The sequence below is a fragment of the Mycobacterium sp. genome (assembly GCF_036273375.1).
In the GTDB taxonomy this organism is placed as follows: Bacteria; Actinomycetota; Actinomycetes; order Mycobacteriales; family Mycobacteriaceae; genus Mycobacterium.
This window is the reverse complement of the sequence record NZ_DASUHS010000194.1, coordinates 1-57,671: the sequence shown is the minus strand read 5'-3', so window position 1 is coordinate 57,671 and position 57,671 is coordinate 1. Positions and strand designations below refer to the sequence as shown.

The following is a 57,671-nucleotide window of genomic DNA, read 5'->3' as shown; positions in this document are numbered from 1 at the left end:
GGACGCTTAGGCGTTAGCCCAACCCCCAGAGCGTCGGCGGCATTTGCGCCAAGCGCGTGGGATGCTCAGACCATGACAACAGCCCGTGTCCCGGGACTGCCGCCCCGTGAGGCCAAAGCCGCCGCGGACGAAGCTGCCGTGCCCAACTACATGGCCGAACTCAGCATCTTCCAGGTGCTTCTCAACCATCCGCCGCTGGCGCGCGCAATCAACGATCTGCTCGCCACCATGCTGTGGCACGGTGCGCTCGACCCGCGGTTGCGCGAGTTGGTGATCATGCGAATCGGCTGGCTCACCGCGTGCGACTACGAATGGACACAGCATTGGCGGGTCGCGTCGAGGCTGGGCGTGGCCCCCGACGACCTGCTCGGGGTGCGCGACTGGCAAACGCACGCGGGGTTCGGCCCCACCGAGCGCGCTGTGCTGGCCGCGACCGACGACGTGGTGCGTGGCGGTGCGGTGAGCGCCGAGAGCTGGGCGGCGTGTGAGCGTGAATTGAAGGGCGACACAACGGTTCTCGTCGAGCTCGTCACCGCCATCGGCGCGTGGCGGATGGTCGCGTCGATCCTGCACAGCCTTCAGGTCCCGCTCGAAGAGGGCGTGTCCAGCTGGCCGCCGGACGGCCGACCGCCTGCGGACGGCGTAATCGATTGACATATCAATCCGTAGCTCTTTAGCGTCGGGCAATGAGAACCAGGGTCGCCGAGATGCTCGGAGTCGAATTCCCGATCTGCGCCTTCAGTCACTGCCGCGACGTGGTGGCGGCGGTGACCAATGCCGGCGGCTTCGGCGTCCTGGGCGCCACCGCCCACAGTCCCCGACGCCTGCAGAGCGAGCTGACCTGGATCGAGGAGCAGACGGGGGGCAAGCCGTACGGAGTCGACTTGCTGGTGCCGCCCAAATACGTCGGCGCCGAGCAAGGCGGCATTGACACCACACAGGCCCGCACCCTGCTGCCCGACGAGCATCGCGCGTTCGTCGAGGAGCTCCTGGGCCGCTACGGCGTCACGGCGACCGCCGAGGAGCCGCGCGGCTCCGGGGGCGGCCTGAGCGTCTCGCCCAAGATGTACGAGCCACTGCTCGACGTGGCCTTCTCCCATGACATCCGGCTGGTCGCCAGCGCGCTCGGGCCGCCCCCGGCGGACCTCGTCCACCGCGCGCACGACCAGGACGTACTGGTGGCCGCGCTGGCCGGCACCACCCGCCACGCGCAACGGCACGCCGCCGCGGGCGTCGACCTGATCGTCGCGCAAGGCACCGAGGCGGGCGGTCATACCGGCGAGGTGGCAACCATGGTCTTGGTGCCCGAGGTCGTCGATGCCGTAGCGCCGGTGCCCGTCCTCGCCGCCGGCGGAATCGCCCGTGGTCGCCAGATCGCCGCGGCGCTGGCCCTGGGCGCCGAGGGCGTGTGGTGCGGCTCGGTGTGGCTGACCACCGTAGAAGCCGAGACGGTGCCCGTGGTCAAGGAGAAGTTCCTGGCCGCCAGCTCCTCGGACACGGTGCGGTCGCGCTCGATGACGGGCAAGCCGGCACGGATGCTGCGGACGGCCTGGACCGACGAGTGGGAGCGGCCGGAAAACCCGGATCCGCTGGGCATGCCGTTGCAGACCGCGCTGATCACCGAGCCGCAGGTGCGCATCAACCAGGCCGCCGCCCACCAGGGCGCCAAGGCGCGTGAGCTGGCCACCTACTTCGTCGGGCAGGTGGTGGGCTCGCTCGACCGGGTCCGCCCGACGCGCTCTGTGGTGCTCGACATGGTCGACGAGTTCATCGACACCATCGGCCGGCTCGACGGCCTGGTCGAGAAGTGATGCCGGGCGGATCGACAACGACGCCGCGTTGACGTTCTCCTGACCGCTATAGCGGCAAATGCCCAGGACAACACCGTGAACCTGGCGGGATGCTGTGTGCACCCCTCATGAATCCGTACAGAATCTCCGACACGCTATCCAGGGATTTGACCGCGTCATACCCGTCGTGCATGATCGGTCCGGTAAGCACCTCGCTAGGTGAGGCGTCTACACGAATACAGGCCACTGACCCCGAACGTCGAGAGACGCCCCGGGTCAGGACAGCTCCTCCCGGCTTAAGGGTTGAGCCCAGGTGGCTTCCGGCTCGGATTGGTTTTCCAGGCCAGGACACGTCGTGTGGTGCCGAAGCTCTGACGAGAGGGGTGCGGATCTCCGACGGTCGTCGGGTTCTGCTCTCCTGCTGCGCATAGATTGCATGCGACCCGCGCATGCGTCGTGACCGCGAGGAGGTGAGGGACACATGATTTCTAGCGATAGTCCGGACCGAAGTCCGAACTGTGTTTCGTCCCGATCCGGTCTCCGGCGCGACCTTCTCGGCTGAGTCGTCGCAACGCTAAGTGGTTATCGCCCAAGCGTTCTTCAGATCGGAATCGACACGGGACGGGACACGTCAGTCCAATCAGTCCCCGTTGGATCTCCCCTCATAGGAGGCGAAAATGACCGCAGCTTTCTACGACGAAGTAATGACCGTAGCGCCCGCCCGCACGCTGACCGTGGTCCGCGACACCGACCCGTTTCCGGTGCCCGCTCCGGCTCCGGAGGCCAAGGCCCGCCGCCGCGAAGACCACCCGCCGTTCGGCGCCGGTGGTGACCCGCTGGTGGACGGCGCCGCTCGCCTGCTAAGCGTCCCGCTGCGTCACGTGTACGCGGCGCTGTGGCGGGTTGGCGTCCTCGAAGTGCGGGCCTGAAAGCCGAACTTCGATGGACGTCGAGACCCCTTGGAGTGCGCCCGAATTTGCGGGTCTTCGTACAATCGTTCTACTGGCGTCGATCCGGCCATCACCGGGGAGCCTTCGGAAGAACAGCCGTCCTGGCTCAGTAGAACCGAACGGGTAGGCCCGTCACAGCCCTGATCGAGTGGCCACGCGAAAGCGCGGCAAGCGGGGTGGTACCGCGGCGCTCGCGCAGCCGGCGCGTCGTCGTCCCCGGTTTGCACCGTGGCACAGGAGACAACGCGCATCGTGACCGATACATCCGGCCCCGAAGCTGACCTCGATGCTCAGCTCGTGGACTCCGTCCAGGCCTACCCGAAGCCAGGGGCGCCCGACTTCCCCGCGCTCGAGCTCGAGGTGCTGGACTACTGGGCCCGCGACGACACCTTCCGGGCCAGCATCGCGCGTCGTGACGGCGCACCGGAATACGTGTTCTACGACGGGCCGCCGTTCGCCAACGGGCTGCCCCACTACGGGCACCTGCTCACCGGCTACGTCAAAGACATCGTCCCGCGCTACCGCACGATGCGCGGCTACAAGGTGGAGCGCCGCTTCGGCTGGGACACCCACGGCCTGCCGGCCGAACTCGAAGTCGAGCGCCAGCTGGGCATCACCGACAAATCGCAGATCGACGACATGGGCATCGCCGCGTTCAACGACGCCTGCCGCGCCTCGGTGCTGCGCTACACCGACGAGTGGCGGGCCTACGTCACCCGCCAGGCGCGCTGGGTCGACTTCGACAACGACTACAAGACGCTGGACCTGCCCTACATGGAATCGGTGATCTGGGCGTTCAAACAGCTCTGGGACAAGGGCCTGGCCTACGAGGGCTACCGGGTGTTGCCCTACTGCTGGCGCGACGAAACCCCGCTGTCCAACCACGAACTGCGGATGGACGACGACGTGTACCAGAGCCGCCAGGATCCCGCCCTCACGGTGGGGTTCAAGGTGGTCGGCGGACCGTTGGACGGGGCCCACCTGCTGGTGTGGACGACGACGCCGTGGACCCTGCCGTCCAACCTGGCCGTCGCCGTCAACCCCGACGTGACCTACGTCGAGGTCAGGGCCGACGGCAGGCGTTTCGTCCTCGCGCAACCGAGGCTCGCCGCCTACGCCCGCGAGTTGGGCGAAGAACCCGAGATCCTGGCCACCCATCTCGGCGCCGACCTGCTCGGCACCCGATACCTGCCCCCGTTTCCGTATTTCATGGATACGGACAACGCATTTCAGGTCCTGCCCGGCGAGTTCGTCACCACCGAGGACGGCACCGGCATCGTGCACTTGGCGCCGGCCTACGGCGAGGACGACATGGCGACCACCGACAAGGCCGGCATCTCCCCGGTCACGCCGGTCGATTCCAAGGGGCGGTTCGACGCGGGAGTTCCGGATTACCAGGGGCAGCACGTCTTTGACGCCAACCCGCACATCATCCGCGACCTGAAGAACGGTAGCGGTCCCGCCGGCGCCAACGGCGCGGTGCTACTTCGCCACGAAACCTACGAGCACCCCTATCCCCATTGCTGGCGCTGCCGCAATCCGCTGATCTATCGGGCGGTGTCGTCGTGGTTCGTCGCGGTCACCGAAATCCGGGACCGGATGGTCGAACTCAACCAGCAGATCACCTGGTACCCCGAGCATGTCAAGGACGGCCAGTTCGGCAAGTGGCTGCAGGGCGCTCGCGACTGGTCGATCTCGCGGAACCGCTACTGGGGCAGCCCGATTCCGGTGTGGAAGTCCGACGACCCCGCGTACCCGCGGATCGACGTCTACGGCAGCCTCGACGAACTCGAACGCGACTTCGGGGTGCGGCCCACCAACCTGCACCGGCCCTTCATCGACGAGCTGACCCGGCCCAACCCCGACGATCCGACCGGTGTCAGCACGATGCGGCGGATACCCGACGTGCTCGACGTGTGGTTCGACTCGGGGTCAATGCCGTACGCCCAGGTGCACTTCCCGTTCGAGAACCAGGAGTGGTTTCTGGGCGGGGCGGCGGGAGATGCCGAAGCACATTACCCCGGCGACTTCATCGTCGAGTACATCGGGCAGACCCGCGGCTGGTTCTACACGCTGCACGTGCTGGCCACCGGGCTGTTCGACAGTCCCGCCTTCAAAACCTGTGTGGCACATGGCATCGTGCTGGGCTCCGATGGCCAGAAGATGAGCAAGTCGCTGCGCAACTATCCCGATGTCAGCGAGGTGTTCGAGCGCGACGGCTCCGACGCCATGCGCTGGTTCCTGATGGCCTCGCCGATTTTGCGCGGGGGCAATCTCATCGTCACCGAGCAGGGCATCCGCGAGGGCGTGCGCCAGGTGCTGTTGCCGTTCTGGAACGCCTACAGTTTCCTGGCCCTCTACGCGCCCAAAGTCGGTACCTGGCGCACCGATTCGACGCAGGTGCTGGACCGCTACATCCTGGCCAAGCTCGCCGAGCTGCGCGACGACCTGACCCAGGAGATGGACACCTGCGATATCTCGCGGGCCTGCGAACAGCTGCGCCAGTTCACCGAGGCGCTGACGAACTGGTATGTGCGACGGTCGCGTTCGCGGTTCTGGGAGGAGGATGTCGATGCCATCGACACCTTGCACACCGTGCTGGAGGTAACCGCGCGGCTGGCCGCGCCGCTGCTTCCCTCGGTGACAGAGATCGTCTGGCGCGGCCTGACTTCTGCGCGGTCGGTGCACCTGACCGATTGGCCGCAAGCCGGCGACGTGCCCGTCGACCCCGACCTGGTCGCCGCGATGGATCAGGTCCGCGAGGTCTGCTCGGCCGCATCGTCGTTGCGCAAGGCCAAGAAGCTGCGGGTGCGGCTGCCGCTGCCGAAACTGACGGTGGCGGTGGATAATCCACAGCGACTGGAGCCGTTCGTCGACCTCATCGCCGACGAACTCAATGTCAAGAGCGTCGAGCTGACCCACGCGATCGACGCCTACGGGCGCTTCGAGCTCACCGTCAACGCGCGGGTAGCCGGGCCGCGGCTGGGCAAGGATGTGCAGGCGGCCATCAAGGCGGTCAAGGCGGGGGAGGGCGTCGTCAATTCGGACGGCACGCTGACCGCCGGACCCGCGGTGCTGCAACCCGAGGAATACAGCTCGCGTTTGGTCGCGGCCGACCCGGAATTCACCGCGGCATTGCCCGACGGGGCGGGGCTGGTGGTGCTGGACGGCACGGTGACCCCGGAGCTCGAGGCCGAAGGCTGGGCCAAGGACCGGATCCGCGAGCTGCAGGAGCTGCGCAAATCGACGGGTTTGGATGTGTCCGACCGGATTTCGGTGGTGATGGCGGTGCCCGATGAGCGCGTCGACTGGGCGCGCACCCACCGCGACCTCATCGCGGGTGAAATTCTGGCCACGAGTTTCGAATTCGGCGATCCGGCCGACGGTGCCGAAATCGGTGACGGCGTGCGGGTGAGCATCGCCAGGGCATAGCCATCCCGGAAACGGTCAGGCGCGAGAGTCCAGCGCCCGGTGGGCATGCGGCCAGAACGGCATGCCAGCTGCCACCGTCGCCCCTGTGGCGATCAGGCCGACCGCGACGTCGACGCTCTTGCGACCCTCCGATGCCCAGTAGACGTCCTTGAGGTCCAACAACAGCGCGAGCTCGTCGACGATCATGGCGTTCGCGGCGCCGTACGCCACCGCGGCCGCGGGATGCCGCCGTTGCTTGTCGCTTCCGCGCAGCCCCACACCGGCCACCGTCGCCAGCATGCCGATGCCGATGTTGTAGTGGTGGAAGTGATTGCCGCCCACAGACATACCGCCACCGGAAGGCCCATGGCCGGCGCGAATCCAGTGGGTGAGGCCGCGCAGGCCGGCGAAGGTGAGGGTGAACGACGCCCAGGCCAGCACCGTGGTTTGCTCCCCGGGTTGCAGCCGCTGGTCCCATTGATGACGCAGCCGCGCCCATCGCGTCGTCGGCGGCGCGCCCCCGGACGGGACGGCCGCGTCGCCGGGCCCGGTGTCCATTATTTGACCGCGCGCCAGCGCAGCCGGCCTCCGCGAACTTCGACCTCGACGCGATCAAACCCCGCCGCGCGCAATCGATCCGGCAAGGTATCCGGTGACACCGTGGTGCAGGTGTCACGGAAATGCAGGATCCGGAACGGCAGCGAGGTCACGCTGTCGCTGCCGGCGAACACCCCACCGGGGCGAAGAACCCGGAACGCCTCGGCGAACAACCGGTCCTGCAGCTCGGCGGTCGGAACATGATGCAGCATGGTGAACGACACCACCGAGCTGAAATCGCCGGACGGCAACCCGGTGGCGGTGGCGTCGCCGTTGATGATGCGCGCCCGGTCGCCGTAGAGCCGCTGTAGGCGCTCGGCCATCGGCGAGTCGATCTCCACCGAGGTGAGCCGCGGCGTCTTGTCGACCAGCACCCGCAGGATCGCGCCGTAACCGGGCCCGATCTCGAGCGTGTTGTCGCCCAGGTCCACATCGGCGAGCACCCACGGCAGCAGGTCCTCCTCGACCGCCCTGGCCCAGCGCTTCGAGCTGCAGATCCGGCGGTGCGCCAGGTTCATGGCCATGGCGAAAACGTTAGTCCAACTGGCCCTTCGTGTGGGCCCTAGCATCGAGCCTGTGGAGTCGCGGTGGGTGCTGCACCTGGACATGGATGCGTTTTTCGCCTCCGTCGAGCAACTCACCCGCCCGACGCTGCGCGGGCGTCCGGTGCTCGTCGGCGGTGTGGGCGGGCGCGGCGTGGTGGCCGGGGCCAGCTACGAGGCGCGCGTGTTCGGGGCTCGCTCTGCCATGCCCATGCATCAGGCCCGCCGGCTGGTCGGTGTGAGTGCAGTGGTGCTGCCGCCGCGCGGCGTGGTGTACGGGCTGGCCAGCCGGCGCGTCTTCGACACCATTCGCGCCGTGGTGCCCGTCGTCGAGCAGTTGTCCTTCGACGAGGGTTTCGGCGAACCCGCCCAACTCGCCGGGGCGCCCGCCGAGGACGTGGAGGCGTTCTGCGAGGACCTGCGGCGACGGGTCCGCGACCACACCGGCCTGATCGCCTCGGTGGGCGCCGGCTCGGGCAAGCAGATTGCCAAGATCGCCTCCGGACTGGCCAAGCCCGACGGGATTCGGGTGGTGCGCCGCGACGAAGAACGACTGCTGCTCGGCGGGCTGCCGGTGCGCCGGCTGTGGGGGATCGGCCCGGTCGCCGAGGAGAGGCTGCATCGTCTCGGCATCGAGACCGTCGGCGAGCTGGCCGCGCTGACCGAGGCCGAGGCGGCCAACATTCTGGGCGCCACGATCGGGCCGGCGCTGCACCGGCTGGCTCGCGGTATCGACGACCGTCCGGTCGCCGAGCGCGCCGAGGCCAAGCAGATCAGCTCCGAATCGACCTTCGCCGTCGACCTGACCAGCCTGGAGCAGTTGCGTGAAGCCATCGAGCCGATCGCCGAGCACGCCCATCACCGCCTGCTGCGCGACGGCCGCGGCGCGCGCACCGTCACCGTCAAGTTGAAGAAATCGGACATGAGCACGCTGACCCGGTCCGCGACGCTGCCCTATGCCACCACCGAGGTCACCGCGCTGATGGGCATGGCCAGGCGGCTGCTGCTCGATCCGCGCGAAATCGGGCCCATTCGCCTTCTCGGCGTGGGCTTTTCGGGGCTGAGCGACGTGCGCCAGGAATCCCTGTTTCCGGACCTGGAACTGCCGGAGCCGCAACCGGGTTCGCCGTCGGTTGAAACCGCGACCGAGGCCATGTATGGGCCCAGCGCCCCGGCGGGAGAGGCCGCCGGTTGGCGGATCGGTGACGACGTGGCCCACTGCGAGCTCGGGCACGGCTGGGTGCAGGGCGCGGGCCACGGCGTGGTCACCGCGCGATTCGAAACGCGCAGCTCCGGCCCCGGCCCGGCCCGGACGTTTCCCGCCGACGGCGGCGACCTGGTGCGCGCCAACCCGGTGGATTCACTGGATTGGCCCGATTACGCCGGCGGGCTGCAGGCCGATGCGCTGTCAGCCCCACCGGGCGACGACGTCGGCGACCGGTAGCTCCGCGGCCAGCGCGGCGATCAGCAGGACGCGCGCCTGAGACGGTCGCAGCCGCGGCACCATCACCGCCCCGGCGGCCGCCATGTCGTGCCCGGGGCCATAACTGGCGCCTACCCGCCCGCCGGGGACGCGGGTGGAAACCGCGACGACGACCCCGTCGCCGCAGTGCCGGCGCACCGCGTCGACCACCGCGGGCCCGGCGTTTCCCGAACCCAACGCCTCGAGCACCACGGCCCGCGCCCCGGCGGCCACGCACGCATCGAGGGCCACCGCGTCACTGCCCAGGTACGCCGCGACGATGTCGACGCGCGGCGCGGCGGCGGCCCGCAGATCGCCGACGTACGGGCGTGTCTTCGGGCCGTTCAGCGCCACACCACCGGTCACGGTGCCGAGCAGCTGACCGGTGAAGCCGCTCAGGTCCTCGGTGGCCACCTTGCTCATGCCCAGCGGTTGCAGCACCCGGCCGGCGAAACACATCACCACGCCCAGATCACGGGCGGCCGGGCTGGCCGCCACCGCCAGGGCGTCGCGCACATTGGCCGGCCCGTCGGCGTCGGGGGCGTCCGAGCTGCGCATGGCGCCGGTCAACACGACCGGGGCGTGACCCGCATAGGTGAGATCGAGCCACAGCGCGCTTTCCTCCATGGTGTCGGTGCCATGAAGCACCACCACACCGTCGGCGCCACCGTCGACTGCGGCCGTCGCCGCGTCGCGCATCCGGTCCCAATCGGCCAGCGTCAGCTCCGAGCTGTCGACCGCCAGCAGGTCAATGACGTCCACGTCGTGCTGTTCAAGGAAGGGCGCCGTCAGATCCGCCCCGCTGTACGAGGGTCGGTGCACCCCGTCAGCGCCGGTGCCGGTCGATATCGTGCCTCCGGTGGCGATCACGGTGAGGCGGGCCATGCTGGCATCATTGCGCATCGCCGCTGCGCGAACATGGCTAGCCTGCGTGGGCGGTAGGGGATGATGGGGAAGTGCCTGAAGAACCAACGAAGTCGACTGAGCCGGTGACCTCAGCCGAAGGGGCTGGTGAGGTCGCCCCGGTCGGGCGGGACGCGGAGCCGGAAACCGACGCGGCACCCGTTCCTGCGCCAAGGCGGCTGCGGCTGCTGCTGTCGATCGCGGCGATAGTCCTGGCCCTCGACGTCGTCACCAAGGTTATTGCCGTCAAACTGCTGCCGCCCGGTCAGCCGGTGCCGATCATCGGCGACACCGTGACCTGGACCCTGGTGCGCAATTCGGGTGCGGCCTTCTCGATGGCGACCGGCTACACCTGGGTGCTGACCCTGATCGCAACCGGAGTGGTCGTCGGCATCTTCTGGATGGGGCGGCGGCTGGTGTCGCCCTGGTGGGCGGTGGGCCTGGGCATGATCCTCGGCGGTGCCATGGGCAACCTCGTCGATCGCTTCTTCCGCGCCCCCGGACCGCTTCGCGGGCACGTGGTGGATTTCCTGTCGGTCGGCTGGTGGCCGGTGTTCAACGTCGCCGATCCCTCGGTGGTCGGCGGCGCCATCCTGCTCGTGGTGCTGTCGATCTTCGGGTTCGACTTCGACTCCGTGGGTCGGCGCAACGGCGACGGCGGAGACCACGCGGGTGAGTGACCGCTCGATGCCCGTCCCGGAGGGACTGGCGGGCATGCGCGTGGATGCCGGGCTGGCACGACTGCTGGGGTTGTCGCGGAGCGCGGCGGCCGCCTTGGCCGAGGACGGCGGCGTCGAACTCGACGGCGTGCAGGCCGGCAAGTCCGACCGGCTGAGCGGCGGCGCCTGGCTGCAGGTGCGCCTGCCCGAGGCGCCCGCGCCGCTGCAGAATACGCCCGTCGACATCGAGGGCATGACGATCCTGTACTCCGACGACGACATCGTCGCGGTCGACAAGCCGGCAGCGGTTGCCGCGCACGCGTCGGTGGGCTGGACCGGACCCACGGTGCTCGGCGGCCTGGCCGCCGCCGGCTACCGGATCACCACCTCGGGGGTGCCCGAGCGGCAGGGGATTGTGCATCGCCTCGACGTCGGCACGTCCGGGGTGATGGTGGTGGCGCTGTCCGAACGGGCTTACACCCTACTCAAGCGGGCGTTCAAGCAGCGCACCGTCGACAAGCGCTATCACGCTCTGGTGCAAGGACATCCGGATCCCTCCAGCGGGACCATCGACGCGCCGATCGGACGGCACCGCGGCGGCGAGTGGAAGTTCGCGGTCACCAAGGACGGCCGCCACAGCCTCACCCACTACGACGCCGTGGAGGCGTTCGTCGCCGCCAGTCTGCTCGACGTGCACCTGGAAACCGGCCGCACGCACCAAATTCGGGTGCATTTCTCCGCGCTGCATCACCCGTGCTGCGGTGACCTCGTCTACGGCGCCGACCCCAAACTCGCGAAAAAGCTTGGGCTGGAACGCCAATGGCTGCATGCCCGCTCGCTGTCGTTCACCCATCCGGCCGACGGCAGGCGGATCGAGATCGTCAGCCCCTACCCACCCGACCTGCAGCACGCGCTGGACGTGTTGCGCGACGAGGGCTGACTCACCCGGGCTTGCGGGCCTCGACGAGCAGCCGCACGGAGTGGGCGACGAACGGTCCGTCGGATTCGATGCGCTCGTGCAGTTCGGTCAGCCGGTCGCGGTAGCGCTGAACGGTGAAGCCGGGGACCGTCCAGATCACCTTGCGCAGGAAGTACACGACGGCGCCGACGTCGAAGAACTCGGCCCGCATCCGTTCCATCCGCACATCCACGATCTGCAGCCCGGCCGCCTCGGCCTGCGCGCGCACGGCGTCCGGATGAAACTCGGCCCACTTCTGCGGCTGCGGCCCGATGAAGTACTCGACCAACTCGCCCATGGTGGCCGGGCCGATGTGCTGCGCGAAGTACGTGCCGCCCGGCCGGAGCACCCGAAGGATCTCGGTCCACCAGACGGAGATCGGATGACGCGTGGTCACCAGGTCGAAGGCGGCATCGGCGAACGGCAGCGGCGGCTCGTCCCGAGTCGCGACGACCACCACGCCGAGCGGATGCAGGCGCTGGGTGGCCAGCGCGGCGTTCGGCGGCCACGTCTCGACGGCCGCCATGGCGGGTGGGAACGGTGCCGCGCCGGACAACACCTCCCCGCCGCCGGTGTGAATGTCCAGCGCGGCCGACACCGTCGCCAACCGGCCCCTGAGCAGGCGCTGATAACCCCATGACGGGCGTTCCTCGGTGGCCCGGCCGTCCAGCCACGAAAATTCCCAGCCATCGACCGGGGCGGCGTCCGCCTCGGCGATCAGATCGTCAAATGTGCGGCGCATGTCAGGCATGCTAGGCACTGTCGCATGCGCGCAAGCCGAGATTGCCGCCATGGCCGTCGGTGGCGCCCCGACCACAGCCCGCCCGGCAATCCGGGCGGACCCGTCAGACCCGGACCTTGCCGGCGTCGGCCGTCGCGATCTCGGGGGCCAACGGTGCGATCGCGCCGAGTATCTCGGTCACCGTCTCTGACGGCACCCCGGCGGCTGACAGCGCGTCGGCCAAATGCCCGACCACCAAACTGAAGTGGTGCATGGTGATCCCGCGGCCTTGGTGCACCTGCTTCATCGGGGCACCGGCGTAGGGCTCCGGGCCACCCAGGGCGGCGGCGAAGAACTCGACCTGTTTGCCCTTGAGGCGGTTCATCTTCGTGCCGGTGAAGAAGCCGGACAGCCGATCGTCGGCAAGCACCCGAACGTAGAAGTCTTCGACCACGACTCCGATCGCCTCGTGCCCACCGATCCGGTCATAGATGGATGCCGGAGCCGACTTTCCGAAGCGCGCCAGAATTCTCATGAGCACGATTGGAACATCTCGGCGTTGCTGGTCGGTAAGTGCGCGATCACGCCCGGATTGCTTTGTGTAACAAGCGGATTGCCCACAGCTGGCGGTTGTGCCCGGCGAGCCGTGAGAGTGGGCGTCGTGAAACATGACCGCAATCTGCGTCGGGGTGGGCCACTGATGTCCTAGGTTGGCTTAATGATGCACGTCACATCACTCGCACAGCCCCGTGAGGCGGTCGTGGTCTATGGCCAGGCCGGTTGCGGTCGGGGGGCCCACATCATCAGGAGCGAAAGCCGATGAATCTCGGTGACTTAACGAACTTGGTGGAGAACTCGATCGGGAACCTGGTGGAGAAGCCACTGGCCGCGGTGTCTCACATCGTCAACACCCCGAACTCGGCCGGGCGGTATCGGCCGTTCTATCTGAGGAATCTGCTCGACGCCGTCCAGGGTCGCACCCTCGCGGAGTCCGTGGCGGACAAGACCGCCCTGATCACCGGCGGCTCCTCGGGCATCGGTGAGGCCGCCGCTAAGAAGATCGCGGAAGCGGGCGGCGCGGTGGCGCTGGTGGCGCGCACGCGGGAGAACCTCGAGAAGGTCGCCGAAGAGATCCGCGACAACGGTGGGACCGCCCACGTCTACCCGTGCGACCTGACCGACATGGACGCCATCGCCGCCATGGCCGACCAGGTGCTCGACGATCTCGGCGGCGTCGACATCCTGATCAACAATGCGGGGCGCTCGATTCGGCGCTCACTCGAGCTGTCCTACGACCGAATCCACGACTATCAGCGGACCATGCAGTTGAACTACCTGGGCGCGGTACAGCTGATCCTCAAGTTCATCCCTGGAATGCGCGAGCGGGGATACGGGCACGTCCTCAACGTCTCGTCGGTCGGCGTGCAGACCCGCGCGCCGCGGTTCGGGGCCTACATCGCCAGCAAGGCTGCACTGGACAGTTTGTGCGACGCGCTGCAAGCCGAAACCGTGAACGACGACGTGCGGTTCACCACGGTGCACATGGCGTTGGTGCGCACGCCGATGATCAGTCCGACCACGCTCTACGACAAGTTCCCGGCGCTGACGCCCGAGCAGGCGGCCGGCGTGATCACCGACGCGATCGTGCACCGGCCCCGCCGGGCCAGCTCACCGTTCGGACAATTCGCCGCCGTCGCCGACGCGGTCAACCCGGCGGTGATGGACCGGGTGCGCAACCGTGCGTTCGTCATGTTCAGCGACTCCAGTGCCGCAAAGGGAGATGAATCATCGACCGATGCAACAGAATTCAATAGGCGCAGCGAAAACTTCGTGCGGGCGACCCGCGGGATACATTGGTGACATCATGAGCCTTCCAAAACCCGACATTCAGACCACCGTTGTCATCACCGGGGCCTCGTCCGGCATCGGCGCCGAACTGGCTCGCGGGCTGGCCCGCCGCGGCTTTCCCCTGTTGTTGGTCGCGCGTCGCCGCGAGCGCCTCGACGAGTTGGCCAACAAGGTGGGCCAGGAGTACTCGGTCGCCGTCGAGGTGCTGCCGCTGGACCTCAGCGACGGCAAGGCCCGCGCCAAACTGGCGGAGCGGCTGCGCAGTGAGCCGATCGCGGGCCTGTGCAACAGCGCCGGTTTCGGGACCAGCGGGGTGTTTCACGAGCTGCCGGTGGAGCGCGAGAGCGAAGAGATCACCCTCAACGCGCTCGCGTTGATGGAACTCACCCACGCGACGTTGCCCGGCATGGTCGAGCGCGGTGCGGGCGCGGTGATGAACATCGCGTCGATCGCGGGCTTTCAGCCGGTTCCCTTCATGGCGGTGTATTCGGCCACCAAGGCTTTCGTGCAGACGTTCTCCGAAGCGGTGCACGAGGAGCTGCACGGGACGGGGGTGTCGGTCACCTGCCTGTGCCCGGGACCCGTGCCGACGGAGTGGGCCGAGATCGCCAACGCCGAGCGGTTCAGCATTCCCATGGCGCAGGTGTCGCCGCGCGACGTGGCCGAGGCGGCGATCGGCGGCATGCTGTCCGGCCGGCGCACGGTGGTGCCCGGCGTGGTGCCCAAGGTGGTCAGCACCGGCGGCCGGTTCGCGCCGCGCAGCCTGCTGTTGCCCGGTATCCGGATCGGCAACCGGTTCCGCGGCGGCCCCAAGAAGTGACGACCGGCCGCTCACGGCCGCCGGATCACAGCCGTCTCGACGCCGGACAGGTGGCGAAATGCCCGTCTCTGAGCGACTGGTGGGCCCGCGCCGTCTTCCGCTGTCGCGCAGTCCGTCTCCCGTCCGCGCGCCGTCTCGCGTTGTCGCGTTAAGGCGGGCAACTGACCGTGTGCCTCCCCGAGAGACCGCAGTGGCGGATGTGACGAGGCGCTAGGCTCAGGCGGTGGCTGCTGTGGACCTGACCGCCGATGTCCCGATGACCCCGCAGGACATGTGGGACCACGTTTCCGATCTGTCGGATTTGGGCGACTGGCTGATCATGCACGAAGGATGGCGCAGCGAACTGCCCGACGAGATCGCCGAGGGCACCCAGATCGTCGGCGTGGCGCGGGCCAAGGGCCTTCGCAACCGGGTGACCTGGACGGTGACCACGTGGGATCCGCCGCACGAGGTCGCGATGTCGGGATCCGGCAAAGGCGGGGCGAAATACGCCGTCACGCTCACCGTGCGGCCCACCGGCGAGGGATCGACGCTGGGTCTGCGCCTCGAACTGGGCGGGCGGGCGCTGTTCGGTCCGGTGGGCTCGGCGGCCGCCCGCGCCGTCAAAGGCGACGTTCAGAAGTCGCTGAAGAACTTCGTCGAGTTGTACGGGTAAAAAGGCTTCGTGGCGATCGCAAGCGCGGCGAAGCCGGTCGCGGCGGGTCGCCACCGAATCATCTAAGACACACGCGGCGACACGCCGAACTCGTGTCGGTCCGCGGTCATAGACTGGCGTCCCTATGACCGGTTCGATTCCTCCTCACGCGAGCGCTCGTCGCGAGTCGTCGTTCGTGCACCTGCATAACCACACCGAATATTCGATGTTGGACGGTGCCGCGAAGATCGCACCGATGCTGGCCGAGGTGGACCGGCTGCAAATGCCCGCGGTCGGGATGACCGACCACGGAAACATGTTCGGCGCCAGCGAGTTCTACAACGCGGCGATTAAGGCCGGGATCAAGCCGATCATCGGCGTCGAGGCCTACATCGCGCCGGCGTCGCGCTTCGACACCCGGCGGATCCTGTGGGGCGACCCCGGCCAGAAGTCCGATGACGTGTCGGGCAGTGGTTCCTACACGCACATGACGATGGTGGCCGAGAACGCCACCGGCCTGCGCAACCTGTTCAAGCTGTCGTCGCTGGCGTCGTTCGAGGGCCAACTCGGCAAGTGGTCGCGGATGGACGCCGAGATCATCGCCGAACACGCCGAGGGCATCATCGCCACCACCGGCTGCCCGTCGGGCGAGGTGCAGACCCGCCTGCGGCTGGGGCATGAGCGCGAGGCGCTGGAGTCGGCCGCCAAGTGGCGCGAGATCTTCGGCGCCGACAACTACTTCTTGGAACTGATGGACCACGGGCTGTCCATCGAGCAACGGGTCCGCGAAGGACTGCTGGAGATCGGCCGCAAGCTGGGCATCCCACCGCTGGCCACCAACGATTGCCACTACGTCACCCGCGACGCCGCCCACAACCACGAGGCGCTGCTGTGCGTGCAGACCGGCAAGACGCTCTCGGACCCCAACCGGTTCAAGTTCGACGGCGACGGCTACTACCTGAAGTCGGCCGCCGACATGCGACAGATCTGGGACGACGAGGTTCCCGGCGCCTGCGACTCGACCCTGCTGATCGCCGAGCGCGTGCAGCCGTACGACGAGGTGTGGGCGCCGCGCGACCGGATGCCGATCTTCCCGGTGCCGGACGGACACGACCAGGCCAGCTGGCTGCACCACGAAGTGTTGGCGGGGCTGCAGCACCGCTTCGGATCCGGTGTCGGCCAGGACTACATCGACCGGGCCGAGTACGAGATCAAGGTCATCTGCGACAAGGGCTTTCCGTCGTACTTCCTGATCGTCGCCGACCTGATCAATTACGCGCGATCGGTCGACATCCGGGTGGGGCCGGGGCGTGGTTCGGCCGCGGGCTCGCTGGTGGCCTACGCGCTGGGCATCACCAACATCGACCCGATTCCGCACGGTCTGCTGTTCGAGCGCTTCCTCAACCCGGAGCGTCCGTCGGCGCCCGACATCGATATCGACTTCGACGACCGTCGTCGCGGCGAGATGGTGCGCTACGCCGCCGAGAAGTGGGGCTCCGACCGCGTCGCCCAGGTGATCACCTTCGGCACCATCAAAACCAAAGCGGCGCTCAAGGATTCGGCGCGCATCCACTACGGCCAGCCCGGGTTCGCGATCGCCGACCGGATCACCAAGGCGCTGCCCCCGCCGATCATGGCCAAAGACATTCCGCTGTCGGGCATCACCGACCCGGGCCATGAGCGGTTCAAGGAGGCCACCGAGGTCCGCGGTCTGATCGAAACCGACCCGGACGTGCGCACCATCTACCAGACCGCGCGCGGGCTGGAAGGCCTGATCCGCAACGCCGGTGTGCACGCCTGCGCGGTGATCATGAGCAGCGAGCCGCTGACCGAGGCCATCCCGCTGTGGAAGCGGCCCCAGGACGGGGCCGTCATCACCGGCTGGGATTACCCCTCGTGTGAGGCCATCGGCCTGCTGAAGATGGACTTCCTGGGCCTGCGAAACCTGACGATCATCGGCGACGCGCTGGAAAACATCAAGAGCAACAGGGGAATCGACCTCGACCTGGAATCGGTGCCGCTGGACGACAAGCCCACCTACGAACTGCTCGGCCGCGGCGATACCCTGGGCGTGTTCCAGCTCGACGGCGGGCCGATGCGAGATCTGTTGCGCCGCATGCAGCCCACCGAGTTCAACGACATCGTCGCGGTGCTGGCGCTGTACCGGCCCGGGCCGATGGGCATGAACGCCCACAACGACTACGCCGACCGCAAGAACGCTCGTCAGGCGGTCAAGCCGATTCATCCGGAGCTCGAGGAGCCGCTGCGCGAGATCCTGGCCGAGACGCACGGCCTGATCGTCTACCAAGAGCAGATCATGTTCATCGCCCAGAAGGTCGCCTCCTACACGATGGGTAAGGCCGACGCGCTGCGTAAGGCGATGGGTAAGAAGAAGCTCGAGGTGCTCGAGGCCGAGTACAAGGGCTTCTACGAGGGCATGACCGCCAACGGCTTTTCGGAAAAAGCGGTGAAAGCGTTGTGGGACACCATTCTTCCGTTCGCCGGTTATGCGTTCAACAAGTCACACGCGGCGGGTTACGGTCTGGTCTCCTATTGGACCGCCTACCTCAAGGCCAACTATCCGGCCGAGTACATGGCCGGCCTGCTGACGTCGGTGGGCGACGACAAGGACAAGGCCGCGGTCTACCTGGCCGACTGCCGCAAGCTCGGCATCACGGTGCTGCCGCCCGACGTCAACGAGTCGCTGGTTAACTTCGCCTCGGTGGGGCGCGACATCCGGTTCGGGCTGGGCGCGGTGCGCAACGTCGGCGCCAACGTGGTCGGCTCGCTTATCGGCACCCGCAACGGCAAAGGCAAATTCACCGACTTCTCGGACTACCTGAACAAGATCGACGTCGCGGCCTGCAACAAGAAGGTCACCGAGTCATTGATCAAGGCGGGCGCCTTCGACTCGCTGGGCCATGCCCGCAAGGGCCTGTTCCTGGTGCACACCGACGCCGTCGACTCGGTGCTGGGCACCAAGAAGGCCGAGGCGATGGGGCAGTTCGACCTATTCGGCGGCGATGATGGCTGCACCGAATCGGTGTTCAACATCAAGGTGCCCGACGACGAGTGGGAGGACAAGCACAAGCTCGCCCTGGAGCGAGAAATGCTGGGCCTGTACGTGTCCGGGCATCCGCTCAACCAAGTGGCGCACCTGCTGACCGGGCAGGTCGACACCCAGATCCCGGCCATCCTCGACGGCGATGTCCCCAACGACGCGCAGGTGCGGGTGGGCGGCATCCTCGCGTCGGTCAACCGGCGGGTCAACAAGAACGGAATGCCCTGGGCATCAGCCCAATTGGAGGACCTCACCGGTGGCATCGAGGTGATGTTCTTCCCGCAGGCGTACTCCGTGTATGGGGCTGACATCGCCGACGACGTCGTGGTGCTGATCAGGGCGAAGGTGTCGTTGCGCGACGACCGCGTCGCGCTGATCGCCAATGAGCTGGTGGTGCCGGACTTTTCCAATGCGCAGCCGAACCGACCGCTGGCGGTCAGCCTGCCGACGCGGCAGTGCACCATCGACAAGGTCACCGCGCTCAAGCAGGTGCTGGCCCGCCATCCCGGCACGTCGCAGGTGCATCTGCGGTTGATCAGCGGGGACCGGATCACCACGCTGGAACTGGATGCCTCCCTTCGGGTTACGCCATCACCGGCGCTGATGGGAGATCTCAAGGCGCTGCTCGGCCCCGGCTGCCTGGGCGGCTAGAACCGGCTAGGCGGTCGCCCATCTCGGCGAGCGTGAAGCTGGTTTCACACTCGCGCCCGAACGCGAAGCTAGTTTCACGTTCGGGCGCGGGCGGCTAGGCGGCGGGTAACTGCAACGCCGCCTGGTGGTCGTGGGTCGGGATGATCGTGACCGCGTGCCGTGCCAGGTGCAGGCGCTGCAGGGTCTTGAAGGTCTCCTCGCGATCCTCATCCACCAAATTGCCCGGGTAGCTTGACTTCTGCCGAATCTTGTCGATCTGCAAATGGTGCCAGGCGGCGTCGCCGGCGATCAGGATCCATCCGCGTGCGGTGTGGGCGAGCACCCCGACGCTGCCCGGGGTGTGGCCGGCCAGATCCACCAGGATTACCGAGTTGTCGCCGAAGAGATCGTGGCTTGCGGTGAAGGTCAGCACCGCCGGCCCGTCCAGGTTGTAGTCGACAACAGCGCGGCCGCGTAGCGAGTCGCGCACGCCGCCGACGGGAACGACAGAACCGGAGCCGATCCAGTCGTGTTCGCGGCGGTGCAGATGCACGGGAAGGTCAGGCAGGTCCAGCAGACCCGACACGTGGTCCCAGTGCGCGTGTGTGGGCAACGCGAAGTCCAGGCGTGGCGCGTCGGGCAACCGGTTCAGTGCTGTGCGGGTGGGGATGGTGCTGACCGGCGGGCGGACCGCGACCCGCAACACGGCGGGCAGTTGCGCGATCGCGCGTTGCTCGACGTCGACACACACCGCGGGGTCGACGATGAACGTCGCCTCCGGGTGGGTGACGAGGAACGACGTCAGCGAGTTCTCGACGCGGGCCGGGGAGAAGGTGCCCTCGACGATGGCAGCGGTCGGCACCGGGCGTGGCACTTGGGGCAGCGCGGTCACCGCCACTGTGCGGCCAGGGGTCGGCAGGCCCGCGTCGACGACGCTGCGGATGAACCGCTCGTCGGGCCGCCTCGGGCGCACCATGCCGAGCGCCAATCCCGCTACGGCGCCGCAGCATTGGCGGATGCTGGGGGAGCGGACGGGGTCGGACACCGTTGCGCGCCTCATGGCAGCTCCACCCGCACGATGACGCTTCCCGGCCACACCCCACGGTCGCGGGCGCGCCGTAACTTCTCGCCCGCGCACAGATCTCGGTGCACGTTGGTCACGCCGGGAACCTTGATCAGGGGGACAATGTTCCATTGCCAGCCGTAGCGCCGGTGCAGCACGCGGTTGGCGCGGGCGGCCTCGGCGCCGGACAGCACCGTGGCGCGGCCGGCCACCGTCGTCGTGCCGTGACGCAGCTGGCCCCGGTAGTCGCATGGCGCGAGTTCGACGTCACGGCGCACGGCCAGCCGCCTGGTCTTCGGGCCCACCTTGGTCCGGAACAGCAAGCCGTTGCCGTCGAACGCGAACCAGATCGGGGTGTCGACGGGCGTGCCGTCATGGCGAAACGATCGCAGCCGGGCGTAGCGAGAACCGCGGAGTTCCGCGTATTGGGGGATGGTCATAACCACAGTGAAGGACTTAGAGTTGGCTCGAAGTCAAGCATCGAGTTCTCGGGAGCGTGCGATGGCGTCAGGCCTGACGATCGGGGAGGTGGCGCGCCAGGCCGGGGTGGCCGCGACGGCGCTGCGCTACTACGAGCAGATCGGCCTGGTGCCGGAGCCGGTGCGGCTGGGCGGTCAGCGCCGCTATGACGACTCGATTCTGGGCCGCCTCGAGGTGATCGCGCTGTGCAAGGCCGCCGGGTTCTCGCTGGAAGAGATCCAGCTGTTGTTCGCCGACGACGCGCCCGGACGGCCGGTCAGCCGCGCGCTGGCCGAGGCGAAACTGGCCGAGATCGACGCGCACATGGAGTCGCTGGCCCGCGCCCGGGCCGTCATCGAGTGGGGGATGCGCTGCACGTGTCCCTCAATTGATGCCTGCACCTGTGGCATTCACCCACCCCACGCCGGCAAGGAGCCCTCATGACCCAGCAGCACCCCGTCGCCGTGCGGAACTTCTCCCACGTCTGCATCGGCGTCGCCGACATCGAGGCGTCGCTGGCGTTCTACACCGCGGTGCTGGGCATGGACGTGGTGTTCGACGTCGAACTCGAGGGCGCAGGACTGGAGTCGGTCACCGGCGGTGCCGCCCGGCGGGGCCGCATGATCGGCGGGCTGATCGGGACGGCGATGGTGGAGCTGTTGTCGTTGGGCGCGGTGCCCTAGTGCCCGAGCGGCCCGCACCTCGGCTACACCATCATGTCGTTTCGCGTCGACGATCTCGACGCCGCCCACGAGACGGTGGCGCGCGACCATCCCGGCGTACGGGCCGACCCGCCCGTCGACATCGGCGGAGTGCGGATGTTCTTCATCTACGACCCCGATGGCACGCCGATCGAGCTGGTGGAGCTGCCCGGCGGCGTGGCGAGCACGGTGCACCTCTGGCGTCCCGAGTCGTGAACCGGCGAACTGGCGCGATATGTTCCCTGCCCCTGTGCTCGGACGTAGGCTCACGAAGGCAGTGCTGATGCGGCGCCGAGGAGGACGGAAATGACGACAGCGCAGGATCCGGCCACCTTTTGCGAGGCGTTCCAGCGCACCGCGTCGATCGACCCGGAGGCCGTGGCGCTGCGGACGCCCGGCGGCGCGCAGGCGTTGACGTGGCGAGAGCTTGCGGCGCAGGTGCGCAAGGTCGCCGCCGGCCTGGCGGGCCTGGGGGTCCGGCGGGGCGACACGGTGTCGCTGATGATGGCCAACCGGATCGAGTTTTACCCCTTCGAGATCGGCGCCCAACACCTTGGGGCCACATCGTTTTCGGTGTACAACACGTTGCCTGCCGAGCAGCTGACCTACCTGTTCGACAACGCTGGCACTACGGTCGCGATCTGCGAGGAGCAGTACGTGGACCGCATTCGCGCCAGCGGTGCACCCATCGAGCACATCGTCTGCATCGACGGTTCGCCGCCCGGCACCTTCTCCGTGGACGACCTGTATGCCGCCGCGCAAAAGGATTTCGACTTCGAGGCCACGTGGCGAGCGGTGCGACCCGAGGACGTCATCACCCTCATCTACACCTCCGGGACCACCGGAAATCCCAAGGGAGTGGAGATGACCCACGCCAGTCTGCTGTTCGAGGCGTACGGACTCGACGCCGTGCTGGGCAGCCGGTTCGGCGATCGGACCACGTCGTACTTGCCGTCGGCGCACATTGCCGACCGGATGATGGCCCTGTATTCCCTCGAGGTGTTCGGCACCCAGGTGACCCCCGTGGCCGACGCGCGCGCCGTTGCGGCGGCGCTGCCCGACGTGCGGCCCACAGTTTGGGCGGCGGTGCCGCGAGTGTGGGAGAAGCTGAAAGCCGCAATCGAATTCGTCGTCGCCAACGAAACCGACGAAGCGAGGCGCCAAGCCTTGCAGTGGGGCTTGTCGGTGGCCGCCAAGCGCGCCGACGCTCTGGTGGCGGGTGCCGAGATTTCGGACGAGCTGGCCGCCGAGTGGGCCAAGGCCGACGAGCTGGTGCTGTCGAAGCTGCGCGAGCGGCTCGGGTTCGGTGAACTGCGCTGGGCGGTCTCGGGTGCCGCGCCGATCCCCAAGGAGACGCTGGCGTTCTTCGCGGGGATCGGGATTCCGATCAGCGAGGTTTGGGGCATGTCGGAGCTGAGTTGCGCTGCCAGCGTGTCACATCCGCACGACTCGCGACTGGGCACCGTCGGCAAGCTGCTTCCCGGCCTGCAGGGCAAAGTCGCCGAGGACGGCGAATATCTGGTCCGCGGTCCGCTGGTGATGAAGGGCTACCGCAAGGAACCGGCCAAGACCGCCGAGGCGATTGACGCCGACGGCTGGCTGCACACCGGCGACATCATCGAGGTCGACGCCGAGGGTTACCTGCGGATCGTCGACCGCAAGAAGGAGCTGATCATCAATGCGGCCGGAAAGAACATGTCCCCGGCCAACATTGAGAACGCCATCCTGGCCGCGTGTCCCATGGTCGGGGTGGTGATCACGATCGGCGAGGGGCGACCGTACAACACCGCGCTGATGGTCTTCGACGCCGACTCGGTCGGCCCGTATGCGGCCCAGCGCGGATTGACCGACGCCTCGCCCGCCGCCCTGGCGGCCGACCCAGAGGTGGTCGCGCAGATCGCCGCGGGGGTGGCCGCGGGAAACGACAAACTCTCCCGGGTGGAACAGATCAAGCGGTTCCGCATCCTGCCCACCTTGTGGGAGCCCGGCGGTGACGAGATCACACTGACGATGAAGCTCAAACGCAAGCCGATCATGACGAAATACGCCGACGAGATCGAGCAGCTCTACACACCCGAACCGCATCCGGAGGTGCACGAGCCCGCCGAAGCCGCCACGGTGCAGCCGGCATGAGCTGGGGACCGGCGGCGACCGCCCGGGAAATCGGCCGGTTGGGAGTGCGAAAGTTGTTGCAGCGCACAGGCATCGTTGAGGAATCGACATCACCGCTGCCGACGGATCCGGCCGAGGTCGTCGAATTACTGGGCGCCCCATGGTATGACGACCGGCTGAGCGCGCTGGCCCACGAGCTGGGGCGCGAGCCGGACAGCGTGCGCGCCGAGGCCGCCTGCTACCTGCGCGAAATGGCGCCCTCGCTCGACGAGCGGGCGGTAAGAGCCTGGCGCAGCTTCAGTTGCTGGCTGATGCGGGCCTACGACGTGCTGACCGACGAGGATCAGATCGCCCAGCTACGCAAGCTGGACCGCAAAGCCACACTAGCGTTTGCCTTTTCGCATCGCTCTTATCTGGACGGGCTGCTGCTGCCCGAGGTAATCCAGGCCAACCGGCTCTCGCCCGCGCTGACCTTCGGCGGGGCCAACCTGAACTTCTTCCCGATGGGTTCCTGGGCAAAGCGCACCGGAACGATCTTCATCCGTCGCCAGACGAAAGACATTCCCGTCTATCGATTCGTGTTGCGCGCGTACGCCGCGCAGCTGGTGCAATCCCACGCCAATCTGACCTGGTCGATCGAAGGCGGCCGGACCAGGACGGGCAAGCTGCGGCCGCCGGTGTTCGGGATTCTGCGGTACATCAGCGACGCCGTCGACGAAATCGACGGCCCCGAGGTGTATTTGGTGCCGACCTCGATCGTGTACGACCAGCTGCACGAGGTGGAAGCCATGACCACCGAGGCCTACGGTGCGGCGAAGCGGCCCGAAGACTTTCGCTTCCTAGTCCGGTTGGCGCGACAGCAAGGTGAGCGGCTCGGCCGCGCCTACCTCGATTTCGGTGAACCGCTGCCGTTGCGCAAGCGCCTCGAGGAGCTGCGCGCCGAGGAGTCCGGCACGGGCACCGAGATCGAACGCATCGCTCTGGACGTCGAGCACCGGATCAACCGCGCCACGCCCGTCACCCCGACCGCGGTGGTGAGCCTCGCCCTGCTGGGCGCCGACCGCTCATTGTCCATCAGCGAGGTGCTGGCCACCGTGCGGCCGCTGGCGAGCTACATCGCGGCGCGCAACTGGAAGGTCGCCGGCGCCGCCGACCTGACGAATCGCTCGACCATCCGGTGGACCCTGCACCAGTTGGTCGCCTCCGGCGTCGTCAGCGTGTACGACGCCGGCACCGAACCGGTCTGGGGCATCGGGGCGGAGCAGCACCTGGTCGCCGCGTTCTACCGCAACGCCGCCATTCACATCGTCGTCGACCGCGCGATCGCCGAGACGGCATTGCTGGCCGCCATAGAGGCCGCCGAGGGTTCGGTGGACGGGCTGGTGCAACCGACGGCTGTGCGCGATGAGGCGCTGAGCCTGCGCGAGTTGCTGAAATTCGAGTTCCTGTTCTCGGCGCGCGCGCAGTTCGAGAAGGAACTTGCCGACGAGGTGCGCCTGATCGGGCGGGTGGATGACACCAGCAAGGCGGCCAGGGCGCCCGACGTGCGCGGCCTACTGGAAAAGGCCGACGTCCTGCTGGCGCACCTCGTGCTGCGCCCGTTCCTCGACGCTTACCACATCGTCGCCGACCGGCTCGCCGCCTACGAGGACGAATCGTTTGACGAGAACGCGTTTCTCGCCGAGTGCCTCGAGGTGGGCAAGCAGTGGGAGCTGCAACGCAGGATCGCCAGCGCCGAGTCGAGGTCGATGGAGTTGTTCAAGACGGCGCTGCGATTGGCGCGGCATCGCGAGCTGGTGGACGGCGTCGACGACCCGGCTATCGCGCGCCGGCGTCGCGAGTTCGCCGACGAGATCGCGGCGGCTGTCCAGCGGGTCAACACCATCGCGGAGCTGGCCGGGACGCGATAAGACTCGGTTCGCCGAGTGCACGTATAGACTTGTCGCACAACATGATTTGCTGCGGAAAGGTGGTCTTGCGGCGAAAAATGTTGTGCTCAAGGCAATTTGATTACGGCCACATACATTTCGAGGGTGGGCCGGTAAAGATCGATGTCGTCGAGCTGGCTGCCCAGCATGACCGAGTCAGTGGTCGCGACGAGTATGTGGGCGAATGTCAACGGAGGGATCAGCAGCGCTCCGCCCAGGCGGTTTATACCCTCGACGACGAACTTGGCCAGTGCCTCGACGACTTCTGATCGCTTCGCGGCCACCCGTTGCCGCGCGTCGGGGTTGCGAAGTAGATACAGGGTGAATTCATGTCCCAACGCGGCGTGCTCGGCGCCGCGGTCGTGGCTTAGTTTTCGCCAACGCTCGGCGATCTGGTCGAGTTCGCGCGCCCCGATCTGGGTGGCGGTCGACATCACCTCGGAGAAGTTGTCGAAATACCGACGCCAGTACCGATCGCTCACCGCCAGAAACAGGTCTTCCTTCGTGGCGAAGTGCTTGTAGATGGCGCCTTTCGTGTAGCCCGCGGCGTGTGCGATGTCGTCGAGAGACGCTGCCATGAAGCCTTTTTCGGCAAACACCTCTTCCGCGGCATCCAGCAGCAGCGAACGAGTGTGCTCAAGGCGCCGCTCTCGCGTCCAGCGCTCAACCATGTGGTGATTCTGCCATAGAATCTGAGAATACCCTTGGTTATTGAGATACCGGTTGGTATGTTGACCGGAGGCCAGGGCTGTCAGAGCTTCGCGATGGACATCTCACATGCAGGTTGGCATGCCTGGCACGGGCGCGCCATGTTCGGCTCGCGTGGCGGGCGCAGTCGCTGTATCACGACGATTCAGGAGGGCAGTGTCATGACAGAACTGTCGAGCAGCAAGAGCGCGCCGTTCGTTACCGAGTCGCTCGGCGATGCGGGTTCACTCGGGACCAAGGCTCCTCCCAAGGCCAAGCCCGTGCGGATCTGGGCCATCGCCGGGGGCGCCATTCTCGCTTTCCAGCTGTACGTGTGGATCCGCTGGATCGCCGGGCCCAATTTCGAGCGGGTTCCTCCGGGACCGAGCGAGCCACCGACGTTCATGAAGGCGATCCTCTTCACCTGGACCGCCGTGATCGTTGTCGGGCTGCCGGTTGCCTTCTGGTGGTTCATCATTCGGCCATGGCGTCGGGAGCGGCGAATCACCCTGGACGGCATGCTCCTGATCTCCTGCGGCCTGCTGTTCTTTCAGGATCCGCTGTTGAACTACTTCAACACCTGGAGCACCTACAACACCTGGATGTGGAACCGGGGCTCGTGGGTCCAGGACATACCGGGTTGGGTGTCGTTCGGGAAACCGGGCGCCATGATGGCCGAGCCGTTCCTGATGAACGCTCCCGGCTACTTCTTCGTCCTGCTATGCACGATGCTCGGTTGCTGGGTGATGCGCAAAGCCAAGCAGCGGTGGCCCAACATCAACACCTTCGGCTTGATCGGCGTGGTGATCGCCTGGACGTTCGTCTTCGATTTCGTCATCGAGGGCCTGTTCCTCATGCCGATGGGGCTTTTCACCTACCCTGGCGCGATTCGGGCTCTGTCGGTCAACGCCGGCACGTACTACCAGTGGCCGCTCTATGAAGGGCTCATGTGGGGCGGCGTACAGGCCGGCCTCTGCTGCATGCGCTACTTCACCGACGACCGTGGCCGGACCTTCGTCGAGCGCGGACTCGACCGCGTTCAAGGCGGTTTCGTCAGGCAGCAGGTCACCCGGTTCCTGGCGATCTTCGCCGCGTGCAGCGCCTTCTTCTTCGTCTTTTACAACCTTCCCGCGCAGTGGTTCGCCATGCACCAAGATCCCTGGCCCGAGGACATCGTGAAGCGCTCGTACTTCCTGATGGGCATCTGCGGTGCAGACACCGATCGGCCGTGCCCCGATCCTTCGCTGCCGGTGCCCCTTTCGAATTCCGGCTACATCAACCACGAGGGTCAGCTTGTCCTACCCGGGGGCGTAAAGCTGCCGAAAAACGTTCCGCTTGATCGGGGGAGGTAATTGTTGAACAGCCAGCCCGCGGCCGTTCGCTTCGTGTCGGAAGCGCCCTTCTACAGGGCCGTTGGTGACGAGGTGGAGGTCTTCCGCGCGTCGGCCCGTCGAGGCCTGCCGGTCCTGTTGAAAGGCCCCACGGGATGCGGGAAAACACGATTTGTGGAGGCGATGGCCCACCAGCTCGGCCGCGACCTGATCACCGTAGCGGGCCACGAGGACATGACATCGGCCGATCTGGTGGGTCGTTTCCTGCTCAAGGGCGGTGAAACGGTCTGGGTGGACGGGCCGTTGACCCGCGCGGTGCGTGAGGGCGCCATCTTCTACCTGGACGAGGTGGTGGAGGCGCGGCAGGACACCACCGTGGTCATCCATCCGCTCGCCGATCACCGTCGGGAGCTTCCGGTCGATCGGCTCGGCACCACCTTGCGAGCGGCGCCCGGATTCCAGTTGGTGATCTCCTACAACCCCGGCTACCAGAGCGTCCTGAAGAACCTCAAGGAGTCGACCCGTCAGCGCTTCGTCGCCATCGAGCTCGGGTACCCGTCGCCCGAAGTCGAGACCGAGGTGGTTGCCTACGAAGCCGGGATCGACACCGAGACCGCACGTTCGTTGGTCAGGCTCGCGTACGCCATCCGCAACCTCGACGGCTCACCGTTGCGCGAAGTGTCCTCCACTCGCATGTTGATTCTCGCCGGCGGCCTCGCCGCTGAAGGGCTGAACCTGCGCAGTGCAGTCCACGCCGCCGTCGTCCAGGTGCTCTCCGACGACGACGATGTCATCCGGGCCCTCGACGAACTCGTCAATACCGTCCTGCCCCAGAAGTGACTGACGCCTCCAATCCCAATAACCCTGAGCGGTTCCGGTTCCTTGCGACCTACATCGCCGGCAGCCCCGTCGACGTCACCGAGGCGCCGGCCGGCCGGCCCGCGCACACCAACGGCCAGTTCATCTTTGTCTCGCCCGGCGGCTCCGTGGAGGAGCAGCGCCGCGAGATGGTGGTCCAGGCCGCGCTTCTCGGTGCGGGCAGCCTTGATCCGCGATTGGTGAAGGGGTTGCGCGCACGTTCCACCTTGGCGCGCCGCTACCTGGCACTCGAAGGTCGGCGGGTTCTCGCCGAACTCGCCCGACACATTCCACTCGATGCCGTGCTGCTACCTGACGGGCGACCCAGCACCGCGACCGCCGATGAGTCACTCGAGGTGGCCAAGAGCCGAACCAAGGTTGCCGACCCGCCGGGGTGGTTCGGTGTCATCAGACCCTCCCGGTTGATGGCGGCGCCTGCCGGAGCGGGCGGGCAGGCCACCAACACAGACCTCCAATTGCAGTTCGACCCCATCGATATCCCCGAATCGGAGGATGACGACGAAGACGATGACGGCGGGAAGTCCGGGGAGAGCAAGATCCTCAAACTGTTTGAAAGTCCGCTCTTCAACAACCAGTCGATGTCGGACTACTTCCGCAAGATGTTCGGGGGTTCGCGTTCCCCCGGAGAGGGCGCCGCGGGCGCCGAGATGACGGTTCGCTCGACCCGGCGGGTACAAGAGATCGGTCCGAGTGCCCGTCCCCTGCCCACCCGGGTCCAGTTCACCGCTGACGGCAAGCCCGGCGCTGCGATGGGCGTGGGTGGCGCCCTGTATCCGGAGTGGGACGTCTTCAACGACCGGTACAAGCCCGACTGGTGCCGGGTCATCGACTTTCCGCTGACCGTCGCCGCCGACGTCTCCGATGCCGGTGTGGCGCATGACGACGTGCTGCGGCGCCGCCTGGCTCGCGTCGGGCTCGGCCCCAAGGTCCTGCGCGGCCGTGCCGACGGGGACGACCTCGACGTCGAGGCACTCATCGACCTGTTCGTCGATCTGCAATCCGGTGTTTCCCCACCCGAACACGTCTACCTGGAGCGCCGCAAACTTGCGCGCAATCTCGGCGTGCTCATTCTGATCGACGCCTCCGGGTCCGCCGTCGATGCCGACGCGGACGGCCTCGCGGTGCACGACCACCAGCGGCGGGCGGCCGCCACGCTGGCCGTCACACTCGAAGAGCTTGGCGACCGGGTCGCGGTCTACGCCTTTCGATCGCAGGGCCGCCACGCCGTCCATCTGCCGGTCATCAAGACGTTCGACCAAAGTTTCGGCGCAGTCGGGCGCGCGCGGCTCAACCAGCTCGAACCGTCGGGCTACACCCGCCTCGGTGCCGGCATCCGAGGTGCGGGCGCGATACTCAAAACCGAGGCGGGCACGCCTAATCGACTGCTGGTCGTCCTATCGGATGGGTTTCCCTACGACGACGGCTACGAAGGCCGTTACGCCGAAGCCGACTCCTACAAGGCTCTCGAAGAACTCCGCGCGGAAGGCGTTGCCTGCCTTTGCCTTTCCATCGGCGCCAGCACTGCTACCGATGCGCTCGAACGCGTCTTTGGTGCCGCCGGTTACGCCAGCGCCGCCACGCTGGCCGAATTGAGCCCACGGATGGATGAGTTGTTCCTGTCTTCCCTGCGGGAACTCGCCGCGCCCAGACCTTCGCGAGGCACCGCATGAAGGTGGCGTTGACGGGTGTGCCGGGCAACATCGAGCCGTGACGATTCTGACAGTCGTCGGCGCGCATGACAGGTGCTATGCCTCTATGGTGGACGTAATTCTAACGGCGGGGCAGCGGGCATCCAGATAGTCAACTTTCGACCGGCCGTCTCGATGACAATGCTTGCTATCCCGGGCAGCCAGCGAATCGAGGAGCCGATGAGTGATAACTCCGACAGGCGGCACCGCCCCCTGATCGGGTACGTCACCCACGACATCGCGCCGCCGATCAGCCCCGCGCCGATCGGCCGGACGTGGATGTCGGAGATACGGCAAGGGTGGCCGCATCGATGTCTGCCCATGTTGATCGCCAACCAGAGCGGCTGGGAGGTGCGCAACCGCAGCGCGTTCACCGCTACGTGGATGGGCGGCAATGACCGCGCGAACCTGATGATCGCGCCCGATACCCGCGAAACCGGTCAGTTCCTGCCCTCGAGCCACTTCGGCTACGGCATCCTGACCTGGCACCTGCCGATGCTGTTCCGCACCCCGCCGGGCTACAACTTGTTGGTCCGCGGGCCGGCCAACCATCCGAAGGATGCCATCTCTGCGCTGGAAGGCATCGTCGAAACCGATTGGTCCAGCTCGAGTTTCAGCATGAACTGGAAATTCACCCGCGAGTTCATGCCGGTGCGATTCGAGGTCGACGAGCCGATCTGCATGATCGTGCCGCAACGCCGGGCCGAGCTCGAGGAGTTCGCCCCCGAGCTCAGGCCCATCGAATCCGACGAAGAGCTGCACCGCAAGCACGAGCACTTCCTCGGTTCACGCGGCGCGCTGGGCCGCGAGCAGGAAGCCGCGGAGAACGAGAAGGTGCCGTGGCAAGGCGATTACACGCGGGGCCGGCACAGCGACGGCGAGCCCGGCGCGGAAGACCACCAGACGCGCCGTCGTCTAGGGTCGTTCGTTGCCCATCAACCCGAGAACACGGATTAGGAAGAAATCACCTCGTGTGCACGGTAACTGCCGCGGGCGCTGCATTTTCGTGACCGCGTCGGCCGCCTGCGCCGACGCACCGGCCCACGCGATGTACCCGTCGGGGCGCACCAGCACGGCCGGTCCGTGGTCGGCCCGCTCGGCCTGCAGCGTCCCAGGTGTCTCGACCGGGGCGGCGCCGTATTCGCGGATGAGGACGAAGCCGCCGCCGCGCTGCAGGTGCGTCAGCCGTCCCTCGAGGAGAGGGATCGCGGCGGCACGGCTGCCGACCAAACCGCGCCGGCCATAACGCAACGTGGTGCCCGCGAAGCTGCCCGCGACGAAATCCTGCACCGCGGATATCCGAAGCAGGTTGGGAGCCAACAGATTACGTAGCCAGATCGCGGGCCGCCGATGCAGCGTCGCGGCGCGCGCGATCATCCCGGACTGCAACAGCACCCGCTTGCCGATCGGGTGGCGTTCGTCCTGGTAGGTGTCCAGCAGGCTTTCGTCGGCGCCGCCGAGCGCCGCATCGAGCTTCCACGCCAGGTTCGCGGCGTCCTGGATGCCGGTGTTCATGCCCTGGCCGCCCATGGGGGAGTGCACGTGCGCGGCGTCGCCGGCCAGGAACACCCGCCCGTGCCGGTATCGCGCGACTTGCCTTTCGTCGCAATGGAATCGCGACTTCCAGCCGATCTCGATCACACCGAAGTCGGTCCGCATGGCGCGGCCCAGGACGTCGATGATTTCGTCGTCGTCGACGGGCGCGCTGTCGGGCAGCTGGTGGGCGCGGTCCCACACCAGGGCCCGGTACCACGAGCCGTCCTCGTCGTGGCGGTTATACGGGGCCAAGAACCCCAGCACGTCACCGGTGGTGCCCACCACCAAACCGCCGTCCGACGGGCCGTGAGCCAGCTTGACGTCGGCCAGCATGAGCGAGGTCAGCACAGTCTTGCCGGGAAAGGCCGTGCCCAGCAGCGTTCGGACGGTGCTGTGCGCGCCGTCGGCGCCGATCACGTATCGCGCTCGCCACGTCTGCCGGTGTGCGAGGACGTCGTCGTCCTTGGGACGGGCGGTAACGGTGACGCCGTCGGCATCCTGCTCGAGCGCGACCACTTCAACGCCACGCCGGATCTCGGCCCCTTCGGTCACCGCGTAGCGGCGCAGTGCCGCGTCGACGTTGGTCTGCGGGGTGATCAAGACGAACGGGTAGGCGGAATCGAGGCGGGTCAGGTCGAGGCGGGCCTTGGCGAACAGTGTCACGTCCGGTCCGCGCTGGCCCAGCGCCAGCAGTCCGTCGGCCGCGTCACGCGCGTCGAGGACCTCCAGCGTCCGGGGCATGACGGCGAACGCGCGGCTGGTCGGGTTTTCGGCGGACCAGCGCTCCAGCACCGTCACCGACCGTCCGGCACGGGCCAGGTCGCCCGCGGCGGTCAGGCCCGTGGGGCCGGCTCCCACCACCAGGACGTCGACATCGCGAACAGTGGTTGTACTCACCGGATCGCTCCTTCCGGTTCGGGGTGCCAGCGACGGATGTCACCGGGGGTGGCTTGCGCGGCCTGGTTGAAGACGAAACGGCAGTCGGGCTGGGTGGCGTGCGCGATGTCGGCGCCGAAGTCGATCAGGCAGTTGTCGACCTGGTAGCCCGCGGCGCGCAGACCCGCGACGTTGTCGTCGTTGGCGGCCCGTAATACCTCTTTCGACAGGCCCGTGAACTGGGTGAACTCGGGTGAGGAGTAGTCGATCAGGTCGGGATCGAGCCCGATCTGGATGACGGTCACGGTCATGTCTGAGCCTCCTCGACGCGCCGTTTCAACAACTGTTGAAATCAACGTAAGCCCGACTGGTAGCGATGTCAACAGTTGTTGAACTAGGATTTCGGCATGCCTACCCGCGACGGCAAAGTCACCCGCGCGACGATCCTCAGCGCGGCGCGCACCCTGTTCGCCACCTACGGCTTCGAGCGGACCACCATCCGCTCGATCGCGGCCGAGGCCGGCGTCGATCCCGCGCTCGTCATGCACTACTTCGGCACCAAGGCCGACTTGTTCGCCGCGGTCTCGCGGCTCGACATCACCTTCCCCGACCTCACCGGCGTCGCCCCCGAACGCATGGCCGACGTACTGGTGCCGTTTCTGGTCCGGGTGTGGGATCCGGCCGGACCTTTCCTGCCGCTGCTGCGCGCGGCCGCAACCAACCGGGCCGCCGCCGACGCGCTATTGGAAGTGTTCGTCGAAAAGGTGGCGCCGGCCCTGACCACTGTGACCCCCGACCGCGCCGCTGAGCGGACCGCGATGGTGGGATCGCAGGTGTTAGGAATCGCCATGGCGCGCAACGTCGTCGGCGTGCCCGCGCTGGCCGAGATGGATGACGCGACGCTGACCGACTGGCTGCGCCCGGTGCTCGCCCACTACCTCACGGGCTCGGCGCCGTGATTCTCGCCAACCGCGGCGTCGCGGGTGTGGCATTTGGACGCGTGCTCATCTTCTCGTGACCGCTGCGACAGGCGTGGCCAATGCGGCGAAGCGACGCGACCGCGAAGACCGCGCGCCTAGAGTTGACGGCATGCCGCTAGAAGGGGAATACGAGCCGTCACCATTGGACTGGTCTCGCGAGCAAGCTGACAAGTACGCCGGGTCGGCGGGAGCCGAGGCCGCCGACATGAAGGGCAAGCCGATCATCCTGCTGACCACGGTCGGCGCCAAGACCGGCAAACTCCGCAAGACGCCGCTGATGCGCGTCGAGCACGATGGCCAGTACGCGGTCGTCGCCTCCCTGGGCGGGGCGCCGAAGAACCCGGTCTGGTACCACAACATCAAGAAGAATCCCCGCGTCGAGCTGCAGGACGGCTCGGTGACCCGCGATTACGACGCCCGCGAGGTCCTCGGCGATGAGAAGGCGACCTGGTGGGAGCGTGCCGTCGAGGCATGGCCGGAATACGCCGAATATCAAACCAAGACCGACCGACAGATCCCGGTATTCGTGCTGACGCCGGTCGGCTGAATTCCGGAGTTGGTCGGCTGCCGTGGCACCATTGACCAGTGTCCGCCGAATTGAGCCATCACCCGAGCGTCTCGCCGTTATCCGCGGCTGACATCGACGGCGCGGCCAAGCGGATTGCCGCGGTGGTCACGCCGACCCCGTTGCAGTTCAGCGACCGGTTGTCGGCGGTCACCGGCGCGCAGGTCTACCTCAAGCGTGAGGACCTGCAGATCGTGCGCTCCTACAAGTTGCGCGGCGCCTACAACCTGCTGGTCCAGCTGTCCGAGGCGGAGCTTGCCGCGGGCGTGGTGTGCTCGTCGGCGGGCAACCACGCGCAGGGCTTCGCCTACGCGTGCCGGATGTTGCAGGTGCACGGCCGCGTCTATGTGCCGGCCAAGACGCCCATGCAGAAGCGCGACCGGATCCACTACCACGGTGGCGACTTCATCGACCTGATCGTGGGTGGCGCCACCTACGACCTCGCCGCCGAGGCGGCGCTGACCGACGTGCAAAGCACCGGCGCCATCCTGGTACCGCCCTATGACGATCCGCGCACCATGGCGGGCCAGGGCACGATCGCAGCGGAACTGCTCGACCAGCTCGACAGCGAGCCGGATCTGGTTGTCGTCCCGGTGGGCGGCGGCGGCTGCATCGCCGGCATCACCACCTATCTGGCCGAGCGGACCGACAACACGTCGGTGCTGGGTGTCGAGCCGGCCGGCGCCGCGGCGATGATGGCCGCGCTGGCCGCCGGGGAGCCGGTGACGCTGGAAGACGTCGACCAGTTCGTCGACGGTGCCGCGGTGCGGCGGGCCGGAGACCTGACCTACGCAGCGTTGGCGGCGGCCGGCGACATGGTGTCGATCACCGCGGTGGACGAGGGAGCGGTGTGCACCGCGATGCTCGACCTCTATCAGAACGAGGGCATCATCGCCGAGCCCGCGGGCGCTCTGTCGGTCGCCGGATTGCTGGACGCCGACATCGAGCCCGGTTCGACGGTGGTCTGCCTGGTCTCGGGCGGCAACAACGATGTGTCGCGCTACGGCGAAGTGCTCGAGCGCTCGCTGGTCCACCTCGGCCTCAAGCACTACTTCCTGGTGGACTTCCCGCAGGAGCCCGGCGCGCTACGCCGCTTCCTCGACACTGTTCTCGGGCCGAACGACGACATCACTCTGTTCGAGTACGTCAAGCGCAACAACCGGGAGACCGGCGAGGCGCTGGTCGGCATCCAGCTCGGATCCTCCGCCGACATGGACGGCCTCCTGGCCCGGATGCGCGCGACGGAGCTGCACGTCGAGACCTTGAAACCCGGCTCGCCGGCCTACCGCTACCTGCTGTTCTAGCCCGCCGCCGGCGAACATGCACCAGCCGTTTGGACCCGGCGCCGGCGGTTTCGGGCTGGTCAGCGCCGGCATCGTAGGCTCGCTCGTATTGCTTGTGTGTGCGGCGATTTGGGTTGCTCGGCGTGGGCCTCGGTTACGGGGACTCACGGAGCGGATGTCGCAAGTTCCCATAATGGGCGAAACGATGACATGGGTGCGGGGGCGGATCGGTCGGTTGCCCGCGGGCGAGGTCGCCGGCATCGCATTGCTTCTCGGGCTCGCCGTCGTCGTGTCCTTGGCGGTCGGCTTCACCGAAGTGCTCGACGACGTGCTCGAGGGCGACGGCATCGCCGGAATCGACCGGCCGATAACCTCGTGGCTTGCGAGCCACCGTGATCTATGGCTGACCGACACCCTGCGGGTGGTCACTCGCGCTGGCGGTCCACTTTTGCTGGCGGCGTTTGGCCTTCCGATTTCGGTTGCTGCCGCCTGGCGGTGCAGGTCGTGGCGGCCCGTGGCGCTCGCTCTCGTTTGCGGCGGCGGGATTCCACTGGTGCTCTTCACCGCCAAAGCCTTGGTAGGCCGAGAACGCCCGCCCGTGCCATTCGCCCTGGTCGACGCGGACGGGTATTCGTTTCCCTCCGGACACGCAACCGGCACCGCCGCGACCACCGTCATCACCGCGTGGATCCTGACCCGCTGGCTGATTCCGTGGTGGACCGGACGCGTGGTGGTTTGGACCGTGGCGATCGGTTCGGTGTTCCTCATCGGGTTCTCGCGCGTCTATCTGGGCGTCCATTACGTCAGCGATGTGCTCGCCGGCTGGATGTTGGGCATGGCGTGGGCCGGCGCCGTCATGCTCGCCGGATTCTGGTGGGACAACACCACGCGGGCGGGCCCCCGACAGCCGGACGCGTGAGCACGCCCGCGGCTCAGGGTCGGTGCTCCCTGAGGTACGGCGGCACAGGAGTGCCGGGGTGGAGGTCGTCGGCCGGCACCGGCGGTCCGGCCGCCAGGCTCAGCGGCACCACGCCCGCCCAATACCGCAGCGGAACGTCCTGCGGATCGTCGGCCGGGGGGCCGCTGCGCACCTTCGCCGACACCTCGACGAGGTCAAGCGCGAGCACCCCGGTCGCGGCGAGCTCGCGGGCATCGGGGGCCCTGCAGTCCTTGGCGCGCCCCGGCGCGATGTGGTCCAGCAGGCAGCTCAGCGCCCGCGACTTCTCCGCCGGATCGTCGACGACGCGCGCGTCACCCACCACGACCACCGAGCGGAAGTTCACCGAGTGGTGCATCGCGGACCGGGCCAGCACCAGACCGTCGACCAGGGTGACGGTGACGCAGACCGGCAGGCGCGCCCCTGATGCTTTGGCCGCCTTGGCCGCCAGCAACGGGCCGCTGCCCGTCGAACCGTGCAGGTAGAGCGTTTCGTACAACCGGGCGTGCGTCGTCGGCAAGACCACCGGCCTTCCGGCGTTCGAGTAGCCCAAATGGCAGATCAGCGCCTCGTCGAGGATGGCGTGAATGGCGCGGCGGTCATAGTGAGCGCGCTCCCGGTAGCGGGTCGGGGTGGTGCGTGCCGACGGATGATATGCGGTGTCCACAGAATTGCCCTTAAGTTTGTTCTAGTACATAATATATTGCGTGCCAGTACAAAGCAGCATAACCGGAACCGGCGCGGAATCCATAGCCGCCAGCATCGAAGCGGCGATCTCGGCCGGCGCCCTGGCGCCCGGCGACGCGCTCCCGCCGGTGCGCGAGCTGGGCGGCCAGCTCGGCGTGAACGCCAACACCGCCGCCGCGGCCTACCGCCTGCTGCGTCATCGCGGGGTCGTCGAGACCGCCGGCCGGCGCGGCACCCGCGTGCGTCATCGCCCGGCGACCACGCCGCGCTCGCTGCTCGGCCTGGACGTGCCCGCGGGCGTGCGCGACCTGTCGACCGGCAACCCGAACCCGGACCTGTTGCCCATCGCCGGCGCCTCGCTGGCCGGTTCGGGCGACGGCCCCCCGGTGCTCTACGGCGAGCAAGCCCTCTCGCCCGAGCTGGAGGAGTTCGCCCGCCGTGCGCTGGCCGCGGACGGGATCCCCGCCGATCACCTGGCCGTGACCAGCGGCGCGCTCGATGGCATCGAACGTGCGCTCACCGCGCATCTGCATCCCGGCGATCGCGTAGTCGTCGAGGATCCGGGCTGGGCCAACCTCCTCGATCTCCTTGCCGCACTGGGGCTTTCGGCCGTGCCGGTGCGGGTCGACGACGACGGCCCGCTGACCGACGACCTGGCCCGGGCGTTGGGAAACGGGGTGCGTGCTCTGGTGCTCACCAACCGCGCGCAGAACCCCACGGGCGCCGCGCTTTCGGCGGATCGCGCCGAGTCGTTGCGTGAGCTGTTGGCGCAGCGGGCCGACGATCTACTGCTGGTCGAAGACGACCACTGCGCGGGCATTTCCGGTGTATCGCTGCACACCCTGGCCGGTTGTACCGCGCATTGGGCGTTCGTCCGCTCGGCGTCCAAGGCGTACGGCCCCGATCTGCGAGTGGCCGTCCTCGCGGGCGACCACCGCACCGTCGAGCGGGTGCATGGCCGGTTGCGGCTCGGGCCGGGCTGGATCAGCCGTTTCCTGCAGCGGCTCGCCGTCGACTTGTGGTCCGACCAGGCAGCGGTGGCGCTGGTCGCGACGGCCGAACGGCACTACGCCGCCAGCCGTCAACGGCTATGCGGCGCCTTGGCCGAACGCGGTCTACCGGCGCATGGACGCTCCGGGCTCAACGTGTGGGTGCCGGTTCCCGACGAGGCGGTCGCGATTTCCCGGTTGCTCGGCGCGGGCTGGGCGGCGGCACCGGGCAGCCGGTTCCGGATGAACACGCCGGCGGGCATCCGCATCACGATCTCCGATCTGACTCGCGATGAGATCGATCCACTCGCCGACGCGGTCGTACGGGCGGTGCATCCCGCAGGCCGGGCGATCGTGTAGCCGCAGCTCATGCGCCCTCGTCGTCGGCGGCACCAGGCCCGGGGCCGCTCCACAACGGCTCGACGCTGGCATGAGGCGCGATGTCGTGGCGCACGGTGCGCCGTTCCGACACGGTGTTCGTGGCGCGATGGCTTGGCTTGCGCAGGCAGATCCGTCGCAATGGGTGACCGAACTCAGATGGACTCATGGCGGCATCATGCGGGGTGAGCCCGCCGGGCCGCCAGTCAGTTATCCACAGTCCGCTCAGGCCGACAGGATGGCGAACGAATGGCCCTGTAGCACAGTGCCGTCCGCATCGACGGTCGGCTCGTCCCAGGCCAGCACCACGTCACCGCTGATCGGGATCTTCACCTGTTCGGCACCGAGGTTGCACACGATGCGCAACCGGCCCCGACAGACGGTGATCCAGCGCTCTTCCTCGTTGTAGTCGACCGTGAGGTGTTCCAACCAGGGATCGGCCATGTCGGGGTGGTTGCGCCGCAACGCGATCAGGTCCCGATACAGGCGGTGCAGCCGGGCGTGCTCGCCGGTGTCGACCTCATTCCAGTCCAGTTTGGAGCGCGCGAACGTCTGCGGATCCTGCGGGTCGGGGATCTCGTCGGCGTCCCAGCCATGCTCGGCGAACTCGGCCTTGCGGCCTTCGGCGGTGGCCCGGGCCAAATCCGGTTCGGGGTGCGAGCTGAAGAACTGGAACGGAGTCGAGGCCGCGTATTCCTCACCCATGAAAAGCATGGCGGTGTAGGGAGATCCGAGCGCAAGCGCGGCTTTGATGGCCAGCTGGCCGCCGGTCAGGTTCTGCGACGGACGATCTCCCAGGGCGCGGTTGCCGACCTGATCGTGCGTGCAGGTGTAGGCGACCAGCCGGGTGGCGGGGATGCCGGATCTCTCGCTGGTGTCCAGCGGCCGCCCATGGCGGCGATGCCGGAAGGACGAATAGGTGGCGGTGTGGAAGAAGCCGTGCCGCAGCGTCTGCGCCAGGGTGGCCAGGCTGCCGAAGTCGGCGTAGTAACCCTGACGCTCGCCGGACACCGCGGTGTGGATGGCGTGATGAATGTCGTCGGCCCATTGCCCGGTCAGACCGTAGCCGCCACGATCCCGCGGGGTGATCAGCCGCGGGTCGTTCAGGTCGCTCTCGGCGATCAGCGACAGCGGGCGCCTCAACTGCTGTGCCAGCCAGTCCGTTTCGGTGGCGAGCTCCTCGAGGATGTGGATCGCGGTGGTGTCCACCAGGGCGTGGACGGCGTCCAGCCTTAGGCCGTCGGCGTGGAAATCGCGCATCCAGCGCAGCGCGCATCCGATGATGTAGCGGCGCACCTCGTCGGAATCGGCATCGGCGATGTTAATGCCCTCGCCCCAGGGGTTGCTCGCCGACGACAGGTAGGGCCCGTATCGCGGCAGGTAGTTGCCCGACGGGCCGAGGTGATTGAAGACCGCGTCGATCAGCACCCCCAACCCCTTGGCGTGGCAGGCGTCGACGAAGCGCACCAGCCCGTCGGGGCCGCCGTAGGGCTCGTGCACGCTGTACCACAGCACACCGTCGTATCCCCAACCATGGGTGCCGGCAAAGGAATTCACCGGCAGCAGCTCGACGAAGTCGACACCGAGATCGACCAGATAGTCCAGCTTCTCGATGGCGGCGTCGAAGGTTCCGGCCTCGGTGAACGTGCCCAGGTGCAGCTCATAGATCACCGCGCCCTCGATCGTGCGGCCGGCCCACCCGCTGTCGGTCCACGTCGCGGCGGCCGAATCCCACAATTGTGAACGGGCGTGCACTCCCTCGGGCTGGCGGGGTGAGCGCGGGTCGGGCAACACGGTGGGGTCGTCGTCGAGCAGGTAGCCGTAGCGGGCGTCCGGCGCGGTGTCCACGGTCGTATGCCACCCACCGCCGGCCGAGCGGGTCATGGCGTGCACCTGGCCGTCGACGTCGAGTCGAACCTGCGCGGATTTGGGCGCCCAGACCCGGAATTCAGTCATGGTGGCGCTCCAGCAGAACCACGGGCAGGTCGGCGAACAATTGGGCCGCCGACGTCGGACCGTCGGCGATCACCCCGGTGAGGGCGTCCTTCCAGGTTCCGTCCGGGAGCGGCAAAACCGTATTGCCCCAGCCTGTTTCGGCCAGCCGCACGGTCCAGCGGGTCACCGCCACCACGATGTCCTCGCCGCGGCGGAAGGCCAGCACGTGATCGCTGGCGTCGCCGTTGGTGAGGAGCGGCACGTAGTTGCCGTGCAGGAAGGTGTCCGGATGGTGACGGCGCACGCGAAGTGCGGTGGTGACCACCCGGATCTTCGGATGCTCCAACGCCTGCAGGGCGGCGCGGCGGGCGGCATAGTCGACGGCACGGCGATTGTCCGGGTCAACAAGGCTGTCGTCCCACAGCTCGGTGCCCTGATACACGTCCGGAATCCCGGGCACGGTCAGCGCCAGCAGCTTCTGGGCCAGCGCATCGCTGGCGGCGTGCGGATTGAGTTGGGCGACAAGCTCGGTCAGCTGGCCGGCCACCGGGCCGTCGAGCACGGTGTCCAGCCATTGGTGGACCGCGCCCTCGAATCCGGCGTCCGGGTCGTTCCACGAGGTATGCCAGGCCGCTTCCCGGATGGCCTTCTCGGTGTAGCCGTGCAGCCGCTCGCGCAGCGCGTCGGTGACCTCGCCGTCGACGGGCCATACGCCGAAGATGTTCTGCCACAGGAATTGTCCGGTCGCCGGATCGGGGGAGGGCGCGTCGATCTCCCAGCGGGCGAGGAACTCGGTCCACAGCGAGGGCACCTGTGACAGCAGCGAAATGCGGGCCCGCACGTCCTCACCGCGCTTGGTGTCATGGGTGGTCAGCGTCGTCATCGTCTGTGGCCACAGCCGGGCTCGGGTAGCGGCGCTGTGATGAAATTCGGCGGCACCGACACCGAAGCGCTGCGGCTCGCCGCCCACCTCGTTCAGCGAAACCAGCCGGGCGTCGCGGTAGAACAAGCAGTCCTCGACGGCCTTGGCGGTGACGGCACCGCAGAGCTGCTGCAGCCGGGTGGCCGGCTCACCGCCGCGGGCCAGCGCCGCGACCAGCACCTGCAGTGCGGGGCCCAATTCTGGTGCGGTCGCCTCGGTTTCGGCGAGTGCGGTGGGCAGCAGCGCGACCAGGCCGGGGTAGTCGCAGCGGTATACCTCGATATGGGTGAGCAGCGCGGCCACCGCGTCGGGCAGCTGCGGGTGGTCGACGCCGGCGGTCGCCACGATGCTGCGGCGCAGGCGGCGCAGCTCACTGGCCAGCGTGTCGGTGGCCGAATGGATCTTGAGCTCCATCAACATGTCCGCCATCGCCGGGTAGTCCACGCCGGCGGATTCCACCAGCGCGGTCAACGCCGGGGCGCCATTGGGATCAACCAGAACGCCGCCGATTTCGCGCAGCACGTCATAACCGGTGGTGCCGCCGACGGGCAGGGTGGGCTCGAGCGCCTCGTCGACGGCCAGGATCTTCTCGATCACGATCCACGCTTCCGGGCCGGTGAGTTCGCGCAGCCACGCCAGGTACCCGCACGGGTCGGACAGGCCGTCGGGGTGGTCGATGCGAATGCCGTCGACCAGCCCTTCGGCGAACCACCGCCCGACCTCGGCGTGCGTGGCGTCGAAGACCGCGCGATCCTCCTGACGCAACCCGGCCAGCGAGGTGATCGAGAAGAAGCGACGGTAGCCGCACACGCCGTTGCGCCAGCCCGCCAGCCGGTAGTGCTGGCGTTCGTGCACCTCGGGGCCGCTGACCCCCCCGGTGCCGGGCGCGATCGGAAACGCCAGATCGCCCAGGCGCAGCAGGTCCCCGTCGACGGTGAGATCGGCCGCGTCGTCGTCGGATCCCAGCACCGCCAACACGATGCGGCCATCGTCGTCGAGGTCCCAGTCGATGTCGAAATACGTTGCGTAGGGTGAAGAACGGCCGTTGCGCAACACGTCCCACCACCACGGGTTCTGCTGAGGCACATCGATGCCCACATGGTTGGGCACGATGTCGACGATCAGCCCCATGCCACGCGACCGGGCGGCCGCCGACAGCCTCGCCAGGCCCTCGCGGCCGCCGATCTCGGGGGACACCGTCGTCGGGTCGGTGACGTCGTAGCCATGACTCGATCCCGCGGCCGCGGTCATGATCGGCGACAGGTACAGGTGCGACACCCCGAGGTCGTTCAGGTAGTCGAGCAGGTTTTCCGCGTCGGCGAAGGTGAATGAGAACCCACTGGATTCACCCCGTAGTTGCAGCCGGTACGTGGAGATGACGGGTAAAGCCATGCGTCACTGCGTCTTACGCAAGACGAGCAGCGAGCGGGAGGGCAGCGACACCTTTTCTTCGGCGGTCACCACCTGATCGGCCCCATCTTTGCGGCCCGCCGGTTCGTTGGTGTCCAGTTCCACGGTCCACTCTTTCGCATATTCGCTGTTCGGCGTCACGAACTCCACCGGATCTTCGCCGGCGTTGAAACACAACAGGAATGATTCGTCGACCACCCGTTCACCGCGTTCGTTGGGCGCGCTGATGGCCTCACCGTTGAGGAACACCGCCACACACTTGTGAATGCTCTCGCCCCAGTCCTCATGCGTCATCTCGCGGCTGCTTGGATTCAGCCAGGCGATGTCGCGCACCTCGTCGCCGGTGCGGATCGGCTCCCCCTCGAAAAACCGGCGCCGGCGGAACACGGGATGCCGCTTGCGCAGCGTGCTCACCTTGCGCGCGAATGCCAGCAGGTCGGCATTCTTGTCGACCAAAGACCAGTCCATCCAAGACAATTCGGAGTCCTGGCAGTACACGTTGTTGTTTCCGTTCTGCGTGCGCCCGAACTCGTCACCGTGCGCGATCATCGGCGTGCCCTGGCTGAGCATCAGGGTCGCCCAGAAGTTGCGCATCTGGCGGCAGCGCAGCTCGGTGATGTCGGGGTCGTCGGTGGGGCCTTCGACGCCACAGTTCCACGATCGGTTGTGGCTCTCCCCGTCCCGGTTCTCCTCCCCGTTGGCCATGTTGTGCTTGTCGTTGTAGGACACCAGGTCATTGAGGGTGAATCCGTCGTGTGCGGTGACGAAATTGATGCTGGCGCTGGGACGCCGACCGGTCGCCTCGTACAGGTCCGACGACCCGGTCAGCCGGGAAGCGAACTCGCCCAGGGTTGCGGGCTCGCCCCGCCAGTAATCGCGCACAGTATCGCGATACTTCCCGTTCCATTCGGTCCACAAACCCGGGAAATTTCCGACTTGGTAGCCACCCTCGCCGACGTCCCACGGTTCGGCGATCAATTTGACCTGGCTGACGATCGGATCCTGTTGCACCAGATCGAAGAACGCGCTCAACCGGTCGACGTCGTGCAGTTCGCGGGCCAGCGTGGCGGCCAGGTCGAAGCGGAAACCATCCACGTGCATCTCGGTCACCCAGTAGCGCAGCGAGTCCATGATCAGCTGCAGCACGTGGGGGTGGCGCGGATTCAGGCTGTTGCCGGTGCCGGTGTAGTCCTTGTACAGCCGCAGGTCCGTGTCGACGAGCCGGTAGTACGCGGCGTTGTCGATGCCACGGAAATTGATGGTCGGTCCGAGGTGGTTGCCCTCGGCGGTGTGGTTGTAGACCACGTCGAGGATCACCTCGATCCCGGCTTCGTGGAAGCTGCGCACCATGGATTTGAACTCGGCGACGCTCGATGTGCGGTTGGCCGCGTACTGGTTGTGCGGGGCGAAGAACCCGAAAGTGTTGTAGCCCCAGTAGTTTCGCAGGCCCAGGTCCAGCAGTCGCGAGTCGTGCATGAACTGGTGCACCGGCATCAGCTCGATTGCCGTGACCCGCAGCGACCTGAGGTGGTCGATGATGGCCGGGTGGGCCAGCCCGGCATAGGTGCCCCGAAGCTCCTCGGGGACGCTGGGATGATTTTGCGTCATCCCCTTGACGTGGGCTTCGTAGATGACGGTCTCGTGATAGGGGGTCAGCGGTGCGCGGTCGGATCCCCAATCGAAGAACGGGTTGCTCACCACGCTGGTCATCGTGTGGCCCAGCGAATCGACCATGGGGGGAGTCCCCGGGTCGGCTTCATCGGCATTGGGCCCGTCCGGGTCGACGGCCGTCATGTCGTAGGAGAACAGCGCCTGGCCGAAAGTGAAGTCGCCGTGAAAAGCTTTGCCGTACGGGTCGAGCAGCAGCTTGCTGGGGTCACAGCGGTGACCGGCAGCCGGGTCGAAGGGGCCGTAGACGCGATAGCCGTAGCGCTGGCCGGGAGTGATGTTCGGCAGATAGGCGTGCCAGACGAATCCGTCCACCTCTTCCAAGGGAATCCGCGACTCGCTGCCGTGATGGTCGATCAGGCACAACTCGACCTTCTCGGCGATTTCGGAGAACAACGAGAAGTTGGTTCCCGCGCCGTCGTAGGAGGCGCCGAGCGGATACGGGTTGCCCGGCCACACGGTGGCGAGTCTGGGTTGGTGGTTACCGCCTGCTTCTGAAGCGGGACTGTTGGTTGACACCCATCGACCTTATCCGCGCGCGGTTGTGCTCACCCGCGTTGGAGGCCAGGGAGTAAGGCGGGTCACCACCAACCGGTGGCCTCGGCGATCTGGCGGCCCAATTCGGGTGCCATGGTCCGCACGTAGGTAGGGGACAGGTGGTGGGCGCCGTGATAAATCAAGATGTTTCCCTCGACCGGACGGCACACGTCGGTGCGACAGATCGCGTCCGACATATCGAGCACCTTGAGCTGCGGGAACTGCGCGACGAAGTCGAGTGTCTGGTTGCGGTCGGAGAGCATGTCGGAACGTTTGATCGCGCATGACTGCGCGGTGCCGCCCCGTTTGGCCAGGCAGTCCGCCGGGTCGAACGGTTGACCGTTTTTGACCAGCCAGGGCGTGTCTCGCATGCCGAGAATGGGAATGTTGTTGTCGGACAACGTTTGCCAGATCCCGATATAGGTGGCAGGCATCACATCGCCGGTCTTGATGTTCCACGGCCGGGTGGTGGTGGTGAAGACGTAGCCTGGCCGGTCGGTGACCAGTTTGGTCATCGTTGTTTGCACCCATTGCCGGCACTGCGGGTAGGGGGCGTTGTTGCCCATGATCAGCGGGACCTGCTCGGTCGACAGCGGGCAGCCCATCTTCAGGTACGTCACGACCTTGAAGTGGTGCAGCTTGCCCAGGAAGTCCAGCGCGGGCAGCCAGTGCTCGGCATGTGACCCACCCGCCAGTGCGATGGTCCGGTCGGCGGCCACATCGCCATAGGTGCAGGTGACCACAGCGGGGTTGACGAAGTCGCTGATGCACCCGTCCCGGGTCGAAACCGGCAGGTCTTGTTTGACCTCTAAGACCGTGGGCCGCATGGGCAACGCGGGCACGCGCACGTGTTCGGTGAGCGCACGAGCGCCGGGATAGTCCTGCGGGTTGAGGACGCTGAGTTCCTTGCCGGCCGACCGCAAAACCGTGACGTGCTGGCGCCAGGTGAATGAGGTCGCGGTCAGCGTCACGCCCAGCAGGACGATGGCCGATCCCAGCGCCATCGTCGGCCGGGCCAGGCGCGTCGCCCACGGAATGGTCGGCGCCGGCGCAGCCCGCTTCGAGGATGCGCGGTAGCGCAACGGGTCCTCGACGAGCCGGTTGGTCAGATACGCCAGCACACCGGACACCAGCAGCAGCACCGACCCTTCGACGAAGCTGGCGTGCTTGTGGCCGCTGTAGGACAGCCAGAAGATCAGCAACGGCCAGTGCCAGAGGTACAGCGCATACGCCATGGCGCCCAACTCCACCAGCGGGCGCGTCGCCAGCACCCGATTGGGCAGCGGCAACCGGCCACCGGCGCCGCGACCGGCCTGCAGGTTGGCTCCGACGAGGATCATCAGCATGGCGGCGCCGACCGGCACCAGGGCCCACGGGCCGGGAAACTCGTGCACGCCGTCGATCAGCGCCCCGCAGGACAGCACCGCGCCCAGCGCGACCGTGGCCAACACCGTCCGCAACCACATCGGCCAGCGGACGCGGGTGACCAGCGCGCCAACCAGCGCGCCCAGCAGCAGCTCCCAACCTCGCGCGAAGCTGTTGTAGTAGGCGGCCGCCTGGTCCTGCTGATGCGCGATGATCGCGTAGACGAACGAGGCCACCGTCAATGCGGTCAGCACCCCCAGGAACAAGGTGCGCAACCGGGCGCCCAACGGGCGCCGGAACAGACAGGTCAAGCCGGCGATCAACGCCAGGAAGCTGACGTAGAACTGGCCCTGCACCGACATCGACCAAATGTGCTGCAAGGGGCTGACGGCTTCGCCCGCCCGAAGGTAGTCGGATGCGGTGTTGGCCAGCTCCCAGTTCTGGTAGTAGCCGAGGCTGGCGAGGCTTTGATCGGCGAACGTCTCCCAGCGGGTCTCCGGTTGAACCAGGATGGTCAACATCGCGCAACCGGCCAGCACCACGACGAGGGCGGGAACAAGGCGTCGGGCTAACCGGATCACCTCGGACACCGGCGACAGTGTCACAGTCGGGTTCAGGGCGGCGCGAATGACCTTGCCGCCGAAGAAGAACCCGGACAGCGCCAAGAACACGTCCACGCCGCCGGAGACCCGGCCGAACCAGATATGGAAGACGGCGACCAGCGCGATCGCAATGCCGCGCAGGCCGTCGAGGTCGTAGCGATAAAACCCCTCGGACCCCGCTTTGTGCACCCCCGTGGCGCGCGGATCGGCGATGGCGTCCGGCGCAGGAGACGGTGGCTGGGTCTGCATGATCGACAGTTAATTTACCGAAAACCCGCCGCCGGCTCCCGACAGCTCGCGGTGCGGCGGCTGCTCAGTCGATTGCTGAGCATCCGCGCCGGGCGCCGGGGGGCGAGTGGCGGGCGTCGGATGGCCGAGATGACCGGGAAATTACCTGCCGATGCCGGCGCCGGTCGGCTGCAGCGGGGCCTGCTGGGTCGGCAGCGGCTGTACCGGGGCCTGCTGGAACGGCGCCTGCTGGGTGGGCAGCTGCTGCGGCGACTGCTGCTGCAGCGGGGCCTGCTGGAGCGGGGCCTGCTGGAGCGGGGCCTGCTGGAGCGGCGCCTGCTGGAGCGGCGTCTGCTGGGTGGGCAGCTGTTGCGGTGCTTGCTGCAGCGGCGCCTGCTGCGCCGGCACCTGCAGCGGCGCCTGCTGCGCCGGCACCTGCTGCGGTGTCTGCTGGGTGGGCAGCTGTTGCGGCGCTTGCTGCAGCGGCGCCTGCTGCGCCGGCGCGGAGGCACCGAGAACCCGGACCATGTAGGGGGTCATGCCGTTGGCCCGCACCGGGGAGACCTGCACGACGTCGCCGACCTCGAGCATCTGGTTGTTGCCCAGGTACATCGCGACGCTCTGCGTGCCCTCCGGGCCGTAGCAGATCAGGTCACCCTTGCGGGCCTGCTGAGGCACGATCTTCTGGCCGACCCGGTAGATCGCGCCCGACGACCGCGGCAGCTTGATGCCGGCGCCGGCGTAGGCGTACTGCATCAGCCCGGAAGCGTCGAAACCGACGGTGTTGATGCCGGTGCCGGTGCCGCGGGTGGGGCCGTTGATGCCGCCACCGGCCCAGGAGAACGGCACACCGCGCTGCGACAGACCGCGGGCGATCACCACGTCGGTGGCCTGCTGATAGTCCATCGACCTGGCGCCCGGGTCGGCGGTCGCGATGGTGGGAACCACCATCGGCGCCCCGAGCAGGGCCAAGCCGATCGCGAAGGCGTAGATGCGTTTCATTTTTCCTGGCCTCTCAGGCACTCAATGGGCCTCGGCGCGGTGACTTCGCGCGTCCGCCCCCGGTCCATGGACCGAGCGAGGCCCCCACGCTGGGGCCGGACGCCGTCCATGGCACTTGCGAAGTGAACCAGCGGCCAGCCGCTGCATTCACATCAGTCACACAAGCCACTTTGACAACAGATGGTGTTAGCCGCCAGGTCCACGCGGGATTTTTTGTCGTACCGTGACCGGACGGTGACAGGCGCGCCCAATCCCGTATGCGCAGTTGTGATTTCGGTCTCAGTCGGCTACAAATTCACACTCGCCGGAGGCCGGCGGCGTGGCGATCAAAGCCAGTAGCGTTCGCTGAACATGGTCAGCAGCGATCCGGCTATGGAGCTGACCATGACCAGCGCCAGCGCCAGCACCGGCCAGAAGGACATGTACCAGCCCTTTAGCAGGGAAACGACGGGCCCGATGACCGCCGCGGTCATGGCCGCACCGATCCCGCCCCACACCACCGGGTGGATGTACAGGTCGAGCCCATAGGGAACCGGCCCGCAGGTCTCGTCCTCGCAGACATTCGCCAGGAAGCCGAAAAGCCGCGTCGGCCAGGTCGTCGCCGTGGCCAGCACTGCGAGCAGGACCAGCAGTGCGACGGTGCAGATGATGTCCCACGGCGCCACCCGCACGCGAAGCACCCGGGGCGCTTCGTCGTCGTACTCCAGCAGCGGGTAATGGGTGTCCCTGGACCAGCCGGGCCCCGGCGCGGGCCCGGCCTGGGGTCCGGGCGCTGCGCTGTCGGACTGCTGCGGCGTGGCCATGATGTCCCATGCTTCCCGACGTCGGAGTTTTGCGCGAGTCGGCTGCTTTACCCTCGATCACTATGCCCGCGGCGAAGGCCGGGCTCACGCCCGAGCAGATCAGCGCCATCGACGCCGCGCACCTGTGGCATCCCTACAGCACCATCGGCGCCGAATCCGTCGCCCCCGTGGTGGCGGTCGGCGCCCGCGGCGCGTGGCTCACCCTGATCCGCGACGGCAGGCCCGTCGAAGCGCTCGACGCCATGAGCTCCTGGTGGACCGCGATCCACGGGCACGGCCACCCGGTGCTGGATGCGGCCCTGTCGGCGCAGCTCGGCGCCATGAACCACGTCATGTTCGGCGGGCTCACCCACGAACCCGCGGCGCGCCTGGCCCAGCTGCTGGTGGGCATCACCCCGGCGGGTCTGGAAACGGTGTTCTTCAGCGACTCCGGATCGGTGTCGGTGGAGGTGGCGGTGAAGATGGCGCTGCAGTACTGGCGCAGCCGCAACCGGCCCGGCAAGTACCGGCTGATGACCTGGCGCGGCGGCTACCACGGCGACACCTTCACGCCGATGAGCGTCTGCGACCCCGACGGCGGCATGCACTCGCTGTGGACCGACATCCTGGCCAAACAGGTGTTCGCCCCGCAGGTGCCGCGGCACTACGACGCCGGCTACAGCGCAGCGTTCGAGGAGCAACTGGTCCGGCACTCCGCCGAGCTGGCCGCCGTCGTCGTCGAGCCCGTCATGCAGGGCGCCGGCGGCATGCGCTTCCACCACCCGCGATACCTGCGCGACCTGCGTGACATCTGCCGGCGGCATGAGGTGCTGCTGATTTTCGACGAGATCGCCACCGGCTTCGGGCGCACCGGCGAGCTCTTCGCCGCCGACCACGCCGGCGTGAGCCCGGACATCATGTGCGTCGGCAAGGCGCTCACCGGGGGATATCTGACCCTGGCCGCCACCTTGTGCACGGCCGACATCGCCCACACCATCAGCCGCGGCGAGGCCGGGGCGCTGATGCACGGCCCCACGTTCATGGCTAACGCGCTGGCCTGCGCGGTGTCGGTGGCCAGCGTCGAGGTGCTGCTCGGGCAGGACTGGCGGTCGCGGGTGGGCGAGATCGGCGCCGGCCTGGCGGCCGGGCTCGAGCCGGCCCGGACGCTGCCCGGCGTGAGCGACGTACGGGTGCGCGGCGCCATCGGCGTCATCGAATGCGAGCGTCCCGTCGACCTGGCCGTCGCCACCCCCGCGGCGCTGGACAGCGGCGTCTGGCTGCGCCCGTTTCGCAACCTGGTCTACGCGATGCCGCCCTACATCTGCACGCCCGACGAGATCGCCCAGATCACCTCGGCGATGGTGCAGGTCGCCCGCCTCGCTGGCCAGCAGTGACGACCCGCTGCGCCCGGCTTCGCCGCGCCGGCGGTCGCCACTAGGCTGAACGCCGATGAAGGCACCGATCGAGGTTTCCCCGCTGGCCTGGCTGGAGGCGGTGGAACGGGAGCGCCGCGAGGCCGGGCTGCGCCGCTCGCTGCGGCCGCGTCCAGCCGTCGCCACCGAGCTCGACCTGGCCTCCAACGACTATCTCGGGCTCTCGCAACACCCCGGTGTGATCGATGGCGGGATCGCCGCGCTGCGCATGTGGGGTGCCGGGGCGACCGGGTCCCGGCTGGTCACCGGTGACACCGAGTTGCACCAGCAGTTCGAGTCGGAGCTGGCCGACTACGTCGGCGCCGCATCCGGGCTGCTGTTCTCCTCCGGCTACGCCGCCAACCTGGGCGCCGTGGTCGGGCTGTCGGGCCGGGGTTCGCTGCTGGTCTCCGATGAGTATTCGCACGCGTCGTTGGTGGATGCTTGCCGGCTGTCGCGGGCGCGGGTGGCGGTGGCGCCGCATCGCGACGTAGGCGCCGTGGAGGCGGCGCTGCAGGCGCGCGACGAGGAGCGCGCGGTCGTCATCACCGAGTCGGTGTTTTCCACCGACGGCGCGCTGGCGCCGCTGCGGGAACTGCACGAGGCGTGCCGTCGCCACCGCGCCCTGCTCATCGTCGACGAGGCGCACGGCCTGGGGGTGCGGGGTGGCGGGCGCGGGCTGCTGCACGAGGCCGGGCTGGCGGGCGCGCCCGACGTGGTCATGACCACCACGCTGTCCAAGGCGCTGGGCAGTCAGGGCGGCGCGGTGCTGGGGCCGGCGCCGGTGCGCGCCCACCTCATCGACGCGGCGCGCACGTTCATCTTCGACACCGGCCTGGCCCCGGCAGCGGTGGGCGCCGCGCGGGCCGCGCTAGCGGTGCTGCGGTCCGAGCCCTGGCGGGCGGCTGCGGTGCTGCGCCACGCCGCCATCCTGGCCGAGGTCTGCGGCGTGCCCGAGGCGCCGCAGTCGCCGGTGGTGTCGGTGATCCTGGGCGAGCCGGACGTGGCGGTGGCAGCCGCGACCGCCTGCCTAGATGCCGGCGTGCGGGTGGGCTGCTTCCGGCCCCCGACGGTGCCCGCCGGGACGTCGCGGCTGCGGCTGACCGCACGCGCGTCGCTGGACGACGCCGAGCTGGAGGTCGCGCGGCGCGTGCTGACCGATGTGCTTGCCAAGCTTGGCTGAGGCGCGCCGGTGACGGTTCTCGTCGTCACCGGCACCGACACCGCGGTCGGCAAGACGATCGCCACCGCGGCGCTGGCCTGTCATGCCCGGCAGGCCGGCCTCGACGTCGCTGTGTGCAAACCGGTCCAGACCGGCACCGACGCCGGCGACGACGACCTCGCCGAGGTAGCCCGGCTATCCGGGGTGAGCGAGCTGGCCGGGCTCGGCCGATATCCGCAGCCACTGGCGCCGGTGGCCGCCGCCGAGGCGGCCGGAATGCGGTTGCCCACCCGCGAGCACCTGCTGGCGCTCATCGAGGAGCTGGACCGGCCGGGGCGGCTGACGTTGGTGGAGGGCGCCGGGGGGCTGCTGGTCGAACTCGGTGAAAACGGTGTCACCGCACGCGATCTCGCCGTCGCGCTGGGCGCCGCGGTGCTGGTCGTGGTCCGCCCGTCGCTGGGCACCCTCAACCACACCGCGCTGACTCTGGAATCGATTGCCGCACAGAACCTTTCGTGTGCGGGCCTGGTCATCGGCAGCTGGCCGCGGCGGCCCGGGGTGGTAGAGACGACGAACCGGTCCGCGCTGGCCCGGCTGGCTCCGGTGCGCGCCGCGCTGCCGGAAGGGGCGGCATCGCTGGACACCGCCGAGTTCGCGACACTGTGCGTCCAGGCGTTCGACCGCGACTGGGTCACCTCGCTGGTGGGCTGATGGTCCACTCCATCGAGCTGGTCTTCGACCGCGACACCGAGGCGGCGATCCGGCACATCTGGGAAGCATTGGCGACGGCCGGAATTCCCAGTCAGGCGCCCGCCGGCCGGCCGCACGTGACGCTGGCCGTGGCCGAAGGCATCGCCACCGACGTCGACGAGCTGCTGAGCCCGATGGTGAGCGAGCAGTTGCCGCTGCGCTGCCTCATCGGTGCACCGGTGTTGTTCGGCCGCGCCAGCGCGGTTTTCGCGCGGCTGGTGGTGCCGACCGGTGAGCTGTTGGCCCTGCACGCCCAGGTGCATCGGGTGTGCGCTCCGCATGTGAAGCCCGGTCCGATGCCCAACAGCCTGCCCGGTCAGTGGACCGCGCACGTCACGCTGGCGCGCCGCGTCGGCGGCACCCAACTCGGGCGGGCGTTGCGCATCGCGGGCCGGCCTGCCCAAATCGACGGCAGCTTCGCGGGTCTGCGCCGCTGGGACGGCACCAAGAAGGTCGAGCACCTGATCGGCGGTTAGCCCCCGAAGAGCAAATACAAGCCGGTGAAGGTGTAGCCGACCATCACCAGCATCATCGTCAGCTGCCCGGTGAGCTGATGGCCGGCGGGCAGCAGCCGCAACGCTTTATCGTGGGCCGCGATCACCGCGAGGATGTGCCCGGTGACCACGCAGGTCACCTTGACCGCGGCCAGCACCGGCGGATGCATCGACAAGACGTAGGCCACGTGCAGATGCGCAAGGCCGAGCAGATTCCACCCGTGGCCGAACGGGTCGGCCAGCGCGAACAGCGCCTGCTGTCCGCGCTCCACCAGGTAGGACAGGTAGTGCGCGAAGATGTAGCCCACCACGATAGGGATCAGCGAATGCGCCATCTCGCCGGGCAATTCGCGGCGCTGCTCTGCGGTGACCCCGCCGGTGGCGCGTGCCGCGAGTGAAAATGTCACTGCCACAACGCAAATGAAGATGATCAGTCCGACCGTGCGCAGCACCGGCGACGCCAATGTCGGGGGCGCGCCGAATTCGCGGGTGAGCTGGTCGGAGAAGCCGCGCCACGTCGGCGACGACGAGAAACTGTCGAACGCCGTCGAGCCGAGCAGCACCGCCAGCAGCACCACGACACCCGGCCGCACCGGCAGCGACGGCAGATGGTCGAGCGGGTTCCCAACGACGATCTTGCCGATCTCCCGGTTGCGCCGAAATGGCGAGAGCCGGGAGACGGCCATGCTGTACACGCCGAACGGATCGGCGCGGGCCAGCCAGCGCTGCCCGCATAGCCACGCGCCGACCAGCATCAGCACGGCGTAGCCGGCTATCCACGACCTGACCCACGGCAGTGACGCGGAATTCGGACTGGCCAGCTCCATCCACACGAAAGCGAATAGGCCGACCGCGGCGGGCCGATAGCCCCAGCCTTCGGGGTAGGACAGCCGTGGCCGGCCGAGCCGCTCCGGGGTGAGGCGCCGCAGCAGCAGATACACCGTGCGCATCGGCGAAATCACCCGCCATACCGGCCCGATGGCCAACGACAGCGCCACCAGCCCGACCCACAGCAGCACGTAGAACGCGCCGAGGAGCGCGTTGGACTCCGACTCGGGACCCCACACCCCGGCGGCCACCGCCCACGCCGCGAAAACCAGGGCCACCGCGGCCGCCGACCACCGGGTGACCCGGGAGTCGACCAACGTCGTCAGCGCCGTCGGCAATGGCCGGCCCGGCTTGAGCGGATCGAACCGCGGCCGCCGCCACGCGAACGCCACCAGGGCGAAGGTAAAGGTCAGTGCCCAGGCCGCCCCGACCATTGCGTAGGCGTAGGGCACCGGAAGGTCACCCGACCCACCGAGACCGTGCGCGAGCACCACCGCCGCAGCGGCGGAGCTCACGACTGCACTTGGATCGTTGCGACGGTGCGGTCCAGATGGTGCAGCTCCACCGCGACGTTGCCGGGAACCTCGACGGCGAATCCGAACGTCTGGTTGGGTGTGGCCGCGACCTGGAACTTGTGATCGGGCGTCGAATGCACGTGCAGCTCGTCGGAGGCGTCACTGGTGACGTGCAGGGTGATCTGCTGATGCACCTTGGCCTGCAGCGTGGCGTTGGTCGGAGTGACCTGCCCGTTGGCGATGGTCACGTCGATCGTCAGCGGTGCGGCCGGAGCCTTGCTGGTGGGGCCGCCGCAGGCGACCAGCCCGCAGACCAGCGCCGCCGCCCACACCACTACGAGAGCGCCTCGGAGTGTCACGGGTTCACGCCGCCCGGGGGATCTGTTGCCTGTCCTCGAGGGGTTCGGGCTCGGCGAGGGAGTTGTTGAGCCGGCCGGCACCCCAGGTCAAGCCGGCGATCACCATGAGCGTGAGGAACAGCACCACGATGCCGCCCGCGGTAAACAACCAGGCCGGCGCGCTTTGATCGCGTTCGCGCTGCAGGATTGTGACTTCCAGGACGAATGGCCGCGTGCTCGATGCCAGCGCGGGGACCTCGGGGGCCGGAATGGCGGCGTCCGCCGGTTCCCAGATCGGCACGGCCGTCATCGTGCGGCCGTCCTGGACCCGCAGCAGAGTCTTCCATTCCCCCCACACCGGAACCGGCTGGGTGGAGCGGTAGTGCCCCGGCCCGACCTTGGCAAGCCGGTCGATGAACAGGCCGCGGTCGTTATTCATGCGCCCCTGCCAGGACAGGATCGTCAGCCAGTCCGGATGGTCGCTGACCATGTCGGCGGGTAGCAGTTGGACGTCGGCGGACACCATGCGCTGGCCCGGTGCACTGGGCAGATCGGTCAACGTGATGGTGGCGTTGTTCTGGCCTGGCACCACGATGTGCAAGCCGTTGGCCACCGCGCCGCCGATCACCAGCACCGTGGCCACAACCACCGAGATGCCGACGGCGCGCCCCGGGAGGCGCTGCCCGGTGAGCACCATGCCGAACATGGCGCCGCACATACCCATCAGGACCGCCACCGGCACGGCCATGGCCAGGGCCTCACCCCACATGCTGATCGGCCAGGGGTAGTGGTACACCGCCCCGATCCACAGCGACTCCAGCCAGAGCCCGACCGTGCCGACGCCCAGCCCGGCGACGGCGCCAAACACAATGGGGCGCCTCAAAAGCGGAGTCAAGGCGACCAGCTCGACCGCCAGCGCGGGGCCGAGGTAGAGCGGGAACCAGTTGATCGGGGCCCCGAGTATCGGCCCGACCAGCAAGGCGACCCCGCCACGCAGGGCAATGGCGAAGATGGCGGCGATCAGGGCCGCCCCTCGCCCCATGGTGATCCGGGCGGCCACGGCCGCCAGGGCAGACGCGCCGGCGATCAGCATGGGCTGCAGCACCAGGCGGAATTGCGGAACGCCGAAGTCGAATTCAATCTGATAGACCGATAAGCCGATGAACAACCCGCCCAAGGACAGGTAGCGCAGGAAGGTGATGACGACGCCGTGGTAGACCTCCTCGCCTTCGGCGGCCTCACCTTCGCGTTCGAGCATCAGCACCGCGAACAGCGAAAAGCAGGCGCCGCCGATCATCATCAAATGCGTTGGTCCCCAAAGGGTCACGTCTTGGCCGAAGATGCGGTGCCAGATGTCGTCGAGCGGGAACCCGATCATCGCGTACAGCCCGCAACCGGCCATCAGCACGCCGCCGACCGGTGCGTGCCAGTTTTGCGTGATGCGCACCGCCGCCGGGCCGGGCTTGTCGAACGGCAGCACGACCGCCGTCATGCCGCCCAAAAAGATTCCGAACAATCCGATGATGATGAAGTAATGCGCCGGGTTGGCCAACGGCCCGGGGTCGCGGCCGTTGCCGATATGCCAGCTGACGTCCCAGATGAAACCGAACAGCGCGCAAATGATGGATGTGGTGAACACCAGAACCGGCAGGGCAACCCAGCCGGGCCGGTGGAATTTATCGCCGAGTTTGTCGGCGGCGCGGGTCAACCAATGAATGCGATGGGTGCGATGGGCATAGCCCACCCATAGCAACAGCAGGGTGATCACCACCGCGGCTATCGATAGCCCGATCACCTGATTCAGCCCCGCACCGCGTGCGGGTGCCTCAGCAACAATCGTCAGTTCATTCGACCGCATCGTCGTGCCTCCCAACCGCGCCGGGCTGCCCCGGAGGATCCGATTGAAGTCAACCGCTTATTACTGTCAAGTAGGTTCGTGATTGTTTGTTTAATGCCCCGATGTAGGGCTCGTCAATCACGCGTTTGGTCGGGCGTGTCGGAATGGGACGGGTCGGGTACCGAACGCGGGGCGTTGCGGCGCTCGCGGCGGTCACGCAGCGCGATGTACAAAATCACCCCCACGACGATCACCGCAGGCAGGAACGCCGGCGCCGCCAACAGAAGGTAGTGGTGCGCCAGAAATTCGACGTTCGGAGTCACCATGGCCGTATACCCATAGATAGGTCGTGTCCTTTCGGCCGTTACCCTACTTTGAACACTTTTCATTCACCGCTGCCATCACCACGTGGCAGGTGTGTCCCCACGCGCGGACACAAAAAAGAGGCAGGGGAGTACCTGGTGACGCAAGCGGCAACTCGACCGACGGCCGAAACCGGTAACGACGAGGACATCTTGGCGGTGGCCCGGCAGCAGGTGCTGGAGGGCGGCCAGGGATTGAGCCGGGACCAGGTGCTGCGGGTGCTGCAGCTGTCCGACGACCGGCTCGATGAACTGCTGGCGCTGGCCCATGAGGTGCGGATGCGCTGGTGCGGCCCCGAGGTCGAGGTCGAGGGCATCATCAGCCTGAAGACCGGCGGCTGCCCCGAGGACTGCCACTTCTGCTCGCAGTCGGGATTGTTCGCGTCGCCGGTGCGCAGCGCCCGGCTGGACATTCCCAGCCTGGTCGAGGCGGCGAAACAGACCGCCAAGTCCGGCGCCACCGAATTCTGCATCGTGGCGGCGGTGCGCGGTCCCGACGAGCGGCTGCTGGCCCAGGTCGCGGCCGGTATCGAAGCGATCCGCAACGAAGTCGAAATCAACATCGCCTGCTCGCTGGGGATGCTGACGGCCGAGCAGGTCGAGCAGCTCTCCGAGATGGGAGTGCACCGCTACAACCACAACCTCGAGACCGCCCGCTCGTACTTCACCAACGTCGTGACCACCCATAGCTGGGAGGAGCGTTGGGAGACGTTGTCGATGGTCCGTGACGCCGGCATGGAGGTCTGCTGCGGCGGCATCCTGGGCATGGGTGAGACCCTCGAGCAGCGCGCGGAATTCGCCGCCGAGCTGGCTGAACTCGGCCCCGACGAGGTGCCGCTGAACTTCCTCAACCCGCGGCCCGGAACCCCGTTCGGCGACCTGGAGGTCATGCCGGCCAGCGAGGCGCTGAAGTCGGTGGCCGCCTTCCGTCTGGCACTGCCGCGCACCATGCTGCGGTTCGCCGGTGGTCGCGAGATCACGCTGGGGGATCTGGGTGCCAAGCAGGGAATCCTGGGCGGCATCAACGCCGTGATCGTGGGCAATTACCTGACCACGCTGGGTCGTCCCGCCGAATCCGACCTGGAATTGCTGGACGACTTGCAGATGCCCCTCAAGGGGCTCAATGCCAGCTTGTAAGCCGGCTGTCGCGGCTAGGGTTGGAGAGTTGTGGTTGGCGATCTGGGGGCTGCGGTCAGTGCCGGCGTCTACAACGTCTACACGCACCTGGGCGTTTAGCTGTGTTAGCTGCAAAAGTGGCGTAACAAAACCGCTGGTCAGGGCTTTAAGCTCTTTAAGCTATTCAAGCTGGCGGAAGCTGTTCTGCGGACGCACTGGGGACGCAACCGGGCGTGGCTGTGGAGTGGCTGGGTATTGGGCGAAGGTGACCGCTTGGCTGATGGGGCGGTTTTAGGGTGGGCGGCATCTGATCACCGATGGGGCAGTGACCGCTAAGGAGG

The 57,671-nt window shown here is 67.7% G+C and carries 51 protein-coding genes, 1 pseudogene and 1 riboswitch (1 of these 53 running past the window's edge); of the genes and pseudogenes, 30 read left to right on the top strand and 22 right to left on the bottom strand.

The window, feature by feature from the left end; genetic code table 11:
• From VFW69_RS18100 to ileS, 5 genes are all read left to right on the top strand, one after another.
• A protein-coding gene (locus tag VFW69_RS18100; RefSeq protein WP_526503099.1) for a fatty-acid--AMP ligase crosses the window boundary here: on the top strand, positions 1-10 show its 3' end. It extends 1,712 nt beyond the left edge of the window; the window shows 10 of its 1,722 coding nt (coding positions 1,713-1,722); its start codon lies off the left edge, out of view; its stop codon occupies positions 8-10.
• 62 nt (positions 11-72) lie between these two features.
• Positions 73-654, top strand: coding sequence for a carboxymuconolactone decarboxylase family protein (locus VFW69_RS18095; protein WP_526503097.1), 582 nt, complete (start codon positions 73-75; stop codon positions 652-654).
• 32 nt (positions 655-686) lie between these two features.
• Positions 687-1,811, top strand: a complete 1,125-nt coding sequence (locus tag VFW69_RS18090; RefSeq protein WP_526503095.1) for an NAD(P)H-dependent flavin oxidoreductase — start codon at positions 687-689, stop codon at positions 1,809-1,811.
• 183 nt (positions 1,812-1,994) lie between these two features.
• A riboswitch (M-box (ykoK) riboswitch) is annotated at positions 1,995-2,180 on the top strand.
• A gap of 287 nt (positions 2,181-2,467) precedes the next feature.
• On the top strand, positions 2,468-2,719 hold the full coding sequence (locus VFW69_RS18085; RefSeq protein ID WP_526503093.1) for an Rv1535 family protein: 252 nt from the start codon (positions 2,468-2,470) through the stop codon (positions 2,717-2,719).
• A 273-nt stretch (positions 2,720-2,992) separates the two neighbouring features.
• Positions 2,993-6,172 (top strand): isoleucine--tRNA ligase, encoded by a 3,180-nt coding sequence (ileS, locus tag VFW69_RS18080; protein ID WP_526503091.1) that lies wholly within the window; start codon positions 2,993-2,995, stop codon positions 6,170-6,172.
• Positions 6,173-6,187: 15 nt separating this feature from the next.
• Here the strand turns inward: ileS and VFW69_RS18075 are convergent, their stop codons facing one another.
• Positions 6,188-6,709: a hypothetical protein gene (locus tag VFW69_RS18075; protein ID WP_526503089.1), complete on the bottom strand. Its 522-nt coding sequence runs from the start codon at positions 6,707-6,709 to the stop codon at positions 6,188-6,190.
• Positions 6,709-7,272, bottom strand: coding sequence for a class I SAM-dependent methyltransferase (locus VFW69_RS18070; RefSeq protein ID WP_526503088.1), 564 nt, complete (start codon positions 7,270-7,272; stop codon positions 6,709-6,711). The genes VFW69_RS18075 and VFW69_RS18070 overlap by 1 nt, the downstream gene beginning before the upstream one ends.
• Positions 7,273-7,324: 52 nt before the next feature.
• Between VFW69_RS18070 and VFW69_RS18065 the strand changes: the two genes are divergently transcribed.
• Positions 7,325-8,734: a DNA polymerase IV gene (locus VFW69_RS18065; protein ID WP_526503087.1), complete on the top strand. Its 1,410-nt coding sequence runs from the start codon at positions 7,325-7,327 to the stop codon at positions 8,732-8,734.
• Here VFW69_RS18065 and VFW69_RS18060 read toward each other — a convergent pair.
• Positions 8,699-9,655, bottom strand: coding sequence for an asparaginase (locus tag VFW69_RS18060; RefSeq protein WP_526503085.1), 957 nt, complete (start codon positions 9,653-9,655; stop codon positions 8,699-8,701). The genes VFW69_RS18065 and VFW69_RS18060 overlap by 36 nt on opposite strands.
• A 53-nt stretch (positions 9,656-9,708) precedes the next feature.
• On the opposite strand from VFW69_RS18060, the gene lspA reads away from it, so the two are divergent.
• Together lspA and VFW69_RS18050 are read left to right on the top strand one after the other, a co-directional pair.
• A complete protein-coding gene (lspA, locus tag VFW69_RS18055) occupies positions 9,709-10,335 on the top strand; it encodes a signal peptidase II (protein ID WP_526503083.1) in 627 nt (208 codons plus the stop codon).
• Positions 10,328-11,254 carry an RluA family pseudouridine synthase gene (locus VFW69_RS18050; RefSeq protein WP_526503081.1) on the top strand — a complete coding sequence of 309 codons (927 nt, stop codon included), beginning with the start codon at positions 10,328-10,330 and terminating at the stop codon, positions 11,252-11,254. The genes lspA and VFW69_RS18050 overlap by 8 nt, the downstream gene beginning before the upstream one ends.
• Position 11,255: 1 nt before the next feature.
• Here VFW69_RS18050 and VFW69_RS18045 read toward each other — a convergent pair whose 3' ends face one another.
• Together VFW69_RS18045 and VFW69_RS18040 are read right to left on the bottom strand one after the other, a co-directional pair.
• Positions 11,256-12,014: a methyltransferase domain-containing protein gene (locus VFW69_RS18045; protein WP_526503079.1), complete on the bottom strand. Its 759-nt coding sequence runs from the start codon at positions 12,012-12,014 to the stop codon at positions 11,256-11,258.
• A gap of 103 nt (positions 12,015-12,117) precedes the next feature.
• Positions 12,118-12,528 (bottom strand): group I truncated hemoglobin, encoded by a 411-nt coding sequence (locus VFW69_RS18040; RefSeq protein WP_526503077.1) that lies wholly within the window; start codon positions 12,526-12,528, stop codon positions 12,118-12,120.
• Between the two features lie 284 nt (positions 12,529-12,812).
• Between VFW69_RS18040 and VFW69_RS18035 the strand changes: the two genes are divergently transcribed.
• From VFW69_RS18035 to dnaE, 4 genes are all read left to right on the top strand, one after another.
• Positions 12,813-13,853 (top strand): SDR family NAD(P)-dependent oxidoreductase, encoded by a 1,041-nt coding sequence (locus VFW69_RS18035; RefSeq protein WP_526503075.1) that lies wholly within the window; start codon positions 12,813-12,815, stop codon positions 13,851-13,853.
• A 4-nt stretch (positions 13,854-13,857) separates the two neighbouring features.
• Positions 13,858-14,661, top strand: a complete 804-nt coding sequence (locus VFW69_RS18030) for an SDR family NAD(P)-dependent oxidoreductase (RefSeq protein ID WP_526503073.1) — start codon at positions 13,858-13,860, stop codon at positions 14,659-14,661.
• 223 nt (positions 14,662-14,884) lie between these two features.
• On the top strand, positions 14,885-15,316 hold the full coding sequence (locus tag VFW69_RS18025; protein ID WP_526503071.1) for a type II toxin-antitoxin system Rv0910 family toxin: 432 nt from the start codon (positions 14,885-14,887) through the stop codon (positions 15,314-15,316).
• 124 nt (positions 15,317-15,440) lie between these two features.
• Positions 15,441-19,007, top strand: coding sequence for a DNA polymerase III subunit alpha (dnaE, locus tag VFW69_RS18020; protein WP_526503069.1), 3,567 nt, complete (start codon positions 15,441-15,443; stop codon positions 19,005-19,007).
• Positions 19,008-19,101: 94 nt separating this feature from the next.
• Here dnaE and VFW69_RS18015 read toward each other — a convergent pair whose 3' ends face one another.
• Positions 19,102-20,046, bottom strand: a complete 945-nt coding sequence (locus VFW69_RS18015; RefSeq protein ID WP_526503067.1) for an MBL fold metallo-hydrolase — start codon at positions 20,044-20,046, stop codon at positions 19,102-19,104.
• Entirely contained in the window at positions 20,043-20,489 is a 447-nt protein-coding gene (locus VFW69_RS18010; RefSeq protein WP_526503065.1) for a PPOX class F420-dependent oxidoreductase, read from the bottom strand. The genes VFW69_RS18015 and VFW69_RS18010 overlap by 4 nt, the downstream gene beginning before the upstream one ends.
• Positions 20,490-20,550: 61 nt before the next feature.
• Between VFW69_RS18010 and VFW69_RS18005 the strand changes: the two genes are divergently transcribed.
• The 4 genes and pseudogenes from VFW69_RS18005 to VFW69_RS17990 all read left to right on the top strand — a co-directional run bounded on the left by VFW69_RS18005 (position 20,551) and on the right by VFW69_RS17990 (position 25,231).
• Positions 20,551-20,952: a helix-turn-helix domain-containing protein gene (locus VFW69_RS18005; protein ID WP_526503063.1), complete on the top strand. Its 402-nt coding sequence runs from the start codon at positions 20,551-20,553 to the stop codon at positions 20,950-20,952.
• A pseudogene (locus VFW69_RS18000) lies at positions 20,949-21,425 on the top strand (VOC family protein). Before VFW69_RS18005 ends, VFW69_RS18000 begins: the two are co-directional and overlap by 4 nt.
• Positions 21,426-21,515: 90 nt before the next feature.
• Positions 21,516-23,342 carry a fatty acid--CoA ligase FadD11 gene (fadD11, locus tag VFW69_RS17995; protein ID WP_526503061.1) on the top strand — a complete coding sequence of 609 codons (1,827 nt, stop codon included), beginning with the start codon at positions 21,516-21,518 and terminating at the stop codon, positions 23,340-23,342.
• Positions 23,339-25,231, top strand: coding sequence for a lysophospholipid acyltransferase (locus VFW69_RS17990; protein WP_526503059.1), 1,893 nt, complete (start codon positions 23,339-23,341; stop codon positions 25,229-25,231). Before fadD11 ends, VFW69_RS17990 begins: the two co-directional genes overlap by 4 nt.
• A gap of 86 nt (positions 25,232-25,317) precedes the next feature.
• Here VFW69_RS17990 and VFW69_RS17985 read toward each other — a convergent pair whose 3' ends face one another.
• Positions 25,318-25,920 carry a TetR/AcrR family transcriptional regulator gene (locus tag VFW69_RS17985; RefSeq protein ID WP_526503057.1) on the bottom strand — a complete coding sequence of 201 codons (603 nt, stop codon included), beginning with the start codon at positions 25,918-25,920 and terminating at the stop codon, positions 25,318-25,320.
• A gap of 198 nt (positions 25,921-26,118) precedes the next feature.
• Between VFW69_RS17985 and VFW69_RS17980 the strand changes: the two genes are divergently transcribed.
• The 4 genes from VFW69_RS17980 to VFW69_RS17965 all read left to right on the top strand — a co-directional run bounded on the left by VFW69_RS17980 (position 26,119) and on the right by VFW69_RS17965 (position 30,791).
• Entirely contained in the window at positions 26,119-27,288 is a 1,170-nt protein-coding gene (locus tag VFW69_RS17980) for a spirocyclase AveC family protein (protein ID WP_526503055.1), read from the top strand.
• Entirely contained in the window at positions 27,289-28,107 is an 819-nt protein-coding gene (locus VFW69_RS17975; protein ID WP_526503053.1) for an AAA family ATPase, read from the top strand.
• Positions 28,104-29,816, top strand: coding sequence for a nitric oxide reductase activation protein NorD (locus VFW69_RS17970; protein WP_526503052.1), 1,713 nt, complete (start codon positions 28,104-28,106; stop codon positions 29,814-29,816). The genes VFW69_RS17975 and VFW69_RS17970 overlap by 4 nt, the downstream gene beginning before the upstream one ends.
• A gap of 198 nt (positions 29,817-30,014) precedes the next feature.
• Positions 30,015-30,791 carry a DUF6065 family protein gene (locus tag VFW69_RS17965; RefSeq protein ID WP_526503050.1) on the top strand — a complete coding sequence of 259 codons (777 nt, stop codon included), beginning with the start codon at positions 30,015-30,017 and terminating at the stop codon, positions 30,789-30,791.
• On the opposite strand, the gene VFW69_RS17960 is transcribed toward VFW69_RS17965, so the two are convergent.
• Together VFW69_RS17960 and VFW69_RS17955 are read right to left on the bottom strand one after the other, a co-directional pair.
• Positions 30,750-32,267 (bottom strand): FAD-dependent oxidoreductase, encoded by a 1,518-nt coding sequence (locus VFW69_RS17960; protein WP_526503048.1) that lies wholly within the window; start codon positions 32,265-32,267, stop codon positions 30,750-30,752. The genes VFW69_RS17965 and VFW69_RS17960 overlap by 42 nt on opposite strands.
• Positions 32,264-32,557: a hypothetical protein gene (locus tag VFW69_RS17955; RefSeq protein WP_526503047.1), complete on the bottom strand. Its 294-nt coding sequence runs from the start codon at positions 32,555-32,557 to the stop codon at positions 32,264-32,266. Before VFW69_RS17955 ends, VFW69_RS17960 begins: the two co-directional genes overlap by 4 nt.
• Positions 32,558-32,653: 96 nt before the next feature.
• Here VFW69_RS17955 and VFW69_RS17950 point away from each other — a divergent pair, with 96 nt between their 5' ends.
• The 4 genes from VFW69_RS17950 (at position 32,654) to VFW69_RS17935 (ending at position 35,993) form a co-directional block, all read left to right on the top strand.
• A complete protein-coding gene (locus tag VFW69_RS17950) occupies positions 32,654-33,205 on the top strand; it encodes a TetR/AcrR family transcriptional regulator (RefSeq protein ID WP_526503045.1) in 552 nt (183 codons plus the stop codon).
• Positions 33,206-33,335: 130 nt separating this feature from the next.
• Entirely contained in the window at positions 33,336-33,773 is a 438-nt protein-coding gene (locus VFW69_RS17945; protein ID WP_526503044.1) for a nitroreductase family deazaflavin-dependent oxidoreductase, read from the top strand.
• Between the two features lie 38 nt (positions 33,774-33,811).
• On the top strand, positions 33,812-35,095 hold the full coding sequence (ilvA, locus tag VFW69_RS17940) for a threonine ammonia-lyase (protein ID WP_526503043.1): 1,284 nt from the start codon (positions 33,812-33,814) through the stop codon (positions 35,093-35,095).
• Positions 35,096-35,111: 16 nt separating this feature from the next.
• Entirely contained in the window at positions 35,112-35,993 is an 882-nt protein-coding gene (locus VFW69_RS17935) for a phosphatase PAP2 family protein (RefSeq protein ID WP_526503041.1), read from the top strand.
• Between the two features lie 13 nt (positions 35,994-36,006).
• Here the strand turns inward: VFW69_RS17935 and VFW69_RS17930 are convergent, their stop codons facing one another.
• Positions 36,007-36,678 carry a pyridoxamine 5'-phosphate oxidase family protein gene (locus VFW69_RS17930; protein ID WP_526503040.1) on the bottom strand — a complete coding sequence of 224 codons (672 nt, stop codon included), beginning with the start codon at positions 36,676-36,678 and terminating at the stop codon, positions 36,007-36,009.
• Between the two features lie 40 nt (positions 36,679-36,718).
• Here VFW69_RS17930 and VFW69_RS17925 point away from each other — a divergent pair, with 40 nt between their 5' ends.
• Entirely contained in the window at positions 36,719-38,047 is a 1,329-nt protein-coding gene (locus tag VFW69_RS17925; RefSeq protein WP_526503038.1) for an aminotransferase-like domain-containing protein, read from the top strand.
• Positions 38,048-38,054: 7 nt separating this feature from the next.
• Here the strand turns inward: VFW69_RS17925 and VFW69_RS17920 are convergent, their stop codons facing one another.
• From VFW69_RS17920 to VFW69_RS17890, 7 genes are all read right to left on the bottom strand, one after another.
• A complete protein-coding gene (locus VFW69_RS17920; RefSeq protein WP_526503037.1) occupies positions 38,055-38,234 on the bottom strand; it encodes a hypothetical protein in 180 nt (59 codons plus the stop codon).
• A 56-nt stretch (positions 38,235-38,290) separates the two neighbouring features.
• The gene (gene treZ / locus VFW69_RS17915) at positions 38,291-40,021 is read right to left on the bottom strand and encodes a malto-oligosyltrehalose trehalohydrolase (RefSeq protein WP_526503035.1); all 1,731 of its coding nucleotides are present in this window, start codon (positions 40,019-40,021) and stop codon (positions 38,291-38,293) included.
• A complete protein-coding gene (treY, locus tag VFW69_RS17910; protein ID WP_526503033.1) occupies positions 40,014-42,314 on the bottom strand; it encodes a malto-oligosyltrehalose synthase in 2,301 nt (766 codons plus the stop codon). Before treY ends, treZ begins: the two co-directional genes overlap by 8 nt.
• A gap of 3 nt (positions 42,315-42,317) precedes the next feature.
• A complete protein-coding gene (gene glgX / locus VFW69_RS17905) occupies positions 42,318-44,519 on the bottom strand; it encodes a glycogen debranching protein GlgX (protein ID WP_526503031.1) in 2,202 nt (733 codons plus the stop codon).
• Between the two features lie 62 nt (positions 44,520-44,581).
• A complete protein-coding gene (gene sucT, locus VFW69_RS17900) occupies positions 44,582-46,753 on the bottom strand; it encodes an acetyltransferase SucT (RefSeq protein ID WP_526503029.1) in 2,172 nt (723 codons plus the stop codon).
• A 141-nt stretch (positions 46,754-46,894) separates the two neighbouring features.
• Positions 46,895-47,734: an NlpC/P60 family peptidoglycan-binding protein RipD gene (gene ripD, locus VFW69_RS17895; protein ID WP_526503027.1), complete on the bottom strand. Its 840-nt coding sequence runs from the start codon at positions 47,732-47,734 to the stop codon at positions 46,895-46,897.
• Positions 47,735-48,060: 326 nt separating this feature from the next.
• Positions 48,061-48,537, bottom strand: coding sequence for a hypothetical protein (locus tag VFW69_RS17890; protein WP_526503025.1), 477 nt, complete (start codon positions 48,535-48,537; stop codon positions 48,061-48,063).
• Positions 48,538-48,599: 62 nt separating this feature from the next.
• Here VFW69_RS17890 and bioA point away from each other — a divergent pair, with 62 nt between their 5' ends.
• From bioA to VFW69_RS17870, 4 genes are read left to right on the top strand one after another with little or no spacing between them, the layout of a single operon-like run.
• Complete coding sequence (gene bioA / locus VFW69_RS17885; RefSeq protein WP_526503023.1) at positions 48,600-49,910, top strand: adenosylmethionine--8-amino-7-oxononanoate transaminase; 1,311 nt, start codon at positions 48,600-48,602, stop codon at positions 49,908-49,910.
• Between the two features lie 55 nt (positions 49,911-49,965).
• Positions 49,966-51,111, top strand: coding sequence for an 8-amino-7-oxononanoate synthase (gene bioF / locus VFW69_RS17880; protein WP_526503021.1), 1,146 nt, complete (start codon positions 49,966-49,968; stop codon positions 51,109-51,111).
• A gap of 9 nt (positions 51,112-51,120) precedes the next feature.
• Positions 51,121-51,801 (top strand): dethiobiotin synthase, encoded by a 681-nt coding sequence (gene bioD / locus VFW69_RS17875; protein WP_526503019.1) that lies wholly within the window; start codon positions 51,121-51,123, stop codon positions 51,799-51,801.
• Positions 51,801-52,316, top strand: coding sequence for a 2'-5' RNA ligase family protein (locus VFW69_RS17870; protein WP_526503017.1), 516 nt, complete (start codon positions 51,801-51,803; stop codon positions 52,314-52,316). Before bioD ends, VFW69_RS17870 begins: the two co-directional genes overlap by 1 nt.
• Here the strand turns inward: VFW69_RS17870 and VFW69_RS17865 are convergent.
• From VFW69_RS17865 to VFW69_RS17850, 4 genes are all read right to left on the bottom strand, one after another.
• Positions 52,313-53,677 carry a hypothetical protein gene (locus tag VFW69_RS17865; protein WP_526503015.1) on the bottom strand — a complete coding sequence of 455 codons (1,365 nt, stop codon included), beginning with the start codon at positions 53,675-53,677 and terminating at the stop codon, positions 52,313-52,315. The two genes, VFW69_RS17870 and VFW69_RS17865, sit on opposite strands and share 4 nt — an antisense overlap.
• Entirely contained in the window at positions 53,674-54,036 is a 363-nt protein-coding gene (locus VFW69_RS17860; protein WP_526503013.1) for a hypothetical protein, read from the bottom strand. Before VFW69_RS17860 ends, VFW69_RS17865 begins: the two co-directional genes overlap by 4 nt.
• Positions 54,037-54,040: 4 nt before the next feature.
• Positions 54,041-55,873, bottom strand: coding sequence for a hypothetical protein (locus VFW69_RS17855; protein WP_526503011.1), 1,833 nt, complete (start codon positions 55,871-55,873; stop codon positions 54,041-54,043).
• Between the two features lie 113 nt (positions 55,874-55,986).
• Positions 55,987-56,178: a hypothetical protein gene (locus VFW69_RS17850; protein WP_526503009.1), complete on the bottom strand. Its 192-nt coding sequence runs from the start codon at positions 56,176-56,178 to the stop codon at positions 55,987-55,989.
• Between the two features lie 135 nt (positions 56,179-56,313).
• Between VFW69_RS17850 and bioB the strand changes: the two genes are divergently transcribed.
• Positions 56,314-57,351: a biotin synthase BioB gene (bioB, locus tag VFW69_RS17845; protein WP_526503007.1), complete on the top strand. Its 1,038-nt coding sequence runs from the start codon at positions 56,314-56,316 to the stop codon at positions 57,349-57,351.
• Positions 57,352-57,671 lie beyond the last annotated feature (320 nt).

Excerpts from the sequence above, each read along its gene's own strand:
- VFW69_RS18095 (WP_526503097.1), top strand. The coding sequence starts at position 73 with ATGACAACAGCCCGTGTCCCGGGACTGCCGCCCCGTGAGGCCAAAGCC.
- VFW69_RS18075 (WP_526503089.1), bottom strand. The coding sequence starts at position 6,709 with ATGGACACCGGGCCCGGCGACGCGGCCGTCCCGTCCGGGGGCGCGCCG.
- VFW69_RS18035 (WP_526503075.1), top strand. The coding sequence starts at position 12,813 with ATGAATCTCGGTGACTTAACGAACTTGGTGGAGAACTCGATCGGGAAC.
- VFW69_RS17855 (WP_526503011.1), bottom strand. The coding sequence starts at position 55,873 with ATGCGGTCGAATGAACTGACGATTGTTGCTGAGGCACCCGCACGCGGT.
- VFW69_RS17950 (WP_526503045.1), top strand. The coding sequence starts at position 32,654 with ATGCCTACCCGCGACGGCAAAGTCACCCGCGCGACGATCCTCAGCGCG.
- VFW69_RS17890 (WP_526503025.1), bottom strand. The coding sequence starts at position 48,537 with ATGGCCACGCCGCAGCAGTCCGACAGCGCAGCGCCCGGACCCCAGGCC.
- dnaE (WP_526503069.1), top strand. The coding sequence starts at position 15,441 with ATGACCGGTTCGATTCCTCCTCACGCGAGCGCTCGTCGCGAGTCGTCG.
- VFW69_RS18030 (WP_526503073.1), top strand. The coding sequence starts at position 13,858 with ATGAGCCTTCCAAAACCCGACATTCAGACCACCGTTGTCATCACCGGG.
- VFW69_RS18090 (WP_526503095.1), top strand. The coding sequence starts at position 687 with ATGAGAACCAGGGTCGCCGAGATGCTCGGAGTCGAATTCCCGATCTGC.
- bioA (WP_526503023.1), top strand. The coding sequence starts at position 48,600 with ATGCCCGCGGCGAAGGCCGGGCTCACGCCCGAGCAGATCAGCGCCATC.
- VFW69_RS17850 (WP_526503009.1), bottom strand. The coding sequence starts at position 56,178 with ATGGTGACTCCGAACGTCGAATTTCTGGCGCACCACTACCTTCTGTTG.
- VFW69_RS18045 (WP_526503079.1), bottom strand. The coding sequence starts at position 12,014 with ATGCGCCGCACATTTGACGATCTGATCGCCGAGGCGGACGCCGCCCCG.
- VFW69_RS18005 (WP_526503063.1), top strand. The coding sequence starts at position 20,551 with ATGGCGTCAGGCCTGACGATCGGGGAGGTGGCGCGCCAGGCCGGGGTG.
- VFW69_RS18085 (WP_526503093.1), top strand. The coding sequence starts at position 2,468 with ATGACCGCAGCTTTCTACGACGAAGTAATGACCGTAGCGCCCGCCCGC.
- VFW69_RS18060 (WP_526503085.1), bottom strand. The coding sequence starts at position 9,655 with ATGCGCAATGATGCCAGCATGGCCCGCCTCACCGTGATCGCCACCGGA.
- VFW69_RS18015 (WP_526503067.1), bottom strand. The coding sequence starts at position 20,046 with ATGAGGCGCGCAACGGTGTCCGACCCCGTCCGCTCCCCCAGCATCCGC.
- VFW69_RS17985 (WP_526503057.1), bottom strand. The coding sequence starts at position 25,920 with ATGGTTGAGCGCTGGACGCGAGAGCGGCGCCTTGAGCACACTCGTTCG.
- VFW69_RS17980 (WP_526503055.1), top strand. The coding sequence starts at position 26,119 with ATGACAGAACTGTCGAGCAGCAAGAGCGCGCCGTTCGTTACCGAGTCG.
- VFW69_RS17955 (WP_526503047.1), bottom strand. The coding sequence starts at position 32,557 with ATGACCGTGACCGTCATCCAGATCGGGCTCGATCCCGACCTGATCGAC.
- VFW69_RS17990 (WP_526503059.1), top strand. The coding sequence starts at position 23,339 with ATGAGCTGGGGACCGGCGGCGACCGCCCGGGAAATCGGCCGGTTGGGA.
- ripD (WP_526503027.1), bottom strand. The coding sequence starts at position 47,734 with ATGAAACGCATCTACGCCTTCGCGATCGGCTTGGCCCTGCTCGGGGCG.
- VFW69_RS18070 (WP_526503088.1), bottom strand. The coding sequence starts at position 7,272 with ATGGCCATGAACCTGGCGCACCGCCGGATCTGCAGCTCGAAGCGCTGG.
- bioF (WP_526503021.1), top strand. The coding sequence starts at position 49,966 with ATGAAGGCACCGATCGAGGTTTCCCCGCTGGCCTGGCTGGAGGCGGTG.
- VFW69_RS17965 (WP_526503050.1), top strand. The coding sequence starts at position 30,015 with ATGAGTGATAACTCCGACAGGCGGCACCGCCCCCTGATCGGGTACGTC.
- VFW69_RS18010 (WP_526503065.1), bottom strand. The coding sequence starts at position 20,489 with ATGACCATCCCCCAATACGCGGAACTCCGCGGTTCTCGCTACGCCCGG.
- sucT (WP_526503029.1), bottom strand. The coding sequence starts at position 46,753 with ATGCAGACCCAGCCACCGTCTCCTGCGCCGGACGCCATCGCCGATCCG.
- VFW69_RS18040 (WP_526503077.1), bottom strand. The coding sequence starts at position 12,528 with ATGAGAATTCTGGCGCGCTTCGGAAAGTCGGCTCCGGCATCCATCTAT.
- fadD11 (WP_526503061.1), top strand. The coding sequence starts at position 21,516 with ATGACGACAGCGCAGGATCCGGCCACCTTTTGCGAGGCGTTCCAGCGC.
- VFW69_RS17945 (WP_526503044.1), top strand. The coding sequence starts at position 33,336 with ATGCCGCTAGAAGGGGAATACGAGCCGTCACCATTGGACTGGTCTCGC.
- VFW69_RS17870 (WP_526503017.1), top strand. The coding sequence starts at position 51,801 with ATGGTCCACTCCATCGAGCTGGTCTTCGACCGCGACACCGAGGCGGCG.
- treY (WP_526503033.1), bottom strand. The coding sequence starts at position 42,314 with ATGGCTTTACCCGTCATCTCCACGTACCGGCTGCAACTACGGGGTGAA.
- VFW69_RS17920 (WP_526503037.1), bottom strand. The coding sequence starts at position 38,234 with ATGAGTCCATCTGAGTTCGGTCACCCATTGCGACGGATCTGCCTGCGC.
- VFW69_RS17935 (WP_526503041.1), top strand. The coding sequence starts at position 35,112 with ATGCACCAGCCGTTTGGACCCGGCGCCGGCGGTTTCGGGCTGGTCAGC.
- treZ (WP_526503035.1), bottom strand. The coding sequence starts at position 40,021 with ATGACTGAATTCCGGGTCTGGGCGCCCAAATCCGCGCAGGTTCGACTC.